General features: G+C 59.4%; 54 protein-coding genes (1 of these 54 running past the window's edge). 29 read left to right on the plus strand and 25 right to left on the minus strand.

Features of this window, described 5'->3' with window-relative positions; translation table 11 throughout:
• Window positions 1-92: 92 nt before the first annotated feature.
• From A8O26_RS28000 to A8O26_RS28010, 3 genes are all read right to left on the minus strand, one after another.
• Window positions 93-1,115 carry an AbrB family transcriptional regulator gene (locus A8O26_RS28000; protein ID WP_064120838.1) on the minus strand — a complete coding sequence of 341 codons (1,023 nt, stop codon included), beginning with the start codon at window positions 1,113-1,115 and terminating at the stop codon, window positions 93-95.
• 158 nt (window positions 1,116-1,273) lie between these two features.
• Entirely contained in the window at window positions 1,274-1,696 is a 423-nt protein-coding gene (locus tag A8O26_RS28005; RefSeq protein WP_064120839.1) for an HD domain-containing protein, read from the minus strand.
• A 15-nt stretch (window positions 1,697-1,711) separates the two neighbouring features.
• On the minus strand, window positions 1,712-2,101 hold the full coding sequence (locus tag A8O26_RS28010) for a hypothetical protein (RefSeq protein ID WP_064120840.1): 390 nt from the start codon (window positions 2,099-2,101) through the stop codon (window positions 1,712-1,714).
• Window positions 2,102-2,267: 166 nt separating this feature from the next.
• On the opposite strand from A8O26_RS28010, the gene A8O26_RS28015 reads away from it, so the two are divergent.
• A complete protein-coding gene (locus tag A8O26_RS28015; protein WP_064120841.1) occupies window positions 2,268-2,699 on the plus strand; it encodes a hypothetical protein in 432 nt (143 codons plus the stop codon).
• A 77-nt stretch (window positions 2,700-2,776) separates the two neighbouring features.
• Here the strand turns inward: A8O26_RS28015 and A8O26_RS28020 are convergent, their stop codons facing one another.
• Both A8O26_RS28020 and A8O26_RS29615 read right to left on the minus strand, forming a co-directional pair.
• On the minus strand, window positions 2,777-3,061 hold the full coding sequence (locus A8O26_RS28020; protein WP_064120842.1) for a hypothetical protein: 285 nt from the start codon (window positions 3,059-3,061) through the stop codon (window positions 2,777-2,779).
• Between the two features lie 174 nt (window positions 3,062-3,235).
• Window positions 3,236-3,658: a hypothetical protein gene (locus A8O26_RS29615; protein ID WP_081265271.1), complete on the minus strand. Its 423-nt coding sequence runs from the start codon at window positions 3,656-3,658 to the stop codon at window positions 3,236-3,238.
• A gap of 402 nt (window positions 3,659-4,060) precedes the next feature.
• Between A8O26_RS29615 and A8O26_RS29890 the strand changes: the two genes are divergently transcribed.
• Both A8O26_RS29890 and A8O26_RS28025 read left to right on the plus strand, forming a co-directional pair.
• Window positions 4,061-4,600 (plus strand): hypothetical protein, encoded by a 540-nt coding sequence (locus A8O26_RS29890; protein WP_155740696.1) that lies wholly within the window; start codon window positions 4,061-4,063, stop codon window positions 4,598-4,600.
• A gap of 71 nt (window positions 4,601-4,671) precedes the next feature.
• The gene (locus A8O26_RS28025; RefSeq protein WP_064120843.1) at window positions 4,672-5,652 is read left to right on the plus strand and encodes a hypothetical protein; all 981 of its coding nucleotides are present in this window, start codon (window positions 4,672-4,674) and stop codon (window positions 5,650-5,652) included.
• A 165-nt stretch (window positions 5,653-5,817) separates the two neighbouring features.
• Here the strand turns inward: A8O26_RS28025 and A8O26_RS28030 are convergent, their stop codons facing one another.
• The 4 genes from A8O26_RS28030 to A8O26_RS28045 all read right to left on the minus strand — a co-directional run bounded on the left by A8O26_RS28030 (window position 5,818) and on the right by A8O26_RS28045 (window position 11,341).
• Window positions 5,818-6,366: a cupin domain-containing protein gene (locus A8O26_RS28030; RefSeq protein ID WP_064120844.1), complete on the minus strand. Its 549-nt coding sequence runs from the start codon at window positions 6,364-6,366 to the stop codon at window positions 5,818-5,820.
• A gap of 506 nt (window positions 6,367-6,872) precedes the next feature.
• Complete coding sequence (locus A8O26_RS28035; protein WP_064120845.1) at window positions 6,873-8,156, minus strand: NAD(P)/FAD-dependent oxidoreductase; 1,284 nt, start codon at window positions 8,154-8,156, stop codon at window positions 6,873-6,875.
• Window positions 8,157-8,205: 49 nt separating this feature from the next.
• Window positions 8,206-9,696, minus strand: coding sequence for an aldehyde dehydrogenase (locus tag A8O26_RS28040; protein WP_064120846.1), 1,491 nt, complete (start codon window positions 9,694-9,696; stop codon window positions 8,206-8,208).
• Window positions 9,697-9,964: 268 nt separating this feature from the next.
• On the minus strand, window positions 9,965-11,341 hold the full coding sequence (locus A8O26_RS28045; RefSeq protein WP_064120847.1) for a glutamine synthetase family protein: 1,377 nt from the start codon (window positions 11,339-11,341) through the stop codon (window positions 9,965-9,967).
• Window positions 11,342-11,623: 282 nt separating this feature from the next.
• Here A8O26_RS28045 and A8O26_RS28050 point away from each other — a divergent pair, with 282 nt between their 5' ends.
• From A8O26_RS28050 to A8O26_RS28070, 5 genes are all read left to right on the plus strand, one after another.
• A complete protein-coding gene (locus tag A8O26_RS28050) occupies window positions 11,624-12,385 on the plus strand; it encodes a gamma-glutamyl-gamma-aminobutyrate hydrolase family protein (RefSeq protein ID WP_064120848.1) in 762 nt (253 codons plus the stop codon).
• 366 nt (window positions 12,386-12,751) lie between these two features.
• A complete protein-coding gene (locus tag A8O26_RS28055) occupies window positions 12,752-13,894 on the plus strand; it encodes an ABC transporter ATP-binding protein (protein WP_064120849.1) in 1,143 nt (380 codons plus the stop codon).
• Window positions 13,891-14,805: an ABC transporter permease subunit gene (locus tag A8O26_RS28060; protein ID WP_064120850.1), complete on the plus strand. Its 915-nt coding sequence runs from the start codon at window positions 13,891-13,893 to the stop codon at window positions 14,803-14,805. The genes A8O26_RS28055 and A8O26_RS28060 overlap by 4 nt, the downstream gene beginning before the upstream one ends.
• Entirely contained in the window at window positions 14,802-15,677 is an 876-nt protein-coding gene (locus tag A8O26_RS28065; protein WP_064120851.1) for an ABC transporter permease subunit, read from the plus strand. The genes A8O26_RS28060 and A8O26_RS28065 overlap by 4 nt, the downstream gene beginning before the upstream one ends.
• A gap of 79 nt (window positions 15,678-15,756) precedes the next feature.
• The gene (locus tag A8O26_RS28070; protein ID WP_034155530.1) at window positions 15,757-16,854 is read left to right on the plus strand and encodes a polyamine ABC transporter substrate-binding protein; all 1,098 of its coding nucleotides are present in this window, start codon (window positions 15,757-15,759) and stop codon (window positions 16,852-16,854) included.
• A 245-nt stretch (window positions 16,855-17,099) separates the two neighbouring features.
• On the opposite strand, the gene thpR is transcribed toward A8O26_RS28070, so the two are convergent.
• Window positions 17,100-17,621, minus strand: coding sequence for an RNA 2',3'-cyclic phosphodiesterase (thpR, locus tag A8O26_RS28075; RefSeq protein WP_064120852.1), 522 nt, complete (start codon window positions 17,619-17,621; stop codon window positions 17,100-17,102).
• 107 nt (window positions 17,622-17,728) lie between these two features.
• Between thpR and A8O26_RS28080 the strand changes: the two genes are divergently transcribed.
• Complete coding sequence (locus A8O26_RS28080; protein ID WP_064120853.1) at window positions 17,729-17,923, plus strand: hypothetical protein; 195 nt, start codon at window positions 17,729-17,731, stop codon at window positions 17,921-17,923.
• Between the two features lie 158 nt (window positions 17,924-18,081).
• Here the strand turns inward: A8O26_RS28080 and A8O26_RS28085 are convergent, their stop codons facing one another.
• On the minus strand, window positions 18,082-18,435 hold the full coding sequence (locus A8O26_RS28085; RefSeq protein WP_064120854.1) for a DUF1428 domain-containing protein: 354 nt from the start codon (window positions 18,433-18,435) through the stop codon (window positions 18,082-18,084).
• A gap of 2 nt (window positions 18,436-18,437) precedes the next feature.
• Complete coding sequence (locus tag A8O26_RS28090; RefSeq protein ID WP_064120855.1) at window positions 18,438-19,520, minus strand: hypothetical protein; 1,083 nt, start codon at window positions 19,518-19,520, stop codon at window positions 18,438-18,440.
• A 287-nt stretch (window positions 19,521-19,807) separates the two neighbouring features.
• Here A8O26_RS28090 and A8O26_RS28095 point away from each other — a divergent pair, with 287 nt between their 5' ends.
• Window positions 19,808-20,083: a hypothetical protein gene (locus A8O26_RS28095; RefSeq protein WP_064120856.1), complete on the plus strand. Its 276-nt coding sequence runs from the start codon at window positions 19,808-19,810 to the stop codon at window positions 20,081-20,083.
• A 71-nt stretch (window positions 20,084-20,154) separates the two neighbouring features.
• On the opposite strand, the gene A8O26_RS28100 is transcribed toward A8O26_RS28095, so the two are convergent.
• The gene (locus tag A8O26_RS28100; protein ID WP_064120857.1) at window positions 20,155-21,219 is read right to left on the minus strand and encodes a hypothetical protein; all 1,065 of its coding nucleotides are present in this window, start codon (window positions 21,217-21,219) and stop codon (window positions 20,155-20,157) included.
• A gap of 115 nt (window positions 21,220-21,334) precedes the next feature.
• Window positions 21,335-21,538, minus strand: coding sequence for a hypothetical protein (locus A8O26_RS28105; RefSeq protein ID WP_064120858.1), 204 nt, complete (start codon window positions 21,536-21,538; stop codon window positions 21,335-21,337).
• 243 nt (window positions 21,539-21,781) lie between these two features.
• Between A8O26_RS28105 and A8O26_RS28110 the strand changes: the two genes are divergently transcribed.
• From A8O26_RS28110 to paoC, 4 genes are all read left to right on the plus strand, one after another.
• Entirely contained in the window at window positions 21,782-23,536 is a 1,755-nt protein-coding gene (locus tag A8O26_RS28110) for an L-lactate permease (protein ID WP_064120859.1), read from the plus strand.
• 289 nt (window positions 23,537-23,825) lie between these two features.
• Window positions 23,826-24,449, plus strand: coding sequence for an aldehyde dehydrogenase iron-sulfur subunit PaoA (gene paoA, locus A8O26_RS28115; protein WP_064120860.1), 624 nt, complete (start codon window positions 23,826-23,828; stop codon window positions 24,447-24,449).
• A complete protein-coding gene (locus A8O26_RS28120) occupies window positions 24,446-25,402 on the plus strand; it encodes an FAD binding domain-containing protein (protein WP_064120861.1) in 957 nt (318 codons plus the stop codon). The genes paoA and A8O26_RS28120 overlap by 4 nt, the downstream gene beginning before the upstream one ends.
• Window positions 25,399-27,597 (plus strand): aldehyde oxidoreductase molybdenum-binding subunit PaoC, encoded by a 2,199-nt coding sequence (gene paoC / locus A8O26_RS28125; protein ID WP_064120862.1) that lies wholly within the window; start codon window positions 25,399-25,401, stop codon window positions 27,595-27,597. Before A8O26_RS28120 ends, paoC begins: the two co-directional genes overlap by 4 nt.
• Window positions 27,598-28,185: 588 nt before the next feature.
• Here paoC and A8O26_RS28130 read toward each other — a convergent pair.
• Window positions 28,186-28,662, minus strand: a complete 477-nt coding sequence (locus tag A8O26_RS28130) for a (R)-mandelonitrile lyase (protein WP_064120863.1) — start codon at window positions 28,660-28,662, stop codon at window positions 28,186-28,188.
• 97 nt (window positions 28,663-28,759) lie between these two features.
• Between A8O26_RS28130 and A8O26_RS28135 the strand changes: the two genes are divergently transcribed.
• Window positions 28,760-29,653 carry a LysR family transcriptional regulator gene (locus A8O26_RS28135; protein WP_064120864.1) on the plus strand — a complete coding sequence of 298 codons (894 nt, stop codon included), beginning with the start codon at window positions 28,760-28,762 and terminating at the stop codon, window positions 29,651-29,653.
• Window positions 29,654-29,701: 48 nt separating this feature from the next.
• On the opposite strand, the gene A8O26_RS28140 is transcribed toward A8O26_RS28135, so the two are convergent.
• Window positions 29,702-30,646 (minus strand): aldo/keto reductase, encoded by a 945-nt coding sequence (locus A8O26_RS28140; protein WP_172828221.1) that lies wholly within the window; start codon window positions 30,644-30,646, stop codon window positions 29,702-29,704.
• Window positions 30,647-30,758: 112 nt separating this feature from the next.
• On the opposite strand from A8O26_RS28140, the gene A8O26_RS28145 reads away from it, so the two are divergent.
• Together A8O26_RS28145 and A8O26_RS28150 are read left to right on the plus strand one after the other, a co-directional pair.
• Window positions 30,759-31,529, plus strand: coding sequence for an alpha/beta hydrolase (locus A8O26_RS28145; protein ID WP_064120866.1), 771 nt, complete (start codon window positions 30,759-30,761; stop codon window positions 31,527-31,529).
• Between the two features lie 84 nt (window positions 31,530-31,613).
• On the plus strand, window positions 31,614-32,480 hold the full coding sequence (locus tag A8O26_RS28150) for a CAP domain-containing protein (protein WP_064120867.1): 867 nt from the start codon (window positions 31,614-31,616) through the stop codon (window positions 32,478-32,480).
• Here the strand turns inward: A8O26_RS28150 and A8O26_RS28155 are convergent.
• The 3 genes from A8O26_RS28155 to A8O26_RS28165 form a co-directional block, all read right to left on the minus strand.
• Window positions 32,450-33,391 carry a DHH family phosphoesterase gene (locus A8O26_RS28155; protein ID WP_064120868.1) on the minus strand — a complete coding sequence of 314 codons (942 nt, stop codon included), beginning with the start codon at window positions 33,389-33,391 and terminating at the stop codon, window positions 32,450-32,452. The genes A8O26_RS28150 and A8O26_RS28155 overlap by 31 nt on opposite strands.
• A gap of 92 nt (window positions 33,392-33,483) precedes the next feature.
• Complete coding sequence (locus A8O26_RS28160; protein ID WP_064120869.1) at window positions 33,484-34,767, minus strand: Zn-dependent hydrolase; 1,284 nt, start codon at window positions 34,765-34,767, stop codon at window positions 33,484-33,486.
• 144 nt (window positions 34,768-34,911) lie between these two features.
• Complete coding sequence (locus A8O26_RS28165) at window positions 34,912-36,396, minus strand: NCS1 family nucleobase:cation symporter-1 (RefSeq protein ID WP_064120870.1); 1,485 nt, start codon at window positions 36,394-36,396, stop codon at window positions 34,912-34,914.
• A 627-nt stretch (window positions 36,397-37,023) separates the two neighbouring features.
• Here A8O26_RS28165 and hydA point away from each other — a divergent pair.
• The 3 genes from hydA (at window position 37,024) to preA (ending at window position 41,263) form a co-directional block, all read left to right on the plus strand.
• Window positions 37,024-38,463, plus strand: a complete 1,440-nt coding sequence (hydA, locus tag A8O26_RS28170) for a dihydropyrimidinase (RefSeq protein WP_064120871.1) — start codon at window positions 37,024-37,026, stop codon at window positions 38,461-38,463.
• Between the two features lie 157 nt (window positions 38,464-38,620).
• Entirely contained in the window at window positions 38,621-39,988 is a 1,368-nt protein-coding gene (locus A8O26_RS28175; RefSeq protein ID WP_064120872.1) for an NAD(P)-dependent oxidoreductase, read from the plus strand.
• Window positions 39,989-41,263, plus strand: coding sequence for an NAD-dependent dihydropyrimidine dehydrogenase subunit PreA (gene preA, locus A8O26_RS28180; protein ID WP_064120873.1), 1,275 nt, complete (start codon window positions 39,989-39,991; stop codon window positions 41,261-41,263).
• 283 nt (window positions 41,264-41,546) lie between these two features.
• Here the strand turns inward: preA and A8O26_RS28185 are convergent, their stop codons facing one another.
• On the minus strand, window positions 41,547-42,167 hold the full coding sequence (locus tag A8O26_RS28185; RefSeq protein ID WP_038365564.1) for a TetR/AcrR family transcriptional regulator: 621 nt from the start codon (window positions 42,165-42,167) through the stop codon (window positions 41,547-41,549).
• A 139-nt stretch (window positions 42,168-42,306) separates the two neighbouring features.
• Between A8O26_RS28185 and copC the strand changes: the two genes are divergently transcribed.
• A complete protein-coding gene (copC, locus tag A8O26_RS28190; protein ID WP_064120874.1) occupies window positions 42,307-42,669 on the plus strand; it encodes a copper homeostasis periplasmic binding protein CopC in 363 nt (120 codons plus the stop codon).
• Between the two features lie 3 nt (window positions 42,670-42,672).
• The gene (gene copD, locus A8O26_RS28195; RefSeq protein ID WP_064120875.1) at window positions 42,673-43,530 is read left to right on the plus strand and encodes a copper homeostasis membrane protein CopD; all 858 of its coding nucleotides are present in this window, start codon (window positions 42,673-42,675) and stop codon (window positions 43,528-43,530) included.
• A 114-nt stretch (window positions 43,531-43,644) separates the two neighbouring features.
• On the opposite strand, the gene A8O26_RS28200 is transcribed toward copD, so the two are convergent.
• Window positions 43,645-44,787 carry an HlyD family secretion protein gene (locus tag A8O26_RS28200; RefSeq protein ID WP_064120876.1) on the minus strand — a complete coding sequence of 381 codons (1,143 nt, stop codon included), beginning with the start codon at window positions 44,785-44,787 and terminating at the stop codon, window positions 43,645-43,647.
• Window positions 44,784-46,439 (minus strand): MFS transporter, encoded by a 1,656-nt coding sequence (locus A8O26_RS28205; RefSeq protein WP_064120877.1) that lies wholly within the window; start codon window positions 46,437-46,439, stop codon window positions 44,784-44,786. Before A8O26_RS28205 ends, A8O26_RS28200 begins: the two co-directional genes overlap by 4 nt.
• A 293-nt stretch (window positions 46,440-46,732) precedes the next feature.
• Between A8O26_RS28205 and A8O26_RS28210 the strand changes: the two genes are divergently transcribed.
• The 6 genes from A8O26_RS28210 to A8O26_RS28235 all read left to right on the plus strand — a co-directional run bounded on the left by A8O26_RS28210 (window position 46,733) and on the right by A8O26_RS28235 (window position 52,977).
• Complete coding sequence (locus tag A8O26_RS28210) at window positions 46,733-48,028, plus strand: OprD family porin (protein WP_064120878.1); 1,296 nt, start codon at window positions 46,733-46,735, stop codon at window positions 48,026-48,028.
• 281 nt (window positions 48,029-48,309) lie between these two features.
• On the plus strand, window positions 48,310-49,134 hold the full coding sequence (locus A8O26_RS28215; RefSeq protein ID WP_064120879.1) for an NAD-dependent epimerase/dehydratase family protein: 825 nt from the start codon (window positions 48,310-48,312) through the stop codon (window positions 49,132-49,134).
• 30 nt (window positions 49,135-49,164) lie between these two features.
• The gene (locus A8O26_RS28220; protein WP_064120880.1) at window positions 49,165-50,058 is read left to right on the plus strand and encodes an SMP-30/gluconolactonase/LRE family protein; all 894 of its coding nucleotides are present in this window, start codon (window positions 49,165-49,167) and stop codon (window positions 50,056-50,058) included.
• A 63-nt stretch (window positions 50,059-50,121) separates the two neighbouring features.
• Entirely contained in the window at window positions 50,122-51,093 is a 972-nt protein-coding gene (locus tag A8O26_RS28225; protein ID WP_064120881.1) for a TRAP transporter substrate-binding protein, read from the plus strand.
• A gap of 76 nt (window positions 51,094-51,169) precedes the next feature.
• Complete coding sequence (locus A8O26_RS28230) at window positions 51,170-51,697, plus strand: TRAP transporter small permease (protein ID WP_007915101.1); 528 nt, start codon at window positions 51,170-51,172, stop codon at window positions 51,695-51,697.
• The gene (locus A8O26_RS28235; RefSeq protein WP_038365546.1) at window positions 51,697-52,977 is read left to right on the plus strand and encodes a TRAP transporter large permease; all 1,281 of its coding nucleotides are present in this window, start codon (window positions 51,697-51,699) and stop codon (window positions 52,975-52,977) included. Before A8O26_RS28230 ends, A8O26_RS28235 begins: the two co-directional genes overlap by 1 nt.
• Window positions 52,978-53,026: 49 nt before the next feature.
• Here A8O26_RS28235 and A8O26_RS28240 read toward each other — a convergent pair whose 3' ends face one another.
• The 3 genes from A8O26_RS28240 to A8O26_RS28250 form a co-directional block, all read right to left on the minus strand.
• On the minus strand, window positions 53,027-53,827 hold the full coding sequence (locus A8O26_RS28240; RefSeq protein ID WP_064120882.1) for a sulfite exporter TauE/SafE family protein: 801 nt from the start codon (window positions 53,825-53,827) through the stop codon (window positions 53,027-53,029).
• 9 nt (window positions 53,828-53,836) lie between these two features.
• Window positions 53,837-55,081 carry an NAD(P)/FAD-dependent oxidoreductase gene (locus A8O26_RS28245; RefSeq protein WP_064120883.1) on the minus strand — a complete coding sequence of 415 codons (1,245 nt, stop codon included), beginning with the start codon at window positions 55,079-55,081 and terminating at the stop codon, window positions 53,837-53,839.
• A 169-nt stretch (window positions 55,082-55,250) separates the two neighbouring features.
• Complete coding sequence (locus A8O26_RS28250; protein ID WP_007915092.1) at window positions 55,251-55,592, minus strand: ArsR/SmtB family transcription factor; 342 nt, start codon at window positions 55,590-55,592, stop codon at window positions 55,251-55,253.
• 91 nt (window positions 55,593-55,683) lie between these two features.
• Between A8O26_RS28250 and A8O26_RS28255 the strand changes: the two genes are divergently transcribed.
• On the plus strand, window positions 55,684-56,540 hold the 5' portion of the coding sequence (locus A8O26_RS28255) for an MBL fold metallo-hydrolase (protein ID WP_064120884.1). The gene runs 7 nt beyond the window's last position; the window shows 857 of its 864 coding nt (coding positions 1-857); its start codon is at window positions 55,684-55,686; its stop codon lies beyond the right edge, outside the window.

A 56,540-nucleotide genomic window follows, 5' to 3' on the forward strand; every position in this document is an offset into this window, starting at 1 on the left:
GCCCCCTTGGGGGCGGTCCGAGGTTTCGGGTGGGCTGGGGTGAGGGGGATGGGTCTAACTGACACACCGCAACACATTCGCATCAACTCGAGTCAGGCTTCCTCCCGCGCCCGCCGCACCTGCACCAACAACGCCGGCGCAAAATGCAGCAACACCATCCGACTCAAATGATGAGTAAGGATAAACACCACATTCAACCCACCACCAAACGCGACAATCGCAATCGTCTCGATCGCCCCCGGCATATACGCCAGCCACAGCGACAGCGGATCACTGCCCAACCACCGCGCCGCGACTTCGGCAAATACTGCGGCGACCACGATCATCAAACCAACCGAGACTAACGCCGTGCGGCCATGACGCCCCAGTTCCGCGACGCCAAGGCCCTGAAACCTTGAGCCGATTCGTACACCGAGAATCAGCGCCGCCAGATTCAAACTCCAGTCCGGCATGTGAAAGCCATGCAGCCATCCCGACTTCACAAACACCGCCGTAATGATGATCGCCGTGAGCATGAACGGCGCCGGGACGCCGATCACCAGCAGCAAGCGACCGAGCAGCACGCTCAACGCGATCACCGAAAGCGCGGTCAACGCCATGCCTGTGGTCAGTGGATCACCATCGGCAACCGCCACCGCAGCGGCTTGACCGGGAATCAAGAAACTCACCAACACCGTGATGAGCAGTAAACGCATCAGGTGCACGATGATGACCTTGCTCGACGCCTTTTCCGACTCGAGTAAATCGAACACCGCCGCCAGTGCGCCGGGATAAACCGCCAACAGTGCATCGGTGCGATTCCAGCCTGCGCCGCGCGTCAGCCACCATCCGGCGAACGCGATTTGCACCGTCAGGCAAATCAGCAACACGCCGAGGCTCGGCAACATTGTCGAGGCCGTCTCGCTGTCCCACGCTTCGAACATCAGCCCGGTGGCGATGCCCAGCGTGACCTGGATGTAGCCCAGCCCATAGGGGGTTGCCGGGGCGATGCCGGTTTTGCTGGCGAACAAAGCGGTGACCACAATCGACCCCAACAGCAAGCCATGGGGCACGCCTTGGAACTGCAAGAGTGCGCCGAAACCGGCGGCAATCAACAAACACAGAATGGATTTCATAGTCGCCTTCCTGGCTAAAAAACTGACCCAACATCGTCGAATAATCACTTGTCACTGTGGGAGCGAGCCTGCTCGCGATAGCGTCGTACCAGTCGCAGATATGTAACTGACCTGACGCCTTCGCGAGCAGGCTCGCTCCCACAAGGAGGTCGTTTCTATTACATACGCAGCCGGCCAATCGCCCGGCGATACTTCTCGATCCGTTCCAGATCCTCCCAACTCGGCGAGGCAATCCGCGACAAGTCACTGTTCTCTTCCAGATCCGCCAACTTCACCACCCGACCGATCGGGTTCTGTGCGGCGCGGTCGACGAAATCCTCGTAGGACTCGCCGGGTACTTTGGTGACCGATTCAATCGCCGTCAGCACTTCTTCGCTGAAACCTTCCGTGCGCAGGTCATCAAGGCTGACGCCGCAATCCTCGACCACATCGTGCAGCACAGCAACGATACGTTGTTCCAGCGTGCTCATGCGCAACATGACTTTCAGCGGATGCAGAATGTACGGCGCACCGCCCTTGTCGACCTGCCCGGCGTGGGCCGTGGCGGCGATGGCGATAGCGCGTTCGAGGGTCTGGGTCATGGGAGTCTCCGTGGGTTAAACGCCGTAGCGGCCGCCGACGTGGATATTGCGCTTGAGCCAGTTGCCGATCGCCTTCAGGCGACTGACCGGCTTCGCTGGCCCGCAATGACGCTGAAGAATCAGCGACACCAATGCGGCCTGATCGGCTTGCGGATGGGCATCGATCAACTCGGCAACCCACGCACAATCGGCCTTTTTCAGATGCTCACGCCACTCGCCGGGCCAGGCGTCCAGTTCATCCAGCGCCAACCAGCGGGCACCGCCATGTTCCATGTGCCCGCCGGCCATCGACTGCTCGAAACAGAAAGGCGTGTCTGGCTTTGCAGGGTCAATGTGAAACAGGTAGATGTCGTGGAACGGATGCTGTGAGGGGAGCGCATTGTTGCGGCTGCCTATTTCGATCATGGGCAATATTCCAATCCTTGGGCGCTGAATGTTTCCGATTGTTTCGCAGTGTACGCGACTGGAGCAAATCAAAAACCCGATGGAACCTCCCTCCTCCGCACAATCTCGAAACTGTATCAGCGCCAAATCATCGATAAGACACGGCGCCCTTGAAGAGGAAACCCCGATGAACATTCGCTTCCTGCTTCTGCTCGCCACCTTCGCCATCATCCCCACCTGCGTCATGGCCGAAGGCTGCGACGTCCAGACCCAATCCTCCAGCGCCTCGGTGCCAGCGGTGGAAACCCACAGTTGCTATGAATACGAAGGCATGCCGGTCAACTCAATCGACTGGTCGTGCAGCAACGAAAGCAAAGACATGCTGAGCAGCACGAAAACCAAGGTTGAACATTGTGCTGACCATTATCAGGCCTCGTGCATCGCCACGATCACCCAGGAATCCCTGGCCAACCCGCACTCCACCAGCAAGGACAAAAACGCCAAAGCGATGAACATCCCCGACAACGCGCAAGTGACCACGTATTACTACGACGTGGAGCATTTGGCTCAGGCGCGGATTGATTGTGAGAATGGTGGCGGGCATTGGAAAACGAAGTAACGGCTGATATTCATGCTAGCCACACGCAAAGAAAAGCCCGGTTCAAAAAGACCGGGCTTTTTAATACGCGACACTCATCAACCGCCGCCGCTCCCGCCACTGCTGCTACCGGTTGATTGTCCGGCGCCACTGGGTTTGGTAGCAGAAGGCACCGGTCCGTTATCCGTCTTGCCGCCATCCCCACCTTTAGGCAGCGAATCGGCATCGGGATCGGCATTGGTGGCTGGGGATGCCGGCTCACGAGTCTGGCTGGTGCCGTCGTTTGCCGTTGGGGTGGACGTCTCGCCGGCCGCGATCGCGTACAGCGAACTGCCGGACAGGAGCGCCGCGAGGGTTAACACCGCGATTTTATGGTTCAGCATGGTGGCTCTTCCTTTGCGTGGTGAGTTACAGCATTGGAAGAAGGTGTACGACGAAGGTGCGGTGCGTCGGACGAGTGGTCGATTGCAGGGTGAATAAACTCCACTCAATACCGGTTTCATGTTCAGTGATGACGAACCGCTGGAGTACCGCTTCATCATTAGAAAACGGCGCGATTAATGGGCGATCGCTTGGCACTGGGCGCGTAAGTCGTTGTCCTGAATGACACCACAGGAACCTGAACTCTGTTTGGCAAGACAAAAAGCACGCTGATCACTGTCAGATATAGAACAACCGGAACCGCTGGTCTCCGCCAAGCAGGCGCTACGCAAGTTAGAATCACTGATCCCCCCGCAACCAGCGCCTTGTTGCCGGGCCATACAGTAACTGCGTTGGTCACTGTTTGTGATTGAGCCACAACTGTCGCCGCCAATTTCAGCATCGCAGATACTTCGCAGCTCGGAATTATTGATCCCTCCACAGTTACTGGCGCCTTGCCTGGCGAGGCAAAAAGCGCGCTGATCACTATCGCTGATGCTGGAGCAATCAGCGTATGCGTAGCTGCTCAGCATCAAAAGCATCGCAAGAATCAGTTTCATCTCTCACTCCCTCGGGCTTGCCGGGAAACAGCCTGGCACTGGTTGATCCGTTCACAATGAGCGTCGCGACACGCCATCAAATTGACATCGTTTTTGGTGAAAGTTCCAACCCCGGGAATGGCGAACGCGCAAAGTCGCGAAATCGCCCACACTAAGGAAAGCTACTCAAGGAAACGCCATGGAAACGCTTATCGACCTCCAAAGCTGGCACTTCCTGACCAATTGAAGAGTGCAACCTATGACGATCAAAACACCGCTCCACCACTACGCCTACATGTCCCACCCCGCCACCGACCATCCCGCCCTTCCAACACTCGGAGCTTCCAACTAGAATAGAATGATGGCACTCTGGCACCCCAAATACTAACCATCTAAATTTTCAAGAAACAACAAGGAAAGAAAATGGACTGGAAGTTTTTTGCAACCACTGCAATAGCGTTAACTGCAATCTGGATTTCGTGGCGCGCCCGACAAGAGGTACAACGCGCGTCTAAAGCCACATTCGAACTACAAAGCCGCTTGGAACACTACGAGCACTTTCCAATTATTAATATCTCTGTAATCCCGGACGGTAACAAAGTCAAAATAGTAATTAAAAACACCAGCCCAAAAAACTCAGCATCCTCATACAAAATAAGATTAATATTAAGAATAACCGCAGGAAACGCCACCTTCAGCATATCAAAAGAAAATTATGTTCATCATGGCAGCTTTTTGGGTCCAAATACTACTGAGAATATTTCACCTGACGAAATAAACGATTGCATCGCCCACGCAATTGGACCATTAAAAAAATACCCTAGCGATCAAAACCACTTCGTACTTCGCGCGTATGCCGAATGCATCCCGCCACATTCGAAATCAAATCCAATTTTCGAAGAAGGAGTCGGCTTCTTCACATACGAGGAGGATCAACTAAAACTGACACCAGAGCCCACATAGAAACAAATTTGATTACCCACAAATAGAAGACAAACCATCCACACGTGAATCTCAACCTAAAAGAATTTGAAATGCCTCGCAAGACAATATCGTTAGCACTTAAATTTTTTACACTAGATCCCAACACAGGATTAGAGAATCAAATATTATTTTGGCTGGCTATCGGCATTCCTGCCTTGATAGCGATTTTACTTGGGATCCCAGTCTGGCTCCCCTATGCATTTAGCTTTACACCGGAGGGCTATTCGAAATTCCTAGAAATCAGCAAACTTCCAATTGGCATCCTCTCCCTTTCGATTCCATTGGGTGTGCTGATTGGAAAACTTCATGGAGCAAAACAAACTGCAGCACAAATTCAAAACACAAAAATTCAGATCCAAAGTACAGACAAAGACAACAAAACCAAGCTGTACATCTCTCACTTTGAACACTTTTGTAAAAATATAGACTTCATAGAAAGCTCATTAAAAATCAGATATTCGAACATCTTGTCCAACCCCTCAGCCCCGATAATAAACAAACCAAGTCTTTATCGAATTTGCTATCCAAGCAACTCTATCCACCTCGGGGTAACGCCTATGAGCGAGGAGTTCAAATCGCTAATAAAATGCCGACTAAAACAACTCGACGATGCACTCAAGGATCTAGTTTTCCTGCCAAAAAATGACGACACGAAAGCCTCCGTCGAAGCGTTGAGAAAGGTAGAAATTACATTATTTCTTGTTCAGGACGACGCAGCAAACTGCCTTGACAAGTTGAATTCAATTTTCATAAAGAGCTCAACCATTGAGGAAACACTAAAAGACAGCTTTTATTACGGAGTCAACAAAGAAGCAGGCGACTATAAAAAACAAGCAAGCTTTCTAGCTCAACTAATAGAGGGCATCGAGTCGATAGAAACATTAAACCCAAAAGACAGAGTAGCGAATGATTTTTTTATGGGCTGGCGCACTCACCACCCTTACTTCAGACCCCAAAATGATAAAATTGAAAAAAGAATAGGTGAAATACTTCCTCACACACAGCCAAAGAAGGTAGGTACTCACCTTTAATTGAAATACGCCACGAACCACACTATCAAACTTAAAATTCTGACTATCAAAACACAGGCGACAGAAACTCCCCGTTTAAATATTTTCTGTCGCTGCCCCGCCCTCCACGCATGAATAAAAACAGACAAAGCCCGCTTACCCTGCCATTAGATAGATTTTCCGCACTCAAAAATTCGCCGGCGTATTCGCACTAATAATCTCAGCCTCATCCGCCCCGATATTCCGAAACTTATGCGGCAATGTCGTCGGAAAATAATACCCATCCCCCGCATTCAACACACTCACCGCCCCATCCACGGTCAACTCAACCGTGCCCCGCGTCACCAACCCACACTCCTCGCCCTCAGCATGCACAATCGGCTCTTCCCCGGAACTCGCGCCCGGGGCGTATTGCTCACGCAGCAAGCGCATCTGGCGGCTGGGTACGGAGGCGCCGATCAGTAGCAGGCGCAGGCCGTGGCGGCCGAGGTCGGGTTGTTCGTTGGCGCGGAAGACGTATTGGTGTTCGCGCGGCGGTTGGTCGAAGGTGAAGAAGTCGGCCAGGGACATCGGTATGCCTTCGAGCAGCTTTTTCAGTGAACTGACGGAAGGACTGACGCGATTCTGTTCGATCAGGGAGATGGTGGCATTGGTCACGCCGCTACGTCGGGCCAGCTCGCGCTGGGAGAGTTTGTAGCTTTCGCGTACTAGTTTGAGTCGAGAACCCGTATCCATGACAGCCTTATGTGAGTAGTACTTAAGGGTAATGGGGGTGGGTGGCGGGTGCCGCGCGAGGCGCGGATCACGTTGCTCCCGTGTCCCGGAACCGTGAAAGGCGGCTATTAAATCACGTTTGCTGGTGTTGCTCAGCAGGTTCGATGGACGGTGCGGCAAAAGTCCTTCTGGCCTTGGTAATACAGTCATTGTGGGAGCGAGCTTGCTCGCGAAAGCGGTGTGTCAGACGACATGGAAGTTGGCTGATATGGCCTCTTCGCGAGCAAGCTCGCTCCCACAATTGGATCTCTTTTGTGTCAGTTGGCTTGGTGGCAGATGTCAGACTGTCATCGCTGGCAAGCCAGACTCCCACAGGGTTGTGGTGTTTCTGTGGGAGGGATGGTGGCTGGGCTGGCCTCATCGCGAGCAGGCTCACTCCTACAATTTGATCTTTGGTGTGTCATTGGGATTGGTGGTGTGTGATGAAAAAAACCGGCGGGGTCTTGGGCCGCCGCCGGGGAGGTAACTTAGAGGCCGAAGCGGTCGCGCAGCGAGTAGTAGACGGCGCCGAGGGCGGTCAGTGGCGCGGAGAAGGTGCGACCGCCGATCATCGGCATGTGCGGCAACGAGGCGAACGCATCGAAACGCTCAGCGTCGCCGCGGATCATTTCCGAGATCAGTTTGCCGGCGAGGTGCGAGCAGGTGACGCCGTGGCCGCTGTAGCCTTGCATGTAGTAGGCGTTTTTCTCGATGCGGCCGAATTGCGGCATGCGGGACATGGTCAGCAGGAAGTTGCCGGTCCAGCGGTAGTCGATCTTGACGTCTTTGAGCTGCGGGAAGGTCTTGAGGATCTTCGGGCGGATCAGCTGTTCGATGTCGTCCGGTTCACGCGCGCCGTAGACCACACCGCCGCCGTAGAGCAGTCGGTTATCGGCGGTCAGGCGGTAGTAATCCAGCAGGTAGTTGCAGTCTTCGACGCAGTAGTTGTTGGTGATCAGGCTGCGCGCCTGTTTCTCGGTCAACGGTTCGGTGACGACGATCTGCGAGCCGCACGGCATGCTTTTCGCGGTCACGCGGTTATCCAGACCTTGTGGCAGGTAGGCGTTGCCGGCGATCAGCAGATACTTGGCGCGGACCTGGCCTTTGGCGGTACGCACAATGTTCGGCTCGCCGTATTTGATTTCCACGGCAGCGGATTGCTCGTAGATCTTGCCGCCCAAACGCACGATGGCTGCGGCTTCACCGAGCGCCAGGTTCAGCGGGTGAACGTGGCCGCCCTGCATGTCGAGCAGGCCACCGACGTAAGCGTCGGAGCCGACTTCACGACGAATCTCAGCCGCGTCGAGCATCTTCAGGTTGTTGTTGCCGTAACGCTCCCAGCCGCGCTTCTGCTCGGCCAGACCGTTAAGTTGTTTTTTGTTCATCGCTGCGAAAATGCCGCCCGGGCGGTAGTCGCACTTGATGTCGTATTCCTTGATGCGCGAACGGATGATGTCGGCGCCTTCGAAGATCATGCTGCCGAGAATTTCTGCAGTCTTGTCGCCGTAGCGCTCTTCGATCACGTCGACGTCGCGGCTGTAGGAGTTGACCAGTTGACCGCCGTTGCGACCGCTGGCACCGTAGCCGACTTTCGCCGCTTCCAGCACCGTCACTTTGTAGCCGGCTTCGGTCAGGAACAGCGCCGAAGACAGGCCGGTGTAACCGGCGCCGATAATGCAGACGTCGCACTCTACCGATTCTTCCAGAACCGGAAAGTCGATGACTTCATTGCGAGTGGCGGCGTAGTAGCTGTTTACGTGTTGCTGTTTCATACGTTTCTCCGAGGGCCGCCAATAAAAGGCGACCACCGCTGTAATAGAGTCAGAGCTTGATCCAGGTCGCTTTCAGCTCGGTGTACTTGTCGAAGGCGTGCAGCGATTTGTCGCGACCGTTGCCCGATTGTTTGAAACCACCGAACGGTGCGGTCATGTCGCCGCCGTCGTACTGGTTGACCCAGACGCTGCCGGCGCGCAGGCCACGGGCGAAGGTGTGCGCCTTGCTGAGGTTGCTGGTCCACACGCCGGCGGCGAGGCCGAAGATGCTGTCGTTGGCGATCTGTAGCGCTTCTTCAGCGGTGTCGAAGGTGATCAGCGACAGCACCGGGCCAAAAATTTCTTCCTGAGCGATGGTCATCGCGTTGGTCACGCCGTCGAACAGCGCCGGTTGCACATAGAGGCCACCGGTTTCTTCGAGGGTGCGTTGGCCGCCAGCGATCAGTTCGGCGCCCTGCTCGCGACCGATGCTGATGTAGCGCAGCACGTTATCGAGTTGACGCTGATCGACCACGGCACCGACGGTGGTCGCCGGATCCAGTGAATGACCCGGTTTCCACGCTTGCAGCGCTTCCACCAGCAGCGGAATGAACTGCTCGCGGATCGAGCGTTCGACCAGCAAGCGAGAACCGGCGGTGCACACTTCGCCCTGGTTGAAGGCAATGGCGCCGGCCGCTGCTTGTGCTGCCGCGCGCAAGTCCGGTGCGTCGGCAAACACCACGTTCGGGCTCTTGCCCCCTGCTTCGAGCCAGACGCGTTTCATGTTGCTTTGGCCGGCATAGATCATCAGCTGCTTGGCAATCGCCGTGGAGCCGGTGAAGGCCAGCACGTCGACGTCCATGTGCAACGCCAGCGCCTTGCCGACGGTGTGGCCGAAGCCTGGCAGGACGTTGAACACGCCTTTCGGAATGCCGGCATCCAGCGCCAACTGCGCGATGCGGATTGCGGTCAGCGGCGACTTTTCCGAAGGCTTGAGAATGAACGAATTGCCCGCCGCCAGCGCTGGAGCGAACTTCCAGCTGGCCATGATCAACGGGAAGTTCCACGGCACGATGGCCGCGACCACGCCGGATGGCTCGCGGGTGACGAGGCCGAGTTGATCGTGCGGGGTGGCGGCGACTTCGTCGTAGATCTTATCGATAGCTTCGGCGCTCCAGCGGATCGCGTTGGCGGTCGCCGGGATGTCGATGCTCATCGAATCGCTGATCGGTTTACCCATGTCGAGGGTTTCCAGCAGCGCCAGTTCTTCCTGGTGCTGCAGGATCAGATCGGCGAAGCGGATCAGGATGCGCTTGCGCTCGGCCGGGGCTTTTTTCGCCCAGATGCCGGATTCAAAAGACTGGCGTGCGACTTCGACGGCGAGGTTGGCGTCGGCTTCATCGGTGCTGGCCACGGAGGCGAGGAAACGGCCGTCAACGGGGCTCAGGCATTCGAAGGTGTCGCCACTGATGGCCGGGCGGTATTCACCGTTGATGAACGCGCGGGCTTCGATGGTCAGGGACTGGAAGCGTTGTTCCCAGTCGTTGCGGGTCGTTGTCATTGTTGTGGCTCGACAAGGGGGGATTGGGGGTGTCGGGTTGCTGTGTCTGATTTGGGATGGCTGCCCTCACCCTAGCCCTCTCCCGGAGGTAGAGGGGACCGATTGGGGGATGCTCAAAATCGCCGCCGACCTGAAAAATCTTTGCCGAATCCATAATCGACTGGATCGTTCAGGTCGCCGAATATCTCAAGACAACCCGGTCAGTCCCCTCTCCCTCCGGGAGAGGGTTAGGGTGAGGGGCTCTTCAGCTTTTGAGGGCCTCAGCCAATCACACCGTATGCAGATACCAGTTGTACTCAAGGTCAGAGATCGAATTTTCGAACTCGGCCAGCTCGCTTTCCTTGCACGCGACAAACACGTCGATGTACATCGGGTCGATATAGCGGGCCATGACTTCGCTGTCGTCCAGCTCGCGCAGTGCATCGCGCAGGTTGTTCGGCAGGCTTTGCTCGTTCTGCTCGTAGCTGTTGCCTTCCACCGGAGCACCCGGTTCGATCTGATTGGTCAGGCCGTGGTGAATACCGGCCAGCACCGAAGCCATCAGCAAGTACGGGTTGGCGTCGGCACCGGCGACACGGTGCTCGATGCGCACGGCGTCCGGCGAACCGGTCGGTACGCGCACGGCCACGGTGCGGTTGTCGATGCCCCAGCTCGGCGAGTTCGGTACGTAGAACTGCGCGCCGAAGCGGCGGTACGAGTTGACGTTCGGGCACAGAAACGCCATTTGCGCAGGCAGGGTCTCCAGCACACCGCCGATCGCGTGACGCAGTGCGGCGTTCTGCTCGGGATCCTCGCTGGCGAAGATGTTGTTGCCTTCTTTGTCCAGGATCGAAATGTGTACGTGCAAACCGTTGCCCGCCTGGCCCGGATACGGCTTGGCCATGAAGGTGGTGTCCATTTCGTGGTCGTAGGCGATGTTCTTCACCAGACGCTTGAGCAGGACCGCGTAGTCGCACGCCTTGATCGGGTCGGAGACGTGATGCAGGTTGACTTCGAACTGCGCCGGGGCGCTTTCCTTGACGATCGCGTCAGCCGGGATGCCCTGCTCTTTCGCGCCTTCGAGGATGTCTTGCAGGCAGTCGACGTATTCGTCGAGATCGTCGATCAGGTACACCTGAGTCGACACCGGACGCTTGCCGGACACCGGCGAACGTGGCGACTGCGGACGACCATTCACGTTGTCCTGGTCGATCAGATAGAACTCGAGTTCGAATGCCGCGCAGATAGTCAGACCGAGGTCATCGAATTTGCGCACGACGTTGGCCAGCACTTCACGCGGGTCAGCGAAGAACGGCTGGCCTTCGATCTCGTGCATGGTCATCAAGAGTTGTGCGGTTGGGCGCTTCTGCCACGGCTCGATGCTCAGGGTGCCGGGGATCGGGTAGCAGATGCGGTCAGCGTCGCCGATGTCCAGACCCAGGCCGGTGCTTTCCACCGTGGAGCCATTGATGTCGAGCGCGAAAAGCGAGGCCGGCAAGTTAATGCCTTTCTCGTAAACCTTATGAAGACTGGTGCGTTCGATGCGCTTGCCGCGCACCACACCGTTCATATCCGCAATCAGAAGGTCGACGTACAAAACCTCAGGATATTTCTTAAGGAATGCGTTTGCTTCGTTGAGTTGAACGGTACGCAGAGGGACCGACATGATGCACCTATTTAGCTGTTAATTATTATGTTCACTGCTGTTTCGCCGAGCCAGTCAACCCGAACGGCAAAGTGAAGTCAATAGCGAACAGATGACCGCTCAGGGTTTATTTTTCGGGCTTTTTTTAACACTTGCGTGCCAATACAGGCACCAGAGCCCCGCGAATCATGAAGATATGATGAACGGCGTTTAGAATTTTTTACATGGCAGTTGTTAATTAAAATCAACGAGGCTAAGCTCCGGAAAAGCTCGTTCAAGTGTCAAACTTCGAGGTGAATAAAAATGGCATTCAAGCCATTGATCGGCGTTACTGCGTGCGTCAAACAGATTGGCCTGCACCCCTATCACATCAGCGGCGACAAGTACTTACGTGCTGTCAGTGTTGGCGCTGAAGGGTTGCCAGTGGTCATTCCTTCCCTTGGCAAGCTGACCGAAATCGAAGACCTGCTCGGTCAACTCGACGGACTGCTGCTGACCGGCTCGCCTTCCAACGTGGAACCTTTCCACTATCAAGGCCCGGCCAGCGCCCCCGGCACGGATCACGATCCGGCGCGGGATGCCACCACCCTTCCTTTATTGCGTGCAGCCATCGCGGCGGGCGTTCCGGTGCTCGGCATTTGCCGTGGCTTCCAGGAAATGAACGTGGCGTTCGGCGGCAGCCTGCATCAGAAGGTGCACGAGCTGCCCGGCATGCTCGATCACCGCGAAGCCGACAGCCCGGACGTGGCCGTGCAATACGCACCGGCCCACGCCGTGACGGTATTGAGCGGTGGCGTGTTCGAGGCGCTGGAGTTGCCCGGCGAGTTCCAGGTCAACTCGATTCACAGCCAGGGCATTGATCGTCTCGCCCCCGGCCTGCGTGCCGAAGCGGTGGCGCCGGACGGTCTGATCGAGGCGGTCTCGGTCGAACACAGCCCGACCTTCGCCCTCGGCGTGCAATGGCACCCGGAATGGCAAGTGCTCGACAACCCGAACTACCTGAAGATTTTCCAGGCATTCGGCGAGGCTTGCCGGCAACGGGCGGCGCGGCGCAACCAGCGCTGACTCAACCCAAGAATACGTAACGATTTACTGCCCCCACGAACGTCGGGTGTGCCTTTGCACATCCGTCATTCGTGAACAGCAACACCCGTAATAACAACAAGTACGACCCAGGCAGCCAGGACGGCGGCGCCGACCAAGCCGGATGGCAGGAGCAAGACCGTCGGATCAATGCAAAACCCTGTGGGAGCGAGCTTGCTCGCGAAAGCGGTGTGTCAGGTAACAACGATGTCGGCTGACACGACGTCTTCGCGAGCAAGCTCGCTCCCACAGGGGGATGTGATCCAACCGGGAATGCACCTGCAGGCTTGCAATCCACTTAAGCCCGGCCACATTGGCCAGGCGACTGAAACCTGTTGGGAGTTTCACATGGCAAACGCCTCCAGCACTTACAGGAAGGCACTTGAAGGTCATCAGCAACCGAAAAAGGTTCTGGTGAAAGTCGACCGTGTCACCAAGAAGTTCGACGAAACCGTGGCCGTGGACGATGTGTCCCTGGAGATCCATCAGGGTGAAATCTTCGCCCTGCTCGGCGGCTCCGGTTCGGGCAAATCGACCCTGCTGCGCATGCTCGCCGGTTTCGAGCGTCCGACCGAAGGGCGGATTCTGCTCGACGGCGTGGACATCACCGACATGCCGCCGTACGAGCGGCCGATCAACATGATGTTCCAGTCCTACGCGCTGTTCCCACACATGACCGTCGCGCAGAACATCGCCTTCGGCCTCAAGCAAGACCGTTTGCCCGCCAGCGAAATCGACGCCCGTGTCGATGAAATGCTGCGTCTGGTGCACATGACCCAATACGCCAAACGCCGCCCGCACCAGTTGTCTGGCGGTCAGCGTCAGCGCGTCGCCCTCGCCCGCTCGCTGGCCAAGCGTCCGAAGCTGTTGCTGCTCGACGAACCGATGGGCGCGCTGGATAAAAAGCTGCGTTCGCAGATGCAACTGGAGCTGGTGCAGATCATCGAACGCGTCGGTGTGACCTGCGTGATGGTGACCCACGACCAGGAAGAAGCCATGACCATGGCTGAGCGCATCGCGATCATGCACCTGGGCTGGATCGCGCAGATCGGCAGCCCGGTCGACATCTATGAAGCGCCGGTCAGCCGCATGGTCTGCGAATTCATCGGCAACGTGAACGCCTTCGACGGCACCGTGGTGGAAGACCTTGAAGGTCACGCGATCATCCACAGCCCGGACCTGGAACAGAAGATTTACGTCGGTCACGGCGTCAGCACCTCGGTGCAGGACAAGTCGGTCACCTACGCGATCCGTCCGGAAAAAATGCTCGTCAGCACGACCAAGCCGGAGTTCCGCTACAACTGGTCCGAAGGCAAGGTGCATGACATCGCCTATCTCGGCGGTCACTCGGTGTTCTACGTCGAATTGCCCGGCGGCAAAATCGTCCAGTCGTTCATGGCCAACGCCGAACGCCGTGGCGCACGTCCGACCTGGGACGACAAAGTCTACGTGTGGTGGGAAGACGACAGCGGCGTGGTACTGCGCTCATGAAAACCTTCAATCAGCAATTCCTGCGCTTGGTGCCCAGCGGGCGAAAACTGGTCATTGGCATCCCGTTCATCTGGCTGTTCCTGTTCTTCATGCTGCCGTTCTTTCTGGTGATGAAGATCAGCTTCTCGGAAGCCGCGCTGTCGATCCCGCCGTACTCGGAGATCTACACCTACGCCGAACAGAAATTCCAGCTGATGCTGAACATCGGCAACTACACCATGCTCGGCGAAGACGAGCTGTACCTGTCGGCCTACCTCGGTTCGCTGAAAGTCGCGGCGCTGAGCACGATGATGTGTCTGCTGATCGGTTTCCCGATGGCCTACGCAATCACCAAGACCGGCAAGGAAACGCAAAACGTCCTGCTGCTGTTGATCATGATGCCGACCTGGACCGCGATCCTGATCCGCGTTTACGCGTGGATGGGCATCCTCAGCAACAACGGTCTGCTCAACGCGTTTCTGATGTGGACGGGGCTCACCGATCACCCGATCGAGATCCTCAACACCAACACTGCGGTGTATATCGGTGTGGTTTACGCGTATTTGCCGTTCATGGTGTTGCCGCTGTACGCCAACCTCGTCAAGCACGATGGCAGCCTGCTGGAAGCCGCGCAGGATCTGGGTTCGAGCAACTTCAACAACTTCTGGAAAATCACCGTGCCGCTGGCCAAGAACGGGATTATTGCCGGCTGCATGCTGGTGTTCATTCCGGTGGTCGGTGAGTTCGTGATTCCGGAACTCTTGGGTGGCCCGGAGACGCTTATGATCGGTCGCGTGCTGTGGCAAGAGTTCTTCAATAACCGCGATTGGCCGGTGGCGTCTGCGCTGGCGGTGGTGATGCTGTTGATCCTGATTGTGCCGATTCTGCTGTTCAACCGCAGCCAGGCCAAAGAGATGGAGGCACGGGGATGAAACGCTTCGGTTTTTCCAAATTCATGCTGATCTTCGGTCTGATGTTCATTTATCTGCCGATGCTGATTCTGGTGATCTACTCGTTCAACGCCTCCAAACTGGTGACGGTGTGGGGCGGTTGGTCGGTGAAGTGGTACGTCGGCCTGCTCGACAACACGCAACTGATGGGCTCGGTGGTGCGCTCGCTGGAAATCGCCTGCTACACCGCGATTGCTGCAGTGGCGTTGGGCACCCTCGCCGCTTTCGTGCTGACGCGCGTCACGCGCTTCAAGGGACGCACGCTGTTTGGTGGTCTGGTCACCGCGCCGTTGGTGATGCCTGAGGTGATCACCGGTCTGTCGCTGTTGCTGCTGTTTGTGGCGATGGCGCAGTTGATCGGCTGGCCGCAGGAGCGTGGCATCGTCACGATCTGGATCGCCCACACCACGTTTTGTGCCGCCTATGTGGCGGTGGTAGTCTCCGCCCGCCTGCGTGAACTGGACCTGTCGATCGAAGAAGCGGCGATGGATCTGGGGGCGAAGCCGTTCAAGGTGTTTTTCCTGATCACCATTCCAATGATCGCGCCGTCGCTGGCGGCGGGCGGGATGATGTCATTCGCCCTGTCGCTGGATGACCTGGTGCTGGCCAGCTTCGTCTCCGGGCCGGGCTCGACCACGTTGCCGATGGAAGTGTTCTCGGCGGTGCGGCTGGGCGTGAAGCCTGAGATCAACGCGGTGGCGAGCCTGATTCTGCTGGCGGTTTCCTTGGTGACCTTCCTGGTCTGGTACTTCGGCCGCAAGGCAGAAGCCAACCGCAAAAAAGCGATTCAGGAAGCGATGGATCAGACGGCGAATGAGTCGTGGCAACCTCAGCAATCCGCAGCCACTGCTTAACCTATATCCCTAACCCTCTCCCTCGGGAGAGGCTTAGGGGGCTTTGCGTAACGTGAATAAAAAGAATGGAGTTGTACCGATGAAAATGTTTGGCAGGACTCTGCTGACACTGTCCTTAATGGGCGCAATGGTCATGGGCGCCCAGGCCAACGACAAGGTGCTGCGCGTTTACAACTGGTCCGATTACATCGCGCCGGACACCGTCAAGAAGTTCGAAGACGAGACCGGCATCCGCGTGACCTATGACGTCTTCGACAGCAACGAGACCCTAGAGGCGCGCTTGCTGGCGGGCAAATCCGGTTACGACCTGGTCGTGCCGTCGAACAGTTTCCTGGCCAAGCAGATCAAGGCTGGCGTCTATCAGACGCTGGACAAATCGAAGCTGCCGAACTGGAAGAATCTCAACCCGGTGCTGCTGAAAAACGCCGCCGCCAGTGATCCGGACAACGCCCACGCGTTCCCGTATATGTGGGGCTCGATCGGCATCGGTTTCAACCCGGCCAAGGTCAAGGAAGTGCTCGGCGCCAACGCCCCGACCAATTCCTGGGACTTGCTGTTCAAACCGGAGAACGCGGAAAAACTGAAAGCCTGCGGCATCAGTTTCCTCGACTCGCCGACCGAAATGATCCCGGCCGCCCTGCACTACCTGGGCTACCCGGTGAACGACAAGGACACCGCGCACATCAAGGAAGCCGAGGCGCTGTTCATGAAGATCCGCCCGAACGTGGCGTACTTCCATTCCTCGAAATACATCTCGGATCTGGCCAATGGCAACATCTGCGTGGCGGTCGGTTACTCCGGTGACGTGCTGCAGGCCAAGGCCCGCGCGGTGGAATCGGGCAACAACGTGGTGATCGATTACAGCATTCCCAAGGAAGGCGCCGGCAGCTTCTACGACATGGTCGCCATCCCGCGCGATGCGGCGAACGTCGAGAACGCTTACCTGTTCATGGACTTTCTGATGCGTCCGGACATCATTGCCGAGATCACCAACAGCAACGGCTACAGCAACGCCAACGCGGCGGCGACGCCACTGGTGGATGAAGCGATCCGCAACGACCCGGGCTCGTACCCGTCGCAAGCGGTGATGGCGACGTTGTATGCGGTGCCGGATCAACCGATTGCCACACAGCGGATCATGACCCGTGGCTGGACCCGGGTGAAACTCGGTAAATAAAAACACTGATGATCAACAATGTGGGAGCGAGCCTGCTCGCGAAAGCGGTAGGACAGGCGACGAAAATATTGGATGCGCCGACGCCTTCGCGAGCAGGCTCGCCCCCACAGTAAAGCAATGCAGTGCTGAAAATTTCCCGTTCACGCAGCGCCTTACCACCGCTGCACCCTGCTATGAACGGCCTCACCTGGCTTCCTCAGTTCAGGTGAATTCTCAGGCGCCCTCGGGCGCCTTTTTTTGTGCCCTCACAGCAGCGGCCAATCCTGCAGAACCCGATAGCGCCCCTTGTGCGATTCGAACAGGGCAAAGCGTTCGGCGCGCAGGAAGAACTCCGGCGCCGTGGCCGATTCCGGTTCCGGCGCGCGGTAATCGCGAGCCAACGTCAGATGCGGACGAAACTCGCGGGTTTTCTCTTCAAAGCCAAAGGGCAACATCGCCTGTTCCAATGCGTAGACCAGCCGCAGCAACGCTTGTGGCGCCTGCTCCGGTGCCAGCGACAACACCCCGGCGCGATGCCAGACCTGCAAGCGATCCAGCGAAATCTTCAACGTCTCACCCGGCGTGCGCACTTGCCCGGCGGCCTCGCAGACTTCGTTGATCTGCGCCAATGGCACGGCACCGAGAAACAACAGCGTCAGATGAAAATTGTCCGTCGGTACGGGTTTACCGGTTCGCAACCCCAATTCCCCGCGCCACTGAGCAATCGCCTTGCGTTGCGCCGGCGGGCAATCGAGGGCGAAAAACAGTCTCTTCGCTTCATCGCTCATGGCCCTGCTCCCTTGTTCATCGTGGTCGTGCGGATTCTACACAGCCTGATCTGACGACTCGTGACAGGAAGCTATAGTTCAAGGATTGCCATCAATCGGAGGCCGCCATGCGCGCGATCCTCAGCAAAGAGCCGTGGTGGGCCCGGCCACCGCATCCCGGGCAGGATGAAAACGAGCTGGAATGGGGCTGGCTGGTGCATTACAGCGAAGGTGAGCCGCGCTTCGAATTTGTCCTTGAACGCCCCACGGATGAACAAATCCGCAACCGCAAAGGCTGCCGCATCACTCCTTCAGCCGACTGAACACTGCCAGTAAACACTAACCCTGTGGGAGCGAGCCTGCTCGCGAATGCGGAGTATCAGTGACCTTTTTGTCGACTGACACACCGCATTCGCGAGCAGGCTCGCTCCCACAGGGTTTTGTGGTGAAGCATGAATCTTGCCCATTCCAAAATCGGGTTTCAGGACTCAAGAATATTTTTAAAGCCGCCAAAGATCATGCGCTGACCATCAAACCCCATCGGGTTGACGTCCGGTTGCATGCGCGGATCCTCCATCATTTTTGCCATGCCGGCATCACGGGTGGCTTTATCCGGCCAGATCAGCCAGCCGGAGGACACCGTCTCGCCTTCCTTGAGTTTTACCGCCATGGGGAACGATGTGACCTTGCCGTCCGGCACGTCATCACCCCAGCACTGAACCACGTCCTGAGCACCGTATTCCTTGAACAATTTGGCGGCGATTTCACAGTGCTTTTTGTACTGCTCACGATTGGCAGTCGGCACCGGCGCCACAAAAATATCGATGTAAGCCATGATCACTCTCCTTGCACGTTGGGTTCGATCTGCTGATTGGTCGATTGCGGCGGATGCCATTCGACAGGGTTCACGCCCAAACCGACCGGCGGCTCATCGCCCCCACCCAGATTGCGCTCGACCTGCCCCGCCATGTGCAACGTGCCGGCCATTACGCCAGTCGTCGGGTTCTGCACCAGTTTCAGCCAGGCTTTGTCGAAGGTGCTGCCCAGACTGCTGCGGATCAGCGCTTCGCTGTCAGGCCGGTCATTGGCCTGGATGATCGCGCGAATGCCGGCCACACCGACCGAAATCAGTCCGCCAGCCAGTTTCCCGGCCGCGGCAGCGACCGCACTGGCGGCACCGCGCGGGGCCATTTCCGCTTCCATCCGCTGGCTGGCACGCTTGGCCACCGGCGCCATGCCGGCATCGGTCGAGGCGATCCCCTTTGAGCCGCCCTCGGTATGGACCTTGTCGATCAGCGCGGCGTAGGCCGGCAGCGTGTTCAGCGGCTCGGTACTGATGACCTGATACAACGAAGCATCTCGTGCCGGTGGCGGGCCGAGGGCAATGGCCGGAATCTTCTGCAAACGGCCATTGAGCTGCGCAACCGGCACGCCATGGCGCTGGGCGATGAGCGGCATCTGCTGCGCCATCAACTGCGCATAGAACGCCGTCGCCTGGCCGAGAATCGCATCCGGGTCGATCTCCACGGCCACCGGCGCCAGCACTCTTTCCTGATATTGCTCAAGCAGATACGCCGCCAACCGCTTGGCCGAGGCGTCCTGTTCACCGCCGGCATTGATCGTGTACCAACTGACTTTCATCGACAGCCATTCCTGGGTCCAGTAGCTGCTGAACCACGGGATGAAATTTTCTTCAGTTTGCTGATAGACGCGAGTACGCCAATGTTCCATTGAACCCCGGGCAAAGACTTTGACTTGCTCAGTGGCTTGTTGCGAAGCGCTGACGATTTCCCGGTCGATTTGCTGCCAGGTCGCAGGCGACACCACAACGGCCTGCGGCACTGACACCGGCGCCCGCACCGAGGTGGCGCAGCCGGCCAGCAAAAGCAGTGCGGCGACGAGCAGCGCACACGGGTTCACGGTAGCGGTTTCCTTCAAATGTGTGGGAGGCAGATTTGAGTATAGGTGTGAGTATCGGGCCGTTTGTCCGGTTGTGGCTGGACTGGCGCCTTCGCGAGCAGGCTCGCTCCCACAGGGGTATGCATTTCAAAGTGGGAGCGAGCCTGCTCGCGAAGGCGCCATCAGCAACACCCCAAAAACCCCAACCATCAATGCCATCGATATTCACCATCGCGACGATTGCCTTCCGCCCACCGCCCATCAAAGGCACGATTAAGCCATCCGAGACACAACGAGGAGTTCACATCATGATTCACACCCACGTCACACTCTCCGTGAGTTTCCCGGTGTTCGGCAGCAACTATTACGACCAGCACGTCGTGTCGCACAAAGCGCAGGCACTGGTGTTCAACGAAGCTTTCGAAGATTTGCTGATGCCCGCCGCCACCAACCATTTCAGCAATGAGGTGGTCGGCATCAACGATCAGTTCCGTTTTCTGAGCGACATTCTCGCCACCCATTTGCTGGACATCGAGGCCACTGTGCCTTCGCGATCCAGCGTCCGGGCGAGCGCTCGTTTTTAATTGCAACACGCACAAAAAAGCCCACTGGCCATTTCGGCGCAGTGGGCTTTTTCACATCAGGGTTGCGCCGTTCAGCGCTTCCAGCACTCGGCATAACGCGAGCAGACGTTGTACTGCGCATCCATTTTGGCCATGCGGTCGAGATGGCGTATGACGGATTCGGCCATGACTTCCTTGGACGACTGGAAGTAGTACATGATCATGTCGGTTTCCATGTCGGTCGGCGCCGCGTTGCCACGCTTGCCGGAAGTACCGTCGACGGCAGACCATTGCTTCAAGCGCTTGTCGTCGATACTGCGCAGACGCTTGCGATATTCGTCGCTGGAACGGGTGATCGCCTCGTCGGCAATCGCCGAACTCTCATTGTTGAATTCGGCCAGATTCTGACGGTACAGCGCCCAGTAATCGTCTGGCAGTTCAAAGCCCATTTTCGCCTTGCGTTCGCTGATCAGGGCATCGAGCTTTTGCGGCGTAAACGTCGTCGAGACCGGCTTCTTCGCGTCGGACTTCATCACCACGAAGAGGCTGCCATTGACGATGCGGTCGATCATGACCATACGTTCCGGCGTATCCGGCAGCAGCACTGGTGGCTTGGGAAAGATCGGGTTGCGCCCGGCACAGGCCGCCAGGCCCTCACGTTTCATCAGGATCGGCGTGCGCACGTCCTTGCCATCGATGCGCTGCACACGCTGCATCAGCGTCGAACACTGGCGACCCTTGAGGTCGAAGGTCAGCTCGTATTCTGTATCGCGCTGAGGTTTGAAGCTGAAACCCGACCCGCACACGGCATAACCGGTCTGGGTGTTGACCTTCAGGTACATTTCCTTGTCGGGCGGCAGTTTGATTTCCAGGTAGCTCTTGGCCTTTTCCGGGGGCGCCACACTCATGCCGACCCGGCGCGTGCTGTCGACGATGAACAGGTTGTTGAGCAAGCCGGTGGTCTGGCCATCGCAATGCTCTGCATCGTAGTAATCCACCGAAGCGTTATCGGTGCTGGCGACAAAGCGCAGCTTGGCGGCATCAGGTGCGGCCGAATCCTGATAGGTGCCCATCTGGGTACATCCCGACGCCAGGAGGCCCGACAGAACGGCACCGATAACAACGGGTGAGCGACGCAACAGCAAAGCCACAGACATGATCATCCTTGGGGAGAAGGGGCAAAAAAACGGCGATGCTACTGAATTGCCATCATTGCGTCCACTCCCCCCGCGTCTGTGCGACTGTTCTGCTGATCGGGCACGCAGAACTCAGTCAATCGTCATCGCGATCACGGTAATAGCGACGGCCATCGCGGCGGTCGTCGCGGTCATCCCAGCGCCGGTCATGGTCGTAATTACGGCCATGGTCGCGGTCGTAATGACGGCCATGGCGGTGGTCATCATCAAAATCCGCGACACAGCCACCGAGCATTACGGCGGCGGTCACGGTCAGCAGCATCGTTGTAGCGCGCTTCATTCAACACTTCCCTAAAACCAAGGTCTTGACGACGGAATCGGCAACGCTGCCCACGCCTTCAGGACGCAGTGCGCGCAGCCGCAGATACGACCGGGCAAACGCGGGTTGATTCAGTGGCCACTATCGACCGTTGGTCGCCCCGCCCGCCCCGCCTGAGCAGCGGCGAAATGCCACCTATACTCCTTGCAACCAAGCCCCACGCAATGGATCTGCGCCCTCAATAACAACAAGCAGAGGTGGACCATGGTCTGGCAGCAAATCTATGACCCGTTCGGCAACCCGGTGCTCTCCACGCTCATGGCCGCCGTGCCGGTGGTGGTGATGCTCGCGGCGCTGGCGTTCTTCCACGTCAAGGCGCATCTGGCGGCGTTGCTGGCGCTGGCTTCCGCCCTGCTCATATCGATCTTTGCCTTCGGCATGCCGGCGAGCATGGCCGGTTCCGCCGCGTTGTTCGGTGCGGCGAATGGCTTGCTGCCGATCGGCTGGATCGTCCTGAACATCATCTTTCTGCATCGCCTGACCACTGAGAACGGCTCGTTCAAAGTGTTGCAGGATTCCCTCGCGCGGATCACCGATGACCGCCGTTTGCAGTTGCTGCTGATCGCGTTCTGCTTCGGTGCGTTTTTCGAGGGCGCCGCCGGGTTCGGCACGCCAGTGGCAGTGACCGGGGCGATTCTGATCGGCCTCGGTTTCTCGCCGCTGGCAGCCTCGGGTCTGGCGCTGATCGCCAACACCGCGCCGGTGGCATTCGGCGCGTTGGGCACACCGATCATTACCCTGGCGAAAGTCACCGGACTGGATGAGATGGAACTGTCGATGATGGTCGGTCGGCAGTTGCCGTTCTTCTCGGTGCTGGTGCCCTTCTGGCTGATCTGGGCGTTCGCCGGCTGGCGCAAGATGCTGGAGATCTGGCCAGCGATTCTGGTGGCCGGGGTGAGTTTCGCCGTGCCGCAGTTTCTGGTGTCGAACTACCACGGGCCGATGCTGGTGGACGTGATTGCCGCGCTGATTTCCATGGCTTGTCTGACGTTGTTTTTGAAGGTGTGGAAACCGGCGACCATTCACACCTCGGCAGCGCTGTCGGGGCGCGTCGACAACTCTAAAGTCGAGGAAGAAAAAGTCACCGCCAGCGCCGCGTTCAGTGATCAGGCGCGTCCGGCGGTAATGCGCGCGTGGATGCCGTGGATCATCCTCACGGTGTTCGTATTTGCCTGGGGCACTCAAGGCTTCAAGAACATCTTCGATGTGCGCCCGGCGATCGATCCGGTTACGCACTCGGCCAAACTCGACCCCACGGGCAAACCGCTGAATGAAGCCAATCCGATTTTCGCCCCGGCCGTGACCTTCACCACCCTGCACCTGCACATTGAAAAAGTGCCGCCGGTGGTGGCCGCGCCGAAAGCCGAGGAAGCGGTGTACAAATTCACCTGGTTCACCGCCACCGGCAGCGGGATTCTGCTGGCGGCGATCGTCGGTGGTTTGCTGATGGGCTATTCGATTCCGCAACTGATCAAGCAATACCTGCGCACGTTGTGGGTGGTGCGGTTTTCGCTGATCACCATTGCGGCGATGTTGGCGCTGGGGTTTCTCACGCGCTATTCGGGACTCGATGCGACGATGGGTCTGGCGTTTGCGGCGACGGGGATTTTCTACCCGATGTTCGGCACGTTGCTCGGTTGGCTGGGTGTCGCGTTGACCGGTTCCGATACCGCGTCGAACGTGCTGTTTGGCGGCTTGCAACGGGTCACCTCGGAACAACTCGGGATCAGTCCGGTACTGATGGCGGCGGCGAACAGTTCCGGCGGGGTGATGGGCAAAATGGTCGATGCGCAATCGATCGTCGTCGCCTCCACCGCGACTCGCTGGTATGGGCATGAGGGCGAGATTCTGCGCTACGTGTTCTTCCACTCGATCGTGCTGGCGATCCTGGTCGGCGGGCTGGTGACGTTGCAGGCGTATGTGGCGCCGTTTACACATATGGTGGTTGGCTCACATTAGCCAGGCAGAATCCATTCCAGTGTGGGAGCGAGCCTGCTCGCGAAGGCGTCCGGTCTGCCAGTGAAGATATTGGCTGTGCCGGCCTCTTCGCGAGCAAGCTCGCTCCCACAAGGCTGTGTGTGGTCCAGAAGATTAATGAGCCACACGCATAACTCTATAGCGCAAATCCGACAAAACCTTTTCCTCTCTCTGGCAGTCACTCCTTAACGAGACCGGCGATGACGCTGGCTGCCCGCTTGGGCCATCCATGACCCTGCTGCCCCGATGAAGAGAGAAAAGGAATCGAACCATGACGATTTCCCGACGCAGATTTCTGATCCTCGGCGCCGTCACCGCGACGGCGTTCGCGATGCCGCCGTTTATCAGCCTCAAGGCCTACGCCGCCAATCTGGAGAAACCGGCCATGAGTAAAGTGACCATCAACGTCAACGGCAAGCCGCGTGAACTGGACGTCGACACCCGCACTACCCTGCTTGATGCCTTGCGCGAACACCTGCACCTGACCGGCAGTAAAAAAGGCTGTGACCACGGCCAGTGCGGCGCCTGCACGGTGATTGCCGATGGCCGGCGGATCAATTCGTGCCTGACCCTCGCGGTGATGCACGAAGGCAGTGAGATCACCACCATCGAAGGCCTCGGCATGCCCGACAATCTGCACCCGATGCAGGCCGCGTTCATCAAGCACGACGGTTATCAATGCGGTTATTGCACGCCAGGGCAGATCTGCTCGGCGGTGGCGGTGCTCAAGGAAATCCGCGACGGCATTCCCAGCCATGCCAGCGCCAGCCTGACCGAACCGCCACAACTGATCGCCCGTGAGTTTCAGGAGCGCATGAGCGGCAACATCTGCCGCTGCGGTGCCTATTCGAACATCATCGAAGCGATTACTGAAGTCGCGGAGGTGCCGGCATGAGACCGTTCAATTACAGCCGCGCCGACTCCCCCGCCGCTGCCGCCGCACAAGCCGCGCAATTTGAAGGCGCGCGGTTCATCGCCGGCGGTACCAACCTGCTCGACCTGATGAAACTCGACATCGAAACCCCGCCACAACTGATCGATGTCAACCACCTCGGGCTGGATCAGATCGAAGCCACGGCCGAAGGCGGATTGCGCATCGGCGCGCTGGTGCGCAACACCGATCTGGCTGCCGATGCGCGCATCCGCAAAGACTACGCCCTGCTCTCCCGTGCCCTGCTCGCTGGGGCTTCCGGGCAGTTGCGCAACATGGCGAGCACCGCCGGCAACCTGCTGCAACGCACGCGCTGCCCGTACTTCTACGACACCAATCAGGCCTGCAACAAACGCCAACCCGGCAGTGGTTGCGCGGCAATTGGCGGGGTCAGTCGGCAGTTGGGCATCATCGGCGTCAGCGACGCGTGCATCGCCACGCACCCGAGCGACATGGCCATCGCCATGCGTGCCCTCGATGCGCAGATTGAAACGGTGAAACCCGACGGCAGCACCCGCAGCATCGCCATGGTCGATTTTCATCAATTACCGGGCACCACACCGAACATCGAAACCAACCTAACGCCCGGCGAGTTCATCACCTCGGTGACACTGCCCGCGCCGGTTGGCGGCACCCACATTTATCACAAGGTGCGCGATCGCTCCTCCTATGCGTTCGCGCTGGTGTCGGTCGGTCTGATCCTGCAACAGGACGGCAGCGGCCGCGTTGCCGTCGGCGGTATCGCACCGAAACCGTGGCGGGTCGAAGCCGCCGAAGCGCTGCTACCGAAAGGCGCCAAAGCCGTCAGCGAACGTCTGCTCGAGGGTGCCACGCCGACCCACGACAACCAATTCAAACTGACCCTCGTCGAGCGCACGCTCGGTGCAGTGTTGGCGCAAGCGAGGGAACCCGCATGAAATTCGACACGCCCGCCACCACCAACCCGATCGACCAGCTGAAGGTCATCGGCCACCCCACCGAACGCATCGAAGGCCCGCTGAAAACCAGCGGTCAGGCGCCGTACGCCTATGAACAGCATGAGGCGGTGGCCCATCAGGCTTACGGTGTCATGGTCGGTTCGGCCATCGCCAAGGGGCGGATCAATAACATCGATCTTGAGGCCGCCAAAGCTGCGCCCGGCGTGCTCGCCATCGTCACCGCCGCCAACGCCGGCAAACTCGGCAAGGGCAAATACAACGCCGCGCATTTGTTGGCCGGGCCCGAGATTCAGCACTATCACCAGGCTGTCGCACTGGTGGTGGCCGAGACGTTCGAACAGGCGCGCGCCGCCGCGCAATTGGTCAAGGTCGACTATATCGCGGCCAAGGGCGAGTTCGACCTGGCCAGCGTGCGCGACAAAGGCGTCGAGCCGAAAGAGGAATTGCCCGATGTCACTCACGGCGATTTCGCCAAAGCGTTCGCCGCAGCGCCAGTGCAGTTCGACCAGACCTACACCACGCCGGATCAGTCCCACGCGATGATGGAACCGCACGCGACACTGGCGGCGTGGAAAGGCGATCAACTAACGCTGTGGACCTCCAATCAGATGATCGCCTGGAGCGTTGGCGACATCGCCACGACGCTCGGTCTGCCCAAGGAAAAAGTCCGGCTGATCTCGCCGTACATCGGTGGCGGCTTCGGCGGCAAACTGTTCGTGCGCGCCGATGCGATCCTCGCCGCACTCGGTGCGCGCATGGCCGGCAGACCGGTAAAAGTCGCCCTCGCCCGTCCGCAGATCGCCAACAACACCACCCATCGTCCGGCGACGATTCAGCGCATTCGCATGGGCGCGACGGCGGATGGCAAACTCACGGCGATTGCCCACGAAGGCTGGTCGGGCAACCTCGCTGAAGGCAAGGTCGAAGTCGCGGCACAGCCGAGCCAGTTGTTGTACGCGGCGGAAAATCGGCAGGTCAGCATGCGTTTGTCTCCGCTGGATCTGCCCGAAGGCAACGCCATGCGCGCGCCCGGCGAAACCCCGGGATTGATGGTGCTGGAAATTGCCATGGACGAGATGGCCGAACAGCTCAAGCTTGATCCGATCCAGTTCCGCATCCTCAATGACACCCAGGTCGACCCGGTGAAAACCGAGCGGCCGTTCTCGCAGCGGCGCTTGATCGAATGCCTGCAAACCGGCGCCGACAAGTTCGGCTGGAGTCAGCGCAATGCCCAACCGGGCTCACGGCGCGAAGGCCGCTGGCTGATCGGCATGGGCGTGGCCGCGGCGATTCGCAACAACTTGCTGGTGAAGTCTGGCGCGCGGGTACGGTTGGAGCGCGATGGCAAGGTCACGGTGGAAACCGACATGACCGATATCGGCACTGGCAGTTACACGATTATCGCGCAGACAGCGGCCGAGATGATGGGCGTTGGCTTGAAGGATGTGACTGTGCATCTGGGTGATTCGAACTTTCCGGTGTCGGCAGGCTCCGGCGGGCAATTTGGTGCCAACTGCTCGACTGCCGGGGTGTATGCCGCGTGCATGAAGTTGCGTGAGGCGGTGGCGGGCAAACTGGGCATGGCGGCGGATCAGGCAGAGTTTGTCGACGGTCAGGTGCGGGTCGGCGACAAGCACGTGCCGTTGCGCAATGCCGCGCAAAACGGCGTGGTGGAGGCTGAGGACAGCATCGAGTTTGGCGACCTTGCCAAGCAGTATCAGCAGTCGACGTTTGGTGCGCACTTCGTCGAGGTGGCGGTGGATGCCGCGACCGGTGAAGTGCGGGTGCGCCGCATGTTGGCGGTGTGCGCGGCCGGGCGCATTCTCAACCCGCAAGCGGCGCGTAGTCAGGTGATCGGCGCGATGACCATGGGCGTCGGTGCGGCGCTGATGGAAGAGTTGGCGGTGGACAAGACGCTGGGGTTTTTCGTCAACCATGATTTGGCGGGGTATGAAGTGCCGGTGCATGCCGACATTCCACATCAGGAGGTGATTTTCCTTGATGAGACTGATCCGGTTTCTTCGCCGATGAAGGCCAAGGGGGTCGGGGAATTGGGCATTTGCGGGGTCAGTGCGGCGGTGGCGAATGCGATTTACAACGCCACGGGGGCGAGGGTGCGGGAGTATCCGATTACGCTGGACAAGATATTGTCGTCGTTGCCGGAGATGATCTGAAGGCCCCTGAAAAGCCCCTCACCCTAACCCTCTCCCAGAGGGAGAGGGGACCGATCCGGGGATATTGGAGAACTTCACCGACGTGAACGCTCAGCTGTGAATCCATAATCGACTCGGTTTCTCAGGTCGATATATGACGCCAGACACCTCGGTCAGCTCCCTCTCCCTCCGGGAGAGGGCTGGGGTGAGGGAAATTGGATAGTCTCACCGACCCGAAGGATCGGCTGTAAATCCATAATCGACTCAGTTTCTCAGGTCGATGTATGACGCAAGACACCTCGGTCAGCTCCCTCTCCCTCCGGGAGAGGGCTGGGGTGAGGGAAATTGGATAGTCTCACCGACCTGAAGGATCGGCTGTGAATCCATAATCGACTCGGTCTCTCAGGTCGATGTATGACGCCAGACACCTCGGTCAGCTCCCTCTCCCTCCGGGAGAGGGCTGGGGTGAGGAAAATTGGATAGTCTCACCGACCTGAAGGATCGGCTGTGAATCCATAATCGACTCGGTCTCTCACGTCGATGTATGACGCAAGACACCTCGGTCAGCTCCCTCTCCCTCCGGGAGAGGGCTGGGGTGAGGGAAGAGGCTCACTCGGTTTGCGGATACTGCTCAGCACTCACCTGCTCCATCCATTCCACCACCTCACCGTCCAGCACTTCAGCGATAGCAATATGAGTCATCGCCGTCGTGGGCCCCGCCCCATGCCAATGCTTGGCCCCCGGTGCAATCCATACCGTATCGCCAGGACGAATCTCACGAACCGCCCGCCCCCACTCCTGCACAAAACCGGAACCGGCCGTGACGATCAAGGTCTGTCCCAAAGGGTGCGTATGCCACGCGGTACGCGCGCCCGGCTCAAACGTCACTGTCGCGCCACTGACCCGCGCCTCATCTGTGCCCTTGAACGGCGCATCGACGCGGACCGTGCCCGTGAACCAGTCCGCCGGGCCCTTGGCCGACGGCTGCGAACCATTGGGTGTGACGGTCACTCGTGGAGTTTCATTGGCCTGCACCTCACCCGCCAACAGGGAAAGGCTCAACGCAGAAGCTACAATCGGGTTCATGGCGGTTCCTCCAGATAAACAATGCCACCACTCTAACGACGCCAACTCTTCAGATAATCGACTAGAATTCGAAAAAACTTATGCAGGAAACTCATCAATGCTGCGTGAAAACGCCACCGATCTGCTCGCCTTCCTCGCCGTGGCCCGCGAGCGCAGTTTCACCAAAGCGGCGGCCAAACTTGGCGTTTCGCAATCGGCGCTCAGTCACACGATTCGCGCGCTTGAAGCGCGTTTGGGCTTGCGCCTGCTGACCCGCACTACTCGCAGCGTTTCCCCGACCGAGGCTGGTGAACACCTGCTGCAAACCATCGGCCCGCGCTTCGAAGAAATCGAACGGGAACTGACGGCGCTGAGCAATCTGCGCGACACCCCGGCGGGCAAGATCCGCCTCAGCGCCACCGATCACTCGCTGAACTGGTTGCTGCGCCCGGTGCTCAAGGATTTTCTGCCGCAGTACCCGGACATCGCCGTCGAGGTCTGCTGCGACTATGGTTTCGTCGACATCGCCGGCCAGGGTTTCGACGCTGGCGTACGTCTGGGCGAGGACGTCGCCCAAGGCATGATCGCCACCCGCATCGGCCCCGACATGCGCATGGCCGTGGTCGGTTCACCCGCCTATTTCGCCCAACGCACCCAGCCAGAAACCCCACGCGATCTGACCGAGCACGCCTGCAACAACCTGCGCCTTCCGACCAATGGCGGGCTGTACAGCTGGGAATTCGAAAAGGCTGGCGAAAGCCTGAAAGTGCGGGTCTCCGGGCAGGTCACCCTGAACGGCGTCTACCCGCTGCTCGATGCCGCGCTGGACGGTTTTGGCCTGAGCTACATTCCGGAAAATATTGTCGCGCCGTATCTGGCCGACGGCCGTTTGCTGCAGGTGCTTGAGGATTGGTGCCCGACGTTTTCCGGGTATCACCTGTATTACCCGAGCCGACGTCAGGCTGCGCCCGCGTTTGCGTTGTTGCTGGAGGCGCTGCGCTATCGCGGTTGAGCGTCGTCGAAGTCGGTGATCCTGCATGCGATCCGCTTGCGAGAACAATCAGCCCACCAACGCAATCAACTGATGCCGCTGCGCATCCGTCAGCATCGGCCCAAACCCGGCCTTGGCGTTGTCGGCCATGTAGCGCGGATTGCCCGTGCCGGGGATCACGCACGTCACCGCCGAATGTGAGAGCAGAAACTTCAACGCCAGTTGCGGCCAACTGTTGACCTGCACATCCGACACCCAGCCTGGTAACGGTTTGCCTTTGAGTCGCGCGAGCAAACCGCCGCCGCCAAATGGCCGATTACAGATCACCGCCACCCCACGTTCACGGCACAGCGGCAGCAGGCGTTTTTCCACGCCACGGTCATCGAGGGCGTAATTGATTTGCAGAAAATCCAGTTGTTCGGCCCTCAGCACCGCTTCGACTTCCTCGTAGGCCGAGGGCGTGTAATGGGTGATGCCGATGTAGCGGATGCGCCCCTGCGCTTTCCATTCACGCAGGGTCGGCAGATGGGTTTGCCAATCGAGCAGGTTGTGGATCTGCATCAGGTCGATACGTTCGGTACGCAGCAGACTGAATGACTGCTCCATCTGCGCGATGCCCTCTTCGCGCCCGCGCGTCCACACCTTGGTCGCCAGGAATGCTGGCGAGCGCGGTTCGTGGATCGACAGCAATTCACCGGTGGTTTCCTCTGCCCGGCCATACATCGGTGAACTGTCGATCAACGTGCCGCCCTTGCTGAACAGCTCATCCAGCACCGCCGGCAATTGTCGATAGGCCGGATCACCCGGGGCGACGTCGAAACCGCGATAAGTACCGAGACCCACGATGGGCAGCGATTCGGAGCTGGACGGGATGGCGCGGGTCTGCATGGCGTGGCCTCCGGTGGTCGCGGGTGTCGTGGCAGTGGCCAACGCCCGCTCAAAGGTGAAGACCGCCGAAACCCCGGCAGCCAGCGTGAGCAATCGGCGACGGGAGTAACCCTCAGTGTGGCTCATGCTGGTTCCCCTGCTGCGTGGATCTGTTGCATGTTGTGTGTGCGAGCGGCCCGGTGGCAGGGCTGGACTACACTGCGACAGCCAACTTTCACACACCGTTAAAAGTAGCCGAATGTCCCGAACCCTGATGTCACTCGTCGCATTGATCGTTGCCGTGTACTTGGTGCTGTGCGCGGCGCTGTTCTTTTTTCAGCGCTCGCTGATCTATTTTCCGCAGCCCAATGCCGTCACAAGCCCCGACTCACAACTGACCTTGTCGATGCCGGACGCGCAGATTTCGGTGCTCACCCGTGAACGTGTCGGGCCACGGGCGCTGATCTATTTCGGCGGCAATGCCGAGGACGTGTCGCGCAATCTGCCGGAGTTTGCCGAAGCGTTTGCCGGTTATGCCGTGTACCTGCTCAACTACCGCGGTTTCGGTGGCAGCGGCGGTTCGCCGTCCGAAGTGGCGATTGCCGAGGATGCGCTGGCGCTGTTCGATCAGGTGTACGCCAGCCATCCGCAGGTAGCCGTGATCGGCCGCAGTCTTGGATCCGGCGTGGCCGTGCGTCTGGCCAGTCAGCGGCCGGTGCAACAGCTGATTCTGGTAACGCCTTACAACAGCCTCGAAGAAATCGCGGCGCGGCAATATCCGTGGGTGCCGGTGCAGTGGTTGCTCAAGGACCGTTTCGAATCCGGCAAGTACGCTGCACATATCCGCGTGCCGACGTTGTTGCTCGCGGCGAGTAACGACGAGGTGATCCCCCGCGCCAGCACCCAGCGTTTGCTGGAGAATTTCCCGCAAGGCGTGGCAACGCTCAAAGTGGTGCCGGATTCGGGGCATAACTCGATTTCCGACCGTGCGCAGTATCTGCAATGGATGGGGGATGTGTTGAATCGGTGAACCAAGTCCCGATTCCTCAGTCCTACCCGCGCCGCGTTCTGCGGTTCACTCCTTTGCGCTGTCCTCTTCAGAGCTGCCCGTCTCATGCGCCACGCCGTTCGTTCGTCTCGCTTGGTTTCGTTGTGCCTGCTGATCCTTTCACCCTCGTTCGCGGCAACCGCCCATGCCGGTGCGGAGCGACAATTGGTGGCTGCCATCAACGACTATCGCGCCCATCCGCAACGCTGCGATCGGCGCCCGACGCAACGGCTGGCGCCGTTGGCGTTGAAGTCGAATCTGGCCTTGCCGATCGGTTATCGCTACGCCGGTGGCATGCGAGAAGCACTGAAATCGTCCGGGTATTCCGCCGTCGCGGTGCGCAGTATTCGCGTGGTTGGCGCCGAGGATGCCGAAGAGGCCTTCGACCTGCTGCAAAACGACCACTGCGCCGCGCTGCTGGATGCGAGCTACGCCGACATCGGCGTCAGCCGGTCGCGCAATGAATGGCAAGTGGTGTTGGCGCAACCGGTGCTCGACAGCCGCATTGGCGATAACCGCAGCGTCGGCAAGGCCCTGCTCGCCGAGGTCAATGCCGCACGTGCGCGACCACGGATGTGCGGACGTCAGCGATTCGCCGCCGCCCGGCCATTGAGCTGGAACGCCGCATTGGGCGCCGCTGCCCAAGGGCACAGCAAAGCCATGGCTTACGGCAACTATTTCGCCCATCAGGATCCGGACGGTGACCTGCCCGCCGATCGCGCCCGTGCAGCGGGCTATCGTGGCCGGCAAATCGGCGAAAACATCGCTGCCGGGCAGAGTTCACCGGGCAAGGCCATGGCCGGATGGCTGGCCAGCCCCGGACATTGCGCCAACCTCATGAACCCGATGTTTACCCAGGTCGGCGCCGGGTTTGCCAGTGAGGCGCGCAGTGCTGAAGGGGTTTACTGGACGATGGTGTTTGGTGCGCAGTGACTGGCCGCGTCCAGTGCCAATTTCAACAGTTCCTTGCGCAGCATTGACGGCGCGCGAACGGCCAGCCCGGCCTGCCAGTCGAGTGGCAACAAGCGATTGAGCTTATGCTGGCTGACCTCGGCTGGCGCCAGAAAGCAGCTTTTGCGGTCGCGGATACTGATCACATTGAGCAGCCAGTCGTCGCCCTGCTCGGCCATCCAGCGTTTGATCATCGGCCGGTGGTTTTGCAGCAGAGCGTCAGCATCCCACACGGTCATTTGTGCGAAGAAGCCCGGCAGGTTGCTGTCGGGCTTCATTCGTTTCGAGTCGGCCGCCAACGCAGCGGCCAGGTCCGATTCGATGCTGGCCTGGCATTCGAGAAAATACTGCCGGGGCCATTCTGCCGGCAGTTTTGCCCGTGAAGCGAGGTCGGCGTAGGCCTTGATGTCGGCAGGAGTGGTCATCTGTCCGGTGAAGTTCAGCGTATTGTCGAGAATCGCGGTGGCCAGCAATGCCGCACTGTGCGAGCTGATGGCGGATAGCAAACCTGCGCCTTCCCAGCGCTGAAAGATTTGGGTTGCCGCAGCGCCGATCGGACGAATATCGGCGCCAGTCCCAAGCTTCTGCGCCCAGTAATGCTCATACCCCGGATGATGATCGATGACTTCTACCACCCGTTCGAGCACCACCAACGGGTCGAAATGGTGATAGTCCGAGACATCGACCAACACGAATTCATCGTCGGATCTCGGCACGTACTCGTGAAAAGCTGAAGCCCAGCCAAGCACGCTTGGTGAAACGCTGGCATTGGCTGGCGCGCTGCTGACGGCGCGGGCGGCAATGCCTTGCCGATTGAGCAGTTCGGCGTAGGCGATGCAACAGGCGTAGGCGTCGATGTCCAGATAGGACGCGCCGGAAGTGATGATTTTCATGGGCCGGCAACATCGCACAGGTTTATGACGTTTGGGTGACAGGAAAAGATCGCAGCCTGCGGTAGCGCCTGCAGCGCTGCGATCTTTTGCATTTATGCGGCGGCTTTACCGGCCGCGACCATCGCCGAAGCGGCCAGCATCGCCCGCAACAACACCGCGCAGCCGGCCGCCAGATCATCCGGCGCGGCGTTCTCGATTTCGTTGTGGCTGATGCCGCCTTCGCACGGCACGAAGATCATCCCGGCCGGGCCGAGTTCGGCGAGGAAAATCGCGTCATGCCCGGCGCCGCTGACGATGTCCATATTCGACAAGCCCAGCCCCTTCGCTGCGCCGCGCACCGCTTCCACGCAACCTTTTTCGAAGTACAGCGGCGGGAAGTCGGCGGTCGGGGTCAGCTCGTAAGTCAGGCCATGTTCTTCGCAGGTGGCGTCGATGACTTGCTTCACCTCGGCGATCATCGAGTCAAGGCGCGCCGGTTCCAGATGACGGAAGTCGAGGGTCATGCGCACTTCGCCGGGAATGACGTTGCGCGAGCCGGGATAGGCTTGCAGGCAGCCGACCGTACCGCAGGCATGCGGCTGGTGGCCGAGGGCGGCGCGGTTGACGGCGCCGACAATCACCGAGGCGCCGACCAGCGCGTCTTTACGCAGGTGCATCGGCGTCGGGCCGGCGTGAGCTTCGACGCCGCGCAGCTTGAGGTCAAACCACTTCTGCCCCAGCGCCCCCAGCACCACGCCGATGGTTTTCTGTTCGTCTTCGAGGATCGGACCTTGTTCGATGTGCGCCTCGAAATAAGCGCCAACCTTATGCCCGCTGACCTTGCGCGCGCCGGCGTAGCCGATGGCGTTGAGCGCTTCACCGACGGTGACGCCGTCGGCATCGACTTTGGCCAGGGTTTCTTCGAGGGTGAATTTCTCCGCGAACACGCCGGAACCCATCATGCACGGGGCGAAGCGCGAGCCCTCTTCGTTGGTCCAGACCACCACTTCCAGCGGCGCTTCGGTTTCCACTTTGAGGTCGTTGAGGGTTCGCAGGACTTCGACGCCGGCAAGCACGCCAAAGCAGCCGTCGAACTTGCCGCCAGTGGGTTGGGTGTCGATGTGGCTGCCGGTCATCACCGGTGGCAGATTCGGATTGCGCCCGGGGCGACGGGCGAAGATGTTGCCGACAGCATCGACGGTGACGCTGCACCCGGCGTCCTTGCACCACTGCACGAAGAGGTCGCGGGCCTGGCGGTCGAGGTCGGTCAGGGCCAGGCGACAGACCCCGCCCTTGACCGTCGCGCCGAGCTTGGCCAGCTCCATGAGCGACGCCCACAAGCGGTCGCGGTTGATGTGCTGATGGGTCGATTGCAGAACGTCTACGGCTGCGTTCATGGGGATCTCCTCAGGCTGCTTTTCTTATGAGTTTCTTCAGATACATCTCTGCCGCAAGTGAGGCCGTCTTCGCGAGCAAGCTCGCTCCCACATTTGGAATGCGTACCCCTGTGGGAGCGAGCTTGCTCGCGAAGAGGCCTGCATTCACACCGCAGATTTCGCTACTGACGGACTAGCACGCATCACGCACAACCCGTAATAAATAATCCCGCCCAGCGCCGAGCCGGTGAACCAGCCATAGCTGTAAAACCAGCTAAACGCATCGCTACCCAGCGACAACAAGGTCAGCACCACCGGCACCCCAAAGGCGAGAAACCCGGCCCGGTTCCACGCCGGATAGACGTCATCGCGGTACAACCCGGCCAGGTCCAGTTGCTGTTTCTTGATCAGGAAATAGTCCACCACCATGATCCCGGCTATCGGCCCGAGCAGGCTCGAATAGCCCAGCAGCCAATTCGAATACACGGTTTCCAGGCTGACATCGGAAACGATCAGACCGAGCTTTTTCAGCAGTTCATGGCCCATCAGCGCCAGCCCGACAAACCCGGTCAACAACACCGCTTTGGTGCGGTTGATGACCTTGGGCGCGATGTTCTGGAAGTCGTTGGTCGGCGAGACAATGTTTGCTGCGGTGTTGGTCGACAGCGTGGCGATGATGATCAATGCCATCGCCACCGCGACCCACACCGGGCTCTGGATATGGCCGATCAGGCTGACCGGATCAGAGACGGTAACGCCGACCAGTTTCACCGACGCGGCGGTCATGATCACGCCCAGCGAGGCGAACAAAAACATCGTCAGCGGCAGCCCGAAAATCTGCCCGAGGATCTGATCTTTCTGGCTCTTGGCGTAACGGCTGAAGTCAGGAATGTTCAGCGACAACGTGGCCCAGAAACCGACCATCGCCGTCAGCCCGGCGGCGAAGTAACTGACCACGCTGGCGCCTTCCGGACGTTTCGGCGGGATCGCCAGCAGTTCGGTCATCGACACGTTGGGCATCGCCCACACCAGCAGACCGATGCCGACCGCCACCAATAGCGGCGCCGACAAGGTTTCCAGCCACTTGATCGATTCGGCGCCACGGATCACCACCCACAGGTTCAGCGCCCAGAAGATCATGAAACCGATCACTTCTCCCGTACCGCCGAGGGATTTCCAGCCATCGAAAATCGAGCCGAGGAACAGGTGAATCGCCAGGCCGCCAAACATCGTCTGGATACCGAACCAGCCACACGCGACCAATGCGCGAATCAGACACGGCACGTTGGAGCCGAGAATGCCGAACGAGGAACGCAGCAACACCGGAAACGGAATGCCGTACTTGGTGCCGGGAAAGGCATTCAGCGTGAGAGGAATCAACACAATGATGTTGGCGAACAGAATCGCCAGCAGCGCTTCGCCAACCGTCAAGCCAAAGTACGCGGTGAGTACGCCGCCGAGGGTATAGGTCGGCACGCAAATCGACATGCCGACCCACAGCGCGGTGATGTGCCATTTGTTCCAGGTGCGTTCGCGCACCTTGGTCGGTGCCATGTCGTGGTTGTAACGGGGACTGTCGAGGACGTCGCTGCCGGCTTCAAGCTCGTACAAGCCGTCGCGCTCGGTCACTTGCGATCTGATCTGTTGCATGGCCGCTCCACTGTTCTTCTGATTATTTTTTTGCTCATCAGGCGGCTTGCACACGAGGGTGCGAGCCGGACGATGGCCGGAGGAACTGACAACTTTCATGCACCGGCCATGGTGTCAGCGGCGGCATCAATAAACGTGCCGGGTGAACCGCTTACGCATCGGGCCGTGGTTCAAACGTATTGCAACTTTCTGATATTCATCAGTTTTAATTATTTACCTGATGAGTTCGCGGAAACTTGTCTGGGTGCTCAGGCTGAACACTTGGCAAGTTGTCCGAACAGACAGGACTCAATCTGGTGCACTGCACTTTTTTTCATCGTGAGCGAGCAGCCGCAGCTCAACTTCAAGCGGCTGATTTCACATACAAAATCTTGCTCATATTTCCATCCTGTCAAGTGCGTCAAAATGGTGAACGGCCTCACCATTTTGGTGATTTTGATATTTTTTCGTTATTTTTCATAGCGTTAAAACAGTCATAAGCTTATAAAAAATATTCTTGATCTATTGCAAATCTGCGACTAGCTTCTATTCCTGACAGCGCTGACAGGAATACACCCTGCAATGCTGTACATCAAATAAAACATCTAGAACCGACACAAGTCGGTCAATGCCTGCGAGGAACTCGGAATGTCTCTGTTGATCCGTGGCGCCACCGTTGTTACCCATGATGAAAGTTACCGCGCCGACGTCTATTGCGCCGACGGCGTGATCAAAGCCATTGGTGAAAACCTGGATATTCCCGCCGGTGCCGAAGTGCTCGACGGCAGCGGTCAATACCTGATGCCCGGCGGCATCGATCCGCACACGCACATGCAACTACCGTTCATGGGCACCGTGGCCAGTGAAGACTTTTACAGTGGCACGGCGGCCGGTCTGGCCGGCGGCACCACCTCGATCATCGATTTTGTGATTCCCAATCCGCAGCAGTCGTTGATGGAGGCGTTTCATCAGTGGCGTGGCTGGGCCGAGAAATCGGCGTCCGACTATGGCTTCCACGTCGCGATCACCTGGTGGAGCGAGCAGGTGCGTGAGGAAATGGCCGAGCTGGTCAGCCATCACGGCATCAACAGCTTCAAGCATTTCATGGCCTATAAGAACGCGATCATGGCCGCCGACGACACGCTGGTGGCGAGTTTTGAACGCTGCCTGGAACTCGGCGCGGTACCGACCGTACACGCGGAAAATGGCGAGTTGGTTTATCACCTGCAACGCAAGTTGATGGCCCAGGGCATCACCGGGCCGGAGGCGCATCCGCTGTCGCGTCCTTCGCAGGTTGAAGGTGAAGCGGCGAGCCGGGCGATTCGTATTGCCGAAACCATTGGCACACCGCTGTACCTGGTGCACGTTTCGACCAAAGAGGCACTCGACGAAATCACCTATGCACGGAGCAAGGGCCAACCGGTCTACGGCGAAGTGCTCGCCGGGCATTTGCTGCTCGATGACAGCGTCTATCAACACCCGGACTGGCAGACCGCTGCCGGATACGTGATGAGCCCACCGTTCCGCCCGCGCGGTCATCAAGAAGCACTGTGGCACGGACTGCAAAACGGCAATCTGCACACCACCGCCACTGACCATTGCTGCTTCTGCGCCGAACAGAAAGCCGCCGGCCGTGAGGATTTCAGCAAGATCCCTAACGGCACGGCCGGTATCGAAGATCGCATGGCGGTGCTGTGGGATGAAGGCGTCAACAGCGGGCGTTTGTCGATGCAGGATTTCGTCGCCCTCACCTCTACCAACACCGCGAAGATCTTCAACCTCTATCCGCGCAAAGGTGCGATTCGCGTCGGCGCCGATGCCGACCTGGTGCTGTGGGATCCGCAAGGCACCCGCACCATTTCCGCCAAGACCCACCATCAGCAGGTGGACTTCAACATCTTCGAAGGCAAAACCGTGCGCGGCGTGCCGAGCCACACCGTCAGCCAGGGCCGGGTGGTTTGGGCAGATGGTGACCTGCGCGCCGAGCGCGGCGCCGGTCGGTACATCGAACGGCCGGCTTATCCGGCGGTGTTTGACTTGCTGAGCAAGCGGGCTGAGTTGCATAAGCCGACTGCCGTTAAACGCTGAAATCCAGGCCTTCGGCCTTCGCGAGCAAGCTCGCTCCCACAGGGGAATGCATTCCAAATGTGGGAGCGAGCTTGCTCGCGAAGAGGCCATCCCGAACGCCACAAAAACCACTGCCCATCAGAGGCAGAGAACCTCAATAACCGTGAGGCACAACACCGTGATCGAGACCCTGAACCATCTCCCCCACCCGCACGAAAGCGCGGCCGCCCTCGCCGGGCATTTCACCGATCTGGCGCCGCCGCTCAATGATCGCCAAGCGCATCTGGAAGCCTCGCGCTGCCTGTATTGCTACGACGCGCCGTGCGTGAATGCGTGCCCGAGCGAGATCGACATTCCCTCGTTCATCCGCAACATCCACCAGGACAACGTCACCGGCGCCGCGACGAAAATTCTCTCGGCAAACATCCTCGGCGGCAGTTGCGCGCGGGTCTGTCCGACCGAAATTCTCTGCCAGCAAGCCTGCGTGCGCAACAACGCCCACGAATGCGCGCCGGTGTTGATCGGCCTGCTGCAACGCTACGCCGTCGACAACGCACACTTCACCGAACACCCGTTCCAGCGCGCCGCCGCTACCGGCAAACGCATTGCCGTGGTCGGTGCCGGGCCGGCCGGTTTGTCCTGCGCGCATCGCAGTGCCATGCACGGGCATGACGTGGTGATTTTCGAAGCGCGGGAAAAGGCTGGCGGCCTCAACGAATACGGAATCGCCAAGTACAAACTGGTCGATGATTACGCGCAGAAGGAACTGGATTTCCTCCTGCAAATCGGCGGCATCGAGATTCGTCATGGGCAAAAGCTCGGCGAGAATCTGACCCTCAGCGAACTGCATCAACAATTCGACGCCGTGTTCCTCGGCCTCGGACTCAACGCCAGCAAGCAACTCGGCCTGCCCCACGAAGATGCCCCGGGCCTGCTCGCCGCCACCGATTACATTCGCGAACTGCGCCAAGCCGATGACCTCACACAACTACCGCTGGCCGAACGCTGCATCGTCCTCGGCGCCGGCAACACGGCTATCGACATGGCCGTGCAAATGGCTCGCCTCGGCGCTCGCGACGTGAATCTGGTGTATCGCCGTGGCGCGGCGGACATGGGCGCCACTGGCCACGAACAAGACATCGCCAAAGCCAATCAGGTGCGCCTCCTGACCTGGGCGCAGCCGCAAGAAGTGCTGCTCGACGATCAGGGCCACGTGCGCGGCATGCGTTTCGCCCGCACCGATCTGGTCGACGGTCGCCTGCAAACCACCGGCGAAACCTTCGAGCTGGCCGCCGATGCGATCTTCAAAGCCATCGGCCAGGCCTTCGACGGCAGCGCCCTCGCCGACCCGTTGGCCCGTGAACTCAAGCGTCAGGGCGAGCGCATTCAGGTCGACGAAAACCTGCGCACCAGCATCCCCGGCGTGTATGCCGGCGGCGACTGCACCAGCCTCGATCAGGACCTCACCGTGCAAGCCGTGCAGCACGGCAAACGCGCCGCCGAGGCAATCAACGCTCAACTGATGCTTAACGTGGAGGCTGCGTAAATGGCCGATCTGTCGATTGTCTTCGCTGGCATCAAAGCGCCGAATCCGTTCTGGCTGGCCTCCGCGCCACCGACCGACAAAGCCTACAACGTCGTCCGTGCCTTTGAAGCGGGCTGGGGTGGCGTGGTCTGGAAAACCCTCGGTGAGGACCCGGCAGCGGTCAACGTGTCGTCGCGCTACTCAGCGCATTACGGCAACAACCGTGAAGTGCTGGGCATCAACAACATTGAGCTGATCACCGACCGTTCGTTGGAGATCAACCTGCGTGAAATCACTCAGGTGAAGAAGGACTGGCCCGATCGCGCGCTGATCGTTTCGCTGATGGTGCCGTGCGTCGAGGAGTCGTGGAAACACATTCTGCCGCTGGTCGAAGCGACCGGTGCTGACGGCATCGAGCTGAATTTCGGTTGCCCACACGGCATGCCCGAACGTGGCATGGGCGCGGCGGTCGGTCAGGTGCCGGAGTACGTCGAGCAGGTCACGCGCTGGTGCAAGACTTATTGCTCGCTGCCGGTGATCGTCAAACTGACGCCGAACATCACCGACATCCGCGTCGCCGCCCGCGCGGCCCATCGCGGTGGTGCCGATGCGGTGTCGCTGATCAATACGATCAACTCGATCACCAGCGTCGACTTGGAGCACATGGTCGCCCTGCCCACCGTCGGCAGCAAAAGCACCCATGGCGGCTATTGCGGCTCGGCGGTGAAGCCGATTGCGCTGAACATGGTTGCGGAAATTGCCCGCGATCCGCAGACCCAGGGCCTGCCGATCTGTGGAATTGGCGGCATTGGCAGTTGGCGCGATGCGGCGGAATTCATGGCGTTGGGCAGCGGCGCGGTGCAGGTGTGCACGGCGGCGATGCTGCATGGTTTCCGCATTGTCGAGGAGATGAAGGATGGATTGTCGCGGTGGATGGACAGTCAGGGCTACGCCAACATTGCCGAGTTTGCAGGGCGTGCGGTGGGCAATACCACGGACTGGAAGTACCTCGATATCAACTATCAGGTGATCGCGAAGATTGATCAGGACGCGTGCATTGGTTGCGGGCGTTGTCACATTGCTTGCGAGGACACTTCACATCAGGCGATTGGCAGCCTGAAGCTGGCGGACGGCACGCATAAATATGAAGTGATTGATGAGGAGTGTGTGGGTTGTAATTTGTGTCAGATCACTTGTCCGGTGGCGGATTGCATCGAGATGGTGCCGATGGAGACTGGGAAGCCGTTTCTGGACTGGAATCATGATCCGAGGAATCCGTATCACGTTGCGGTCTGAATGGGGGGCTGATCCTGAAAGGCCCTCACCCTAACCCTCTCCCAAAGGGAGAGGGGACTGATTGGGGGATGCTGCAGAAATCCACCGACGTGAACGATTTGCTTTGAATCCATAATCGAAACAGCCACAGGCTCGGACGGCCTTGAATCCATAATCGATGCTTGAACTGGCAAGCACGGCCTTGAATCCATAATCGACTGGTTTTTTCAGGTCGATGTAACCCGAGAGAAACCTCGGTCGGCCCCCTCTCCCTCCGGGAGAGAGCTGGGGTGAGGGTCGGCTTTCAGGGCTCCAACCCAATCCCACGCAAGATCACACTCGTCACCGTCTGCACCGCCCGCTCAAACTGCATGTCCGACAACGGCTGATGTTCATTCAGAATATTCACCTGATGATCAAAGTCGGCGTAATGCTGCGTCGACGCCCAGATCATGTACAGCAGACTCGACGGTTCCACCGGCAGAATCCGCTTGTCCTCGACCCACTGGCGAATCTTCGCTTCCTTCATTTTCGCCCAGTCATACAGGCTGACATCCAGCGCCTCGCCCAAGGTCGGCGCGCCGTGGATGATCTCATTGGCCCAGACTTTCGAGCCATACGGCCGGCTGCGTGAATGGTTCATCTTGGCGCGGATGTAACTGCTGAGCACCACGCGCGGGTCGTCGAACATCTCGAAGCACAGCGCGTCCTGTTTCCACACTTCCAGCAAGTCGAAGAGCACCGCGCTGTAGAGCTCGCTCTTGGTGCTGAAGTAATAATGCAGGTTGGAACGCGGCAATTGCACTTCAGCCGCGATGTCGGCCATGGCGGTACCGCCGAAGCCTTTTTCGGCGAAGACTTTTTCCGCCGCGAGGAGAATTTTCTCGACGTTACTGCGACGAATCTCGATCTTGTGATTGCCCATGAGGGCTCCCTGACAACAGCGTTGCCCAAGACTAGCATCCGCTCTGCTCCGCGGGCGACCGCTGCAAACAAAACTTCGTACTGGCGCGAGCGGATGGCTAAACTGACGATTCTTTGATCCTGCCCCAGAGGTATCCGCGATGCTGTTCAAGAACGTCCTGACCACCACTGCCCTGCTCGCTTCGCTGTTCGCCGCATCCTCGGTATTCGCCCACGCTCACCTGAAAAGCCAGACCCCGGCCGCCGACAGCACCGTCGCCGCCCCGGCCGATTTGCGCCTGACCTTTTCCGAAGGTGTCGAGGCCAGTTTCACCAAAGTCACCGTGACCAAGGATGGTGCGCCGGTCGCAGTCAAAGCGCTGACCACTGAAAACGACAAGAAAACCCTGATCGTCACCCCTGCTGCTCCGCTAACTGCCGGCGAGTACAAAGTCGAATGGCACGCGGTGTCGGTCGACACGCACAAAAGCGAAGGCGCCTATCAGTTCAAGGTGGGCCAGTAATTCATGAGTGAAGCGCTGGTGCTGTGCCGCTTTGTGCATTTCATCGTGGTGTTGATGCTGTTCGGGGCCTGGCTGTTCAGGCCGTTGCTGCTCAAGGATGAAGCGCTGCAAGTGGACCGGCACCTGGCGCGACTGGCGCGTTGGCTGACCGCTGTGGCGCTGGCCAGCGGCATTGCCTGGGCGCTGTTGATTACCGCGAGCATGGCCGGTTCGACTGCCGCGGCGTTTGATCCCGATACGATCGCACTGGTGCTGGGCGGTACGTTTTTCGGTCAGGTCTGGCGCTGGCATCTGCTGATCAACGCCTTGTTGTTGGCGTTACTGTTCACGCCCTGGCGATCGAGCATGCCGTTGCGACTGGGCTTGAGTGGCCTGCTGCTGGCGACGCTGGCACCGGTCGGGCATGGCGCGATGCTGGATGGTCTGAGCGGGCAATTGCTGATTCTCAACCAGATCGTTCACCTGACCTGTGTCGCCGCGTGGCTTGGCGGGCTGTTGTTACTGGTGCTGATTCTGCGTCAGCCGACGGAGCCGATGCGTGAAGTGTTGCGGCGTTTCAGCGGAGTCGGTTATGCGCTGGTCGCGGGGTTGCTGATTACCGGTTTGATCAACGTCCGCGTGCTGACCGGCCAGTGGTGGCCGACGCCGTTGTTCAGCGGGTTTGCCTTGATTCTGTTGATCAAGGCAATGCTGGTGTTGGCCATGCTCGGATTGGCCCTGTTCAATCGCTTGCGGATTGATGATTGCGAACAACGGATGGGGACGCTCAGGCGCAGTGTGATGCTGGAGTGGTTGCTCGGCATTGGCGCCGTCGCCGCCGTTTCGCTGCTGGGCACCCTGCCGCCGATGATCGCTGGATAAACACAGTTCAAATGTGGGAGCGAGCTTGCTCGCGAAAGCGCTGTGTCAGATAAAGAAATGTCACTGATACATCCCTTTCGCGAGCAAGCTCGCTCCCACAGGGCTATGTGTGGATCAGTGGGGTTGGGTGTCGCCGGCGGCGGTGTCGATACTGACCACCACCGACATCCCCGGCCGCAACCGTTCCTCTTCCTGTTGATCCGCATCAATGGTGATCCGCACCGGCACCCGCTGAGCGATTTTCACAAAGTTGCCGGTCGCATTATCCGCCTGCAACAGCGCAAATTCAGACCCCGTGCCCGGCGAAATATGCTGCACATGCCCGGTGAATTTGCGGTGGTTCAACGCATCGACGGTGAAGCGCACCGGTTGCCCGACACGCACGTTGTCCATCTGCGTTTCCTTCATGTTGGCGATCACCCATTTCTGGTTCGGCACCAGCGCCATCAACTGCGCACCGGAGTTGACGTAAGCGCCGAGACGCACGCCGATCTGCCCGAGCTGACCGTCACGCGGGGCGACGATGCGCGTGTTCGACAGATCAATCCGCGCCAGTTGCACCGCCGCTTCGGCGCTGGCCACTGCCGCTTCCAGCGAGCCGCGATTGACGATCACTGTTTGCAGATCCTGCCGGGCGATTTCCAGATTGGCCTTGGCCTGCGCGACCGCTGCAACGCTTTGCGCATTGGCTGCCAGCGCCACGTCCATCTCACGTTTCGACACCGAGCCGTCACGCACCAGTTCTTGATTACGGCGCAGATCGGCCTCGCTTTTACGCAACTGCGCTTCGCTGTCAGCCTGCACGGCCTGACGCAATTTGATCGTCGCTTCGGCGCTGTTGCGTTGCTGCACCACGTTGGCCAAGGCAGCCTTTTGCACCGCCAGTTGCGCCAGCGATTGGTCGAGGCGCTGCTGATAGATCCGGTCGTCCAGGCGCACCAATAAATCCCCGGCCTTCACATACTGGAAATCCTGCACCGGCACTTCATAGACATACCCGGCGAGTTGCGGACCGATGATCGTCACCTGCCCACGGATCAAAGCGTTTTCGGTGGTTTCGACCGCACTGCTGAACGGCGGCAGTTGCCACGCGTACAAGACGATCAACACGCCAACGATGGCAATCGCGGCAAAGCCCAGCGAGGAAATAATCCGCACCCGCAGCGAGCGCGGTTCGGTGTTCGGTGATGACGGCGGCGCCACACCTTCAGGCGTGGCGGCAATGGCATTGGTGGTCGTGGTGGTCGGTTCGGTCATGAAGAAGTGGCACCGCTCGAAGGTGTGGATGGCGCAGGGGCGACGGCTTTGGTGGTGCTCATCAGCCACAGCGCACGAATGGACAGCCAGATCATGGTCAGCACCGCAATCACGGCGATCAACATGAACACATCGTTGTAGGCCAGCACGTTGGCCTCTCGGGTGGCGGCGTTGGACAGGCTGCGAATCCCCGCAAGGTTGCGCAGACTCGGGTCGGCCAACAGCGAACCGTACGCCGAGCCGCCGCTCTGCACGCGCGCGGCCACCAATGGGTCAGACAGCGTCAGGTGCTCGACGATTTGACTGGAATGAAATTTTTCCCGAACGATCTGGAAGGTGCCCAGAAGTGCCGCGCCCAGCAGGCCGCCGAGGTTATTGCAGATCCCGAACAACACGGAAAAACTCACCAGATTGCGCGGATTGGTCAGCACGTTACGGGTGCCGAGGACCATGGTCGGGCCGAGAAAAAAGGTACTGCCGAACGCTAGCAGAAACTGGCTGAAATACAGGTTTTGCGGGCGGGTCAGGTTATTCGAAAAACTGTCCATCACCGACCCGGTGGCCATCAGACCCAGCGAGATGATCAACGGCATCAGCAGGTGTTTGGGGTTGATCGTCAGTGCACTGGTCAACAGCCCTGCGACACTGCCGATCAGCATCACCACGTACAGGCTGTGCAACTGCTCATAGCCCATGTTCAGGTTCTGCATGAAACCGACCGCACCGGTGGACTGCTCCGAGGTGACCATGCGAATCAGGGTCACCGCCAGCGCCAGGCGGATCATCACGCCGCTGCCAAGCCAGCGGGTCATCAGCATCGGATTACTGCGGTTATGTTCGATGGCCAGGCCAGCGAGGATCAGCGCAATCGACGACGCCAAAGCGACGCCGATCCAGTCCGCCTCCAGCCACCAGTCGATCCGCCCCAGCGACAACACCGCACACAACAACGCCACGCCGGTCGCAAGAATGGCAAAGGTCAGGAAGTCGAGTTTTTCAAAGGTTTTGAAGCGGTCACCGGGCGGCAACTTGAGCATCAATACGCAGCCCAGCGACAGCAGCGCCATGCCCAATTCGAACAGGTACAAGCCGCGCCATTCGGCGATTTGCAGCAAGTCCTCGGAGAATAATCGCGCCAACGGCAAGGCCAGTTGCGAAGTGCCGAGGCCGAGCACCAGCGCCTTCATCCGCCACTTCGCCGGGAACGCCTGGACCATGTAATACAAACCCAGAGAACTCAGCGCCGCGCCGACCATGCCGTGCGCCGCACGCACCGCCACCGCCGAATTCAGGTCATTGACAAACAAATGGCCGAAAGTCACCAGCGCATACAGCACCAGAAACACCTCGGTGAACGCGCGCAAACCGAACTGCTGGCGAAACTTCACCAGCAGCAGGTTCATCGACACGTTGGTCATCACGTATGCCGCCGGCAACCAAGCCATTTCCGCTGTGGTCGCGCCGAGCGCACCTTGCAGATAAGGCAGGTTGGCGACCACCAGCGAGTTGCCCAAGCCACCGGTCACCGCCACCAGCACGCCGACCAGCGCATAGGCCAGGCGCTTGTGGGTGGAGTGCAACGGCGTCGAGGGGGAACCGGGCAGACTGGGCTTTTCGTGGGGCTGCCAGTTGCGCGGGGCGTATTGATCCATTGCAAGGCCTTGTGCGGAAGGTGGGTGAAGTTTGCCGCAAATTCGTTGCTAAAACACTTTTCCCATGTGGGAGCGAGCCTGCTCGCGAATGCGGTGTTTCAGTCGACAACATCGTCGGATGAACGTCCGCATTCGCGAGCAGGCTCGCTCCCACAGGGTTCTGTGTGATGGTCGGGGGTCATCGTATAACTTGTTGTTGACATTCCCGGAAAACGTAGGAAATATCCGCACCCATGTTGTACGACGACGTATGACAAATAATAAAAACAACAAATGAAACAGGGAGCGTCACAGTGAGCACACTCGCCCGCAATTCCGTCCGCCCTTCACGCTTTTCCACACTTCGCCCGCATTCCACGTTAAGCCTGATCGGCTGCAGCAGCCTCGCCCTCGCCATGCCGATGAGCGCCGAGGCCGAAGGTTTTCTCGAAGACAGCAAAGCCACGCTGAACCTGCGCAACGCCTACTTCAACCGCAACTTCGTCAACCCGGCCAACGCGCAAGGCAAGGCCGAAGAGTGGACGCAGAACTTCATCCTCGACGCCAAATCCGGCTTCACCCAAGGCACCGTTGGTTTCGGTCTCGATGTGCTGGGGATGTATTCGCAAAAGCTCGATGGCGGCAAAGGCACCGGCGGCACGCAACTGTTGCCGATCCACGATGACGGACGCCCGGCGGACAACTTCGGCCGCCTCGGCGTGGCGCTGAAAGCCAAGGTGTCGAAGACAGAATTGAAGGTCGGCGAGTGGATGCCGGTGCTGCCGATCCTGCGCTCCGACGATGGCCGCTCCCTGCCGCAGACCTTTCGCGGCGGCCAGATCACCTCCACCGAGATCAACGGCCTGACCGTCTACGGCGGCCAGTTCCGCGGCAACAGCCCGCGCAACGATGCGAGCATGGAAGACATGTCAATGAACGGTCGCGGCGCGTTCACTTCCGATCGCTTCAACTTCGGCGGCGGCGAATACACCTTCAACGACAAGCGCACCCTGGTCGGCGTGTGGTACGCCGAACTCAGCGACATCTACCAGCAGCAGTATTTCAACCTCAGCCACAGCCAGCCGCTGGGCGACTGGACGCTGGGCGCCAACCTCGGTTTCTTCACTGGCAAGGAAGATGGCAGCGCCCAGGCCGGCGACCTCGACAACAAAACCGCGTTCGCCCTGCTTTCCGCCAAGTACGGTGGCAACACCTTTTACCTCGGCCTGCAAAAACTCAGCGGCGACGATGCCTGGATGCGGGTCAACGGCACCAGCGGCGGCACCTTGGCCAACGACAGTTACAACGCCAGTTATGACAACGCCCAAGAGCGCTCCTGGCAGGTGCGCCACGACTACAACTTCGTCGCCCTCGGCATCCCCGGCCTGACCCTGATGAACCGCTACATCAGTGGCGATAACGTGCACACCGGGACGATCACTGATGGCAAGGAATGGGGTCGCGAGTCGGAGCTGGCCTACACCGTGCAGAGTGGGCCACTGAAAAATCTCAACGTGAAATGGCGTAACGCGACGATTCGCCGGGACTTCAGCACCAACGAGTTTGACGAGAACCGGATTTTTATCAGTTATCCGATTTCGTTGTTGTAAAGCCAGTCGTAACACCGATTTCCCTGTGGGAGCGAGCTTGCTCGCGAATGCGTTGGGTCAGTCAATTCATCTTTCAATGACACTCCGCTTTCGCGAGCAAGCTCGCTCCCACAGGGGAGTTGCATTGCCAAAAAAGCAATTGTGGTGGTTGAAGACTGGAATGGCCCTTCCGTCATTTACACCAAAAGTCGCGTTGACAAGTTCCGGAAACCCTACCGATACTTCAGCGAAGTCATACGACAACCTACAACAACCCTAATAACAACGTGTAAGGGATTGCCATGACGTCTACCTCCACTCCCCGTGCTCCGTTCAACCGCCTGCTGCTGACCGGCGCTGCCGGTGGTTTGGGCAAAGTTCTGCGCGAACGCCTGCGCCCGTACGCCAATGTCCTGCGTCTGTCGGACATCGCCGCCCTCACCCCAGCCATTGATGACCGCGAAGAAATCGTCGTCTGCGACCTCGCCGACAAACACGCCGTGCACCAACTGGTCGAAGGCGTCGACGCGATCCTGCATTTTGGCGGTGTCTCCGTCGAACGGCCGTTCGAAGAGATTCTCGGCGCCAACATCTGCGGCGTCTTCCACATCTATGAAGCCGCGCGTCGGCATGGCGTGAAGCGGGTGATCTTCGCCAGCTCCAATCATGTCATCGGCTTCTACAAACAGGACGAACACCTCGACGCCAGCACTACGCGCCGCCCCGATGGCTACTACGGTTTGTCCAAGTCCTACGGCGAAGACATGGCCAGTTTCTACTTCGATCGCTACGGCATCGAGACCGTCAGCATCCGCATCGGCTCCTCGTTCCCCGAGCCGCAAAACCGCCGAATGATGCACACCTGGCTGAGCTTCGACGACCTCACGCAATTGCTCGAACGCGCGCTGTACACACCCAACGTCGGCCACACCGTGGTCTACGGCATGTCCGCCAACAAGGACGTCTGGTGGGACAACCGCTTCGCCAGCCACCTCGGCTTTGAGGCGAAGGACAGCTCCGAAGTGTTCCGCGAAAAGGTCGAAGCGCAGCCAATGCCGGCCGCCGATGACCCGGCGCGGATCTATCAGGGCGGCGCGTTTGTCGCGGCCGGACCGTTCGGCGACTGAACACTCTGAGAACGACACAAGGGATTGAGTATGCAAGCCGAATTGATCGTCGATGCCCGCAACGCCGTGGGCGAAAGCCCGGTCTGGGTGGCAGAGGAAAACGCGCTGTACTGGGTGGATATTCCCAACGGCGGGCTGCAACGCTGGAGCGCCGAGACCGGCCATGTGCATGCCTGGAAAACCCCTGAGATGCTCGCCTGCATCGCCCGCCACAGCCGTGACGGCTGGGTCGCAGGGATGGAAAGCGGCTTCTTTCATTTGCATCCGCACAGTGACGGCAGCCTCGACAACCAACTGCTCGCCAGCGTCGAGCACGGCCGCGAAGACATGCGCCTCAACGATGGTCGTTGCGACCGACAGGGCCGCTTCTGGGCCGGCAGCATGGTCCTGAACATGGGCCTGAATGCGCCCGAAGGGCGGCTCTATCGCTACGGTGCCGGACAGTCTGGCGTGGTCGACGCGCAACTCGACGGTTTCATCGTGCCCAACGGCCTCGGCTTCAGCCCCGACGGCAAAACGATGTACCTGTCCGACTCGCATCCCGACGTGCAATTGATCTGGGCGTTCGATTACGACACCGAGACCGGCACACCGTCGAACCGCCGCGTTTTCGTCGACATGAACCACTTCCCCGGTCGCCCCGATGGCGCAGCCGTGGACGCCGAGGGTTGCTACTGGATCTGCGCCAACGACGCCGGCCTCATTCACCGCTTTGCACCGGACGGCCGACTCGATTTTTCGCTCGAGGTCCCGGTGAAAAAACCGACCATGTGCGCCTTCGGCGGTAGCCGCATGGACACCCTTTTCGTGACCTCGATTCGTCCCGGCGATGACCACGACTCGCAATCCCTGGCCGGCGGCGTGTTCGCCCTGAACCTCAACGTCAAAGGCCAGCCGGAGCCGCTGTTCAACGATTCCCTGTAATACCCGCTTGTGCTGCACCGCTGCGCCTTGAACACAACAATAACAAGACTGGAGACACCCCCAATGGACTTCAAACGCACCTTGCTGGCCGCTGCACTTCCGCTGATGTTTACCTTCACTGGCGCCGCTCAGGCACTGCAACTCAAATTCGCTGACATTCACCCCGCCGGTTATCCAACCGTGGTGGCCGAAGAAAACATGGGCAAGACGCTGACCAAGGAGACCAACGGCGAACTGACCTTCCAATACTTCCCCGGCGGTGTGCTGGGCTCCGAAAAAGAAGTCATCGAGCAGATGCAAGTCGGCGCCGTACAGCTGTCTCGCGTCAGCCTGGGTATCGTCGGCCCGGTGGTCCCGGACGTGAACGTGTTCAACATGCCGTTCATCTTCCGCGACCATCAACACATGCGTAACGTCATCGACGGCGCAGTGGGCGACGAAATTCTCGACAAAATCACCAATTCCGAATTCGGTCTGGTGGCCCTGGCCTGGATGGACGGCGGCACGCGCAACGTCTACACCAAGAAACCGGTGCGCAAGCTCGAAGACCTCAAGGGCATGAAAATCCGCGTGCAAGGCAACCCGATGTTCATCGACATGATGAACGCCATGGGCGGCAACGGTATCGCCATGGACACCGGCGAGATCTTCAGCGCCCTGCAGACCGGCGTGATCGACGGCGCGGAAAACAACCCGCCGACCCTGCTCGAACACAACCACTTCCAGAACGCGAAGTACTACAGCCTGACCGGCCACCTGATCCTGCCAGAGCCGATCGTGATGTCGAAAATCACCTGGGAAAAACTGACGCCGGATCAACAGGCGCTGGTCAAGACAGCCGCCAAGGCTGCCCAGGCCGAAGAGCGCGTGCTGTGGGACAAGAAGTCCGCTGCCAGTGAAGAAAAACTCAAGGCCGCCGGCGTCGAGTTCATCGAGGTCGACAAGAAACCCTTCTACGACGCCACCGCACCGGTGCGGGAAAAGTACGGCGCGAAGTATGCCGACCTGATCAAGAAAATCGAAGCCGTTCAGTAACGCCTCCCGCTCCGTCCTCATGAACTAGGCCCGGTGCGCCCGATGACTGCGGCGCGCCCGGTTACGGTGGAACCCGATGAAGAATCTACTGCTGCGTATCAACGACAAGATCTACATGACGTGCATCTGGGTCGCCGGCCTTTCCGTCTTGGCGATTTCCCTGATGATTCCCTGGGGCGTGTTCGCCCGCTATGTCCTGGGCACCGGTTCGAGCTGGCCCGAGCCCACGGCGATCCTGCTGATGATGGTGTTTACCTTCATCGGCGCCGCCGCCAGTTACCGCGCCGGCGCGCACATGGCCGTGGCCATGCTCACCGATCGCATGCCTCCACAACTGAGATCTGCAGCGGCGATATTTTCACAACTGCTCATGGCGGCGATCTGCATCTTCATGACGATCTGGGGCGCCAAGCTGTGCATGTCCACCTGGAACCAGTTCATGGCAGCCCTTCCCGATCTGCGCGTTGGCGTGACTTACTTGCCGATTCCCGTGGGCGGCTTGCTGACGCTGGTTTTCGTGCTGGAAAAACTCTTGCTCGGTGACCAGAGCAAACGGCGCGTCGTGCAGTTCGACCTGGTTGAAGAAAGTGAAGGTGCCGCTTAATGGACGCTCTGATTCTGCTGGGCAGTTTTATCGTATTGATCCTGATCGGCATGCCGGTCGCCTACGCGCTGGGCGCCGCCGCGCTGATCGGTGCATGGTGGATCGACATTCCGTTCCAGGCGGTGATGATTCAGGTCGCGTCGGGGGTGAACAAATTCTCGCTGCTGGCCATTCCATTCTTCGTGCTGGCCGGTGCGATCATGGCCGAAGGCGGCATGTCGCGTCGATTGGTGGCGTGTGCCGGGGTGCTGGTGGGATTTGTGCGCGGTGGCCTGTCACTGGTCAACATTGTCGCCTCGACCTTCTTCGGTGCGATCTCCGGTTCGTCGGTGGCCGACACCGCGTCGGTGGGTTCGGTGCTGATTCCGGAAATGGAGCGCAAGGGCTATCCACGGGACTTCTCCACCGCCGTGACTGTCAGCGGTTCGGTGCAAGCCCTGCTGACCCCGCCCAGCCATAACTCGGTGCTTTACTCCCTGGCCGCCGGTGGCACGGTTTCGATTGCCTCACTGTTCATGGCGGGCATCGTGCCGGGCTTGCTGATGAGCGCCTGTCTGATGGTGCTGTGTCTGATTTTCGCGAGAAAACGCAACTATCCAAAGGGTGAAGTGATCCCGATGCGCCAGGCGTTGAAAATCGTCGGCGAAGCCCTCTGGGGCCTGATGGCGATGGTGATCATCCTCGGCGGCATCCTGTCCGGCATCTTCACCGCTACCGAATCGGCGGCCATCGCCGTGCTGTGGTCGTTTTTCGTCACCATGTTCATCTACCGCGACTACAAGTGGCGCGAACTGCCGAAACTGATGCACCGCACCGTGCGGACGATTTCGATCGTGATGATCCTGATCGGCTTCGCTGCGAGCTTCGGCTACATCATGACCCTGATGCAGATCCCGGCGAAGATCACCACGCTGTTCCTGACCCTGTCGGACAACCGCTACGTGATCCTGATGTGCATCAACGTCATGCTGCTGTTGCTCGGCACGGTGATGGACATGGCGCCGCTGATCCTGATCCTCACGCCGATCCTGATGCCGGTGATTCTCGGCATCGGCGTCGATCCGGTGCAGTTCGGCATGATCATGCTGGTCAACCTGGGGATCGGACTGATAACGCCGCCGGTGGGTGCGGTGCTGTTTGTCGGTTCGGCGGTGGGCAAGGTCAGTATCGAAAGCACCGTGAAAGCGCTGCTGCCGTTCTATGCCGTGCTGTTTCTGGTGTTGATGTTGGTGACTTACGTGCCGGCACTTTCGCTGTGGTTGCCGCATCTGGTGTTGTAAGCCGATAGAAAGATCGCAGCCCTTGATGGGCTGCGATTTCTTTTGAACCTCACGCCCGCAACAACATATACCCCGCCACTACCAGACAGACACTGGCAAACCCCACCTGCAACGTCCGCGCCGGCACCCGTGCGCACAGTTTGCGGCCGATGATCATGCCGACGATGCTGGCGACGATAAACGCCGCGCCTTGCGCATCAATTCGCACACCCGCGTGAAACGACCCAACCACGCCAATCGCCGAAATCAGACTGATCACCATCAACGACGTGGCGACGATGCCGCGCATCTGCACATCGGTCAGTTGCTTGAACGCTGGCACAATCAAGAAGCCGCCACCGACGCCGAGCAATCCGGACACCACGCCGGTAATTGCGCCTAACGCAGCCAACGTCGCGGTGCATTTGGCGGTCCAGTCGAAGCGCCCGGTTTGTTCATTGAGCATGCAATTCTTCTGGCCCCAACTGGCGTGACCGTGATCGCTCGGCCCTTCCTGCTGACGCTCGCGGCGCAGCATGCGCCAGGCGACCATGACCATCAGCAGACTGAACAGAATCATCAGGATTTTCTCCGGCAACTGATGCGCGAAGTAGATCCCCAACGGCGAAAACACTGCGCCCAACGCCGCAATCAACAGCGCCGCACGATAGCGCACCAGACCATGGCGCAAACCATCGATAGCACCGACCGCCGCCGCACTGCCGACCGCAAACAACGCCACCGGCGCCGCTTGGGTCATCGTCCAGCCAAGGCCGAGCACCAGCGCCGGCACCGCGAGAATGCCGCCGCCGGCCCCGGTCAAGCCGAGCACCAACCCCATCACCACGCCAAACAGACTTGCCAGCAACATAGGGTTTTCTCAGTCGACCTTGGACAGGCTTGTCAGCCACTCGCGACCCTTGAGCATGCCGTTCCAGTAGAACCACGGCAGCAGCGTCGCCTTGAGAAACCACGCCGAACGCCGCGCCACGGTCGGGTCCAGCGGGAAAGTCGGCAGCAACTTGCCGGCGTAACCGAACTCGGCGAGGATCACCTTGCCCTTCGCAACCGTCAGCGGGCAGGAACCGTAGCCGTCGTACTTCAGCGGCAGCGGTTGTTGCTTGCGCAGGGCCAGCAGGTTTTCCGCGACCACCACGACTTGCTTGCGCACCGCCGCAGCGGTTTTCGCATTGCTGGTGCCGCAGATATCACCCAGTGCAAACACCTCGGGATAACGCGGGTGCTGCAGGCTGTGCGGATTGACTTCACACCAGCCGGCCGCGTCGGCCAGCGGACTTTGCGCGATGAAATCCGGCGAAACCTGCGGCGGCACGACGTGCAACAGATCGAAGGTTTTCGCTTCGCGGCTGACGTTGCCGACGGCGTCCTTGACCTCGAACCAGGCGGTTTTCGCCGGGCCGTCAACCTTGACCAGATTCGAGTTGAACGCCAGTTGCGCGTTGTACTTTTCGATGTACTTCATCAAGGGCGGCACGAACGTCGCCACACCAAACAGCGCAGCGCCAGCCAGATTGAATTCGACATGGATGTTGTTCAGCGCAGCGGTTTTGCGCCAGTGATCGCAAGACAGATACAACGCCTTTTGCGGGGCGCCGGCGCATTTGATCGGCATCGCCGGTTGGGTGAAAAGTGCTTTGCCGCCGCGCAGTTTCTGCACCTGATCCCAGGTGTATTGCGCGTGCTGATAGCTGTAGTTGGAGGTGACGCCGTGCTGGCCGAGGCTTTCCGACAAGCCTTCGATCTTCTCCCAGGCCAGGCGCAGGCCGGGGCAGACGATCAGGTTTTGATAGCTGACTGTGCGTTGATCGTCGAGGGTGAGTTGGCGTTTGTCAGGGTCGATTGCGGTGACCGCCGCTTGCAGCCAGTTTGCTTGCTTGGGCATGACCTTGTTCATCGGCCGGGCCGTGTCTTTCGCGTCGTAGGCGCCACCGCCGACCAGCGTCCACGCCGGTTGGTAGTAATGCTGGGCGCTGGGTTCGATAACCGTGACGTTAAGACTCGGGTCACGCTTGAGCAGGCTGGCGACAAAACCGATACCGGCCGTACCGCCGCCGATGACCACGATGTCCGCACTGATGGATGGGCCCCAGTGTTGATCGTTCATTGCTTGTTCCTTTTGCTGCACGCAAGGATTGTTCTAGCCAACACATCAATCTCAATGTGGGAGCGAGCCTGCTCGCGAAGGCGGCGTGTCAGTCGATGCAATTATTGCCTGACCTAACGCTTTCGCGAGCAGGCTCGCTCCCACATTGAACCAGTGCCATGGCTGGCATTTATTGATGGCCCAGACTTTTCAGCACCGCTCCGCAATACAATCCGGACAGGGTCTTCATCACCTGAATGACCTCCGGACTGGCGAGGCCGTAGAAAATGTACTTGCCTTCACGACGTGTCGCGACCAGCCCTTCATCACGCAGGATGCCCAGTTGCTGGGACAGCGTCGGTTGGCGCACACCGGTCATCTTTTCCAGTTCGCCAACGTTACGTTCGCCCTGGGTCAGTTGGCACAGGATCAACAGGCGATCCTCATTGGCCATGGCCTTGAGCAACGCGCAGGCCTTGGAGGCCGAGGCGCGCAGTTGGGCGACTTCACATTCAGTCAGACTGGATTGCATTTGCACGATGCCTTCAAGGTCACTTAAGCTGCGAACATTATGTTTTTAGATAAAGTGTTGCAACCCATTTTCCTTGTTCAGGTTGGTGTCCATGCCCGCGCAGATTGAATCGTTCCTCGACCCCGCCTCCTCGACCTACAGCTACGTGGTCTATGAAGCCTGCGGCGGACACTGCGCAATCGTCGACCCGGTGCTCGATTACGACGGCGCCGCCGGCCGCACCGGCACCGCCCAGGCCGACAAAATCATCGCGTTCGTCCGCGCGCATAATCTGCAAGTGCAATGGCTGCTGGAAACCCACGCCCACGCCGATCACCTGTCCGCCGCGCCGTACCTGCGTCGGGAACTGGGCGGCAAAATCGCCATTGGCGAGTCGATCAGCAAAGTGCAGCACGTGTTCAAGGCGCTGTTCAATCTGGAGCCGGAGTTCTGCGTCGATGGCTCGCAGTTCGATCATCTGTTCGCGCCGAACGAGTCCTTCCGCATCGGCAATCTCAAGGCCACCGCCCTGCACGTGCCCGGGCACACGCCGGCGGACATGGCTTATTTGATCGACAGCGAGCAGATTCTGGTCGGCGACACGCTGTTCATGCCCGATGTCGGCACCGCGCGCTGCGACTTTCCCGGCGGCAATGCCAATCAGCTGTTCGCGTCCATCCACAAACTGCTGGCCTTCCCGGCCAGCGTGAAGCTTTACGTTTGCCACGATTACCCGCCAGAGGGCCGCGAATCGCAGTGCCAGACCACTGTCGGTGAGCAGCGCAAAAGCAATATTCACGTGCATGACGGCATTGATGAAGCGGCTTTCGTCGAGATGCGCACGAAGCGTGACGCCGGGTTGGGCATGCCGACGCTGTTGCTGCCAGCGATTCAGGTGAATGTGCGGGCGGGAAATTTGCCGCCGGCGGAAGGCAATGGCGTCGTGTATCTGAAGATCCCGCTCGATTC

The sequence above is a fragment of the Pseudomonas fluorescens genome (genome assembly GCF_001648775.1).
Classification (GTDB): domain Bacteria; phylum Pseudomonadota; class Gammaproteobacteria; order Pseudomonadales; family Pseudomonadaceae; genus Aquipseudomonas; species Aquipseudomonas fluorescens_M.

Bases quoted from the DNA above. Each gene is read 5' to 3' on its own strand.
- A8O26_RS28085 (WP_064120854.1), bottom strand. From the start codon at position 18,435: ATGGCTTACATCGATATTTTTGTGGCGCCGGTGCCGACTGCCAATCGT.
- A8O26_RS28235 (WP_038365546.1), top strand. From the start codon at position 51,697: ATGGACGCTCTGATTCTGCTGGGCAGTTTTATCGTATTGATCCTGATC.
- A8O26_RS28140 (WP_172828221.1), bottom strand. From the start codon at position 30,646: ATGAGCCACACTGAGGGTTACTCCCGTCGCCGATTGCTCACGCTGGCT.
- A8O26_RS28230 (WP_007915101.1), top strand. From the start codon at position 51,170: ATGAAGAATCTACTGCTGCGTATCAACGACAAGATCTACATGACGTGC.
- A8O26_RS28145 (WP_064120866.1), top strand. From the start codon at position 30,759: ATGTCCCGAACCCTGATGTCACTCGTCGCATTGATCGTTGCCGTGTAC.
- A8O26_RS28130 (WP_064120863.1), bottom strand. From the start codon at position 28,662: ATGAACCCGATTGTAGCTTCTGCGTTGAGCCTTTCCCTGTTGGCGGGT.
- paoC (WP_064120862.1), top strand. From the start codon at position 25,399: ATGAAATTCGACACGCCCGCCACCACCAACCCGATCGACCAGCTGAAG.
- A8O26_RS28025 (WP_064120843.1), top strand. From the start codon at position 4,672: ATGCCTCGCAAGACAATATCGTTAGCACTTAAATTTTTTACACTAGAT.
- A8O26_RS29890 (WP_155740696.1), top strand. From the start codon at position 4,061: ATGGACTGGAAGTTTTTTGCAACCACTGCAATAGCGTTAACTGCAATC.
- A8O26_RS28225 (WP_064120881.1), top strand. From the start codon at position 50,122: ATGGACTTCAAACGCACCTTGCTGGCCGCTGCACTTCCGCTGATGTTT.
- thpR (WP_064120852.1), bottom strand. From the start codon at position 17,621: ATGAGCGATGAAGCGAAGAGACTGTTTTTCGCCCTCGATTGCCCGCCG.
- A8O26_RS28065 (WP_064120851.1), top strand. From the start codon at position 14,802: ATGAAACGCTTCGGTTTTTCCAAATTCATGCTGATCTTCGGTCTGATG.
- A8O26_RS28100 (WP_064120857.1), bottom strand. From the start codon at position 21,219: ATGTCTGTGGCTTTGCTGTTGCGTCGCTCACCCGTTGTTATCGGTGCC.
- A8O26_RS28220 (WP_064120880.1), top strand. From the start codon at position 49,165: ATGCAAGCCGAATTGATCGTCGATGCCCGCAACGCCGTGGGCGAAAGC.
- A8O26_RS28000 (WP_064120838.1), bottom strand. From the start codon at position 1,115: ATGAAATCCATTCTGTGTTTGTTGATTGCCGCCGGTTTCGGCGCACTC.
- A8O26_RS28160 (WP_064120869.1), bottom strand. From the start codon at position 34,767: ATGAACGCAGCCGTAGACGTTCTGCAATCGACCCATCAGCACATCAAC.
- copD (WP_064120875.1), top strand. From the start codon at position 42,673: ATGAGTGAAGCGCTGGTGCTGTGCCGCTTTGTGCATTTCATCGTGGTG.
- preA (WP_064120873.1), top strand. From the start codon at position 39,989: ATGGCCGATCTGTCGATTGTCTTCGCTGGCATCAAAGCGCCGAATCCG.
- A8O26_RS29615 (WP_081265271.1), bottom strand. From the start codon at position 3,658: ATGAAACTGATTCTTGCGATGCTTTTGATGCTGAGCAGCTACGCATAC.
- A8O26_RS28060 (WP_064120850.1), top strand. From the start codon at position 13,891: ATGAAAACCTTCAATCAGCAATTCCTGCGCTTGGTGCCCAGCGGGCGA.
- A8O26_RS28200 (WP_064120876.1), bottom strand. From the start codon at position 44,787: ATGACCGAACCGACCACCACGACCACCAATGCCATTGCCGCCACGCCT.
- hydA (WP_064120871.1), top strand. From the start codon at position 37,024: ATGTCTCTGTTGATCCGTGGCGCCACCGTTGTTACCCATGATGAAAGT.
- A8O26_RS28240 (WP_064120882.1), bottom strand. From the start codon at position 53,827: ATGTTGCTGGCAAGTCTGTTTGGCGTGGTGATGGGGTTGGTGCTCGGC.
- A8O26_RS28020 (WP_064120842.1), bottom strand. From the start codon at position 3,061: ATGCTGAACCATAAAATCGCGGTGTTAACCCTCGCGGCGCTCCTGTCC.
- A8O26_RS28135 (WP_064120864.1), top strand. From the start codon at position 28,760: ATGCTGCGTGAAAACGCCACCGATCTGCTCGCCTTCCTCGCCGTGGCC.
- A8O26_RS28110 (WP_064120859.1), top strand. From the start codon at position 21,782: ATGGTCTGGCAGCAAATCTATGACCCGTTCGGCAACCCGGTGCTCTCC.
- A8O26_RS28185 (WP_038365564.1), bottom strand. From the start codon at position 42,167: ATGGGCAATCACAAGATCGAGATTCGTCGCAGTAACGTCGAGAAAATT.
- A8O26_RS28215 (WP_064120879.1), top strand. From the start codon at position 48,310: ATGACGTCTACCTCCACTCCCCGTGCTCCGTTCAACCGCCTGCTGCTG.
- A8O26_RS28250 (WP_007915092.1), bottom strand. From the start codon at position 55,592: ATGCAATCCAGTCTGACTGAATGTGAAGTCGCCCAACTGCGCGCCTCG.
- A8O26_RS28205 (WP_064120877.1), bottom strand. From the start codon at position 46,439: ATGGATCAATACGCCCCGCGCAACTGGCAGCCCCACGAAAAGCCCAGT.
- A8O26_RS28150 (WP_064120867.1), top strand. From the start codon at position 31,614: ATGCGCCACGCCGTTCGTTCGTCTCGCTTGGTTTCGTTGTGCCTGCTG.
- A8O26_RS28095 (WP_064120856.1), top strand. From the start codon at position 19,808: ATGATTCACACCCACGTCACACTCTCCGTGAGTTTCCCGGTGTTCGGC.
- A8O26_RS28040 (WP_064120846.1), bottom strand. From the start codon at position 9,696: ATGACAACGACCCGCAACGACTGGGAACAACGCTTCCAGTCCCTGACC.
- A8O26_RS28105 (WP_064120858.1), bottom strand. From the start codon at position 21,538: ATGAAGCGCGCTACAACGATGCTGCTGACCGTGACCGCCGCCGTAATG.
- copC (WP_064120874.1), top strand. From the start codon at position 42,307: ATGCTGTTCAAGAACGTCCTGACCACCACTGCCCTGCTCGCTTCGCTG.
- A8O26_RS28050 (WP_064120848.1), top strand. From the start codon at position 11,624: ATGGCATTCAAGCCATTGATCGGCGTTACTGCGTGCGTCAAACAGATT.
- A8O26_RS28035 (WP_064120845.1), bottom strand. From the start codon at position 8,156: ATGAAACAGCAACACGTAAACAGCTACTACGCCGCCACTCGCAATGAA.
- A8O26_RS28155 (WP_064120868.1), bottom strand. From the start codon at position 33,391: ATGAAAATCATCACTTCCGGCGCGTCCTATCTGGACATCGACGCCTAC.
- A8O26_RS28030 (WP_064120844.1), bottom strand. From the start codon at position 6,366: ATGGATACGGGTTCTCGACTCAAACTAGTACGCGAAAGCTACAAACTC.
- A8O26_RS28165 (WP_064120870.1), bottom strand. From the start codon at position 36,396: ATGCAACAGATCAGATCGCAAGTGACCGAGCGCGACGGCTTGTACGAG.
- A8O26_RS28055 (WP_064120849.1), top strand. From the start codon at position 12,752: ATGGCAAACGCCTCCAGCACTTACAGGAAGGCACTTGAAGGTCATCAG.
- A8O26_RS28120 (WP_064120861.1), top strand. From the start codon at position 24,446: ATGAGACCGTTCAATTACAGCCGCGCCGACTCCCCCGCCGCTGCCGCC.
- paoA (WP_064120860.1), top strand. From the start codon at position 23,826: ATGACGATTTCCCGACGCAGATTTCTGATCCTCGGCGCCGTCACCGCG.
- A8O26_RS28015 (WP_064120841.1), top strand. From the start codon at position 2,268: ATGAACATTCGCTTCCTGCTTCTGCTCGCCACCTTCGCCATCATCCCC.
- A8O26_RS28045 (WP_064120847.1), bottom strand. From the start codon at position 11,341: ATGTCGGTCCCTCTGCGTACCGTTCAACTCAACGAAGCAAACGCATTC.
- A8O26_RS28010 (WP_064120840.1), bottom strand. From the start codon at position 2,101: ATGATCGAAATAGGCAGCCGCAACAATGCGCTCCCCTCACAGCATCCG.
- A8O26_RS28080 (WP_064120853.1), top strand. From the start codon at position 17,729: ATGCGCGCGATCCTCAGCAAAGAGCCGTGGTGGGCCCGGCCACCGCAT.
- A8O26_RS28070 (WP_034155530.1), top strand. From the start codon at position 15,757: ATGAAAATGTTTGGCAGGACTCTGCTGACACTGTCCTTAATGGGCGCA.
- A8O26_RS28245 (WP_064120883.1), bottom strand. From the start codon at position 55,081: ATGAACGATCAACACTGGGGCCCATCCATCAGTGCGGACATCGTGGTC.
- A8O26_RS28005 (WP_064120839.1), bottom strand. From the start codon at position 1,696: ATGACCCAGACCCTCGAACGCGCTATCGCCATCGCCGCCACGGCCCAC.